This window comes from Streptomyces sp. NPDC050164 (assembly GCF_044459945.1).
Lineage (GTDB): Bacteria > Actinomycetota > Actinomycetes > Streptomycetales > Streptomycetaceae > Streptomyces > Streptomyces coeruleorubidus_A.
Window position 1 is genome coordinate 1 of sequence record NZ_JBITJK010000060.1, and the last position, 41,561, is coordinate 41,561.

The following is a 41,561-nucleotide window of genomic DNA, read 5'->3' on the forward strand; positions in this document are numbered from 1 at the left end:
CCTCCGCCTTGCAGAGGCACGCACCAGACCCCGCTCGCCGGCACCGAGCAGAACAGTCGCTTCCCTGCGACCTGATCCAAACGACAGACCCTAGGACCCGTACCGGACCACGGTCGATCAGCCTCCGAGCCGCCCGACCTGCCGACCCGCGGCATCGAGCAGGGCATCCATAAGCCCCGGGAACAGCTCGTCCAGATCGTCCCGCCGCAGCCCGTTCATCTTGGCCGTCCCCCGGTACACCTGCCGAATCACCCCACTCTCCCGCAACACCCGGAAGTGATGCGTGGTCGTGGACTTCGTGACCGGCAGATCGAAGTGCGAACAGGACAACTCCCCGCTGACCGCGGCAAGCTCCCGCACGATCCGCAGCCGCATCGGGTCGGAGAGGGCATGCAGCACACCCTCCAGCCGGATCTCGTCACGCACGGGATGCGGCAGGTCGCGGCTGCTGACGGCGGGAGAGGTCACGGCGGCTCCACTTCCTTCGGGGATCCCATAGTACGAGAGACCTCGTAGTTTGACATCCGCCGTACTACGATGCCTATCGTACGAGTCGACATCGGCCCCGTGACGAATGGAGTCCGCCGTGACCGCGCTCTTCGAGCCCTACACCCTGCGCGATGTGACGATCCCGAACCGCGTGTGGATGCCCCCCATGTGCCAGTACTCGGCCGCACCGCAGGGCCCGGAGACCGGCGTCCCCAACGACTGGCACTTCGCGCACTACGCCGCCCGCGCCACCGGCGGGACGGGCCTGATCGTCGTCGAGGCCACCGCGGTCTCCCCGGAGGGGCGCATCTCGCCGTACGACCTCGGCCTCTGGAACGACACGCAGGTCGATGCGTTCCGCCGCATCACCCGCTTCCTCGTCTCGCAGGGCACGATTCCCGCGATCCAGATCGCCCACGCCGGCCGCAAGGCTTCGACGGACCGCACCTGGAAGGGCGGCGCCCCGGTCGGCCCGGAGGCGTACGGGTGGGATTCCGTGGCGCCGAGCCCGATCGCCTTCGACGACCGGCACCCGGTTCCGGCCGAGCTGACCGTCGGCCAGATCAAGGAGATCGTCGGGCAGTTCGCGGCCGCCGCCCGTCGCGCGCTCGCCGCCGGTTTCGAGATCGCCGAGATCCACGGCGCCCACGGCTACCTGATCAACGAGTTCCTCTCCCCGCACTCCAACCACCGCACAGACGCCTACGGCGGCTCGTATGAGAACCGCACCCGCTTCGCGCTCGAAGTCGTCGACGCCGTACGGGAGGTGTGGCCCGAGGACAAGCCGCTGTTCTTCCGCGTCTCGGCGACCGATTGGCTCGACGAGGGCGGCTGGACCGCGGACGACACCGTCCGCTTCGCCGCCGACCTGCGGGCCCACGGCGTCGACCTGCTGGACATCTCCACCGGTGGCAACGCCTCGGGCGTCCGCATCCCCACGGGCCCCGGCTACCAGGTGCCCTTCGCCGCCCGGGTGAAGCAGGAGACGACGCTGCCCGTCGCCGCGGTGGGGCTGATCACCGATGTCGAGCAGGCCGAGAAGATCCTGGCCAATGGCGAGGCCGACGCGGTGCTGCTGGGCCGTGAGCTGCTGCGCAACCCTTCGTGGGCCCGGCAGGCGGCGCGGGAACTCGGCGGTGAGGTGCGGGTGCCGGACCAGTACCACCGGTCGGTCTGAGCCGGCACCCGCGCCCCGAGGCACACCGCCCACGTCAACCGGTCGCGCACGCCGTCCCGTTGAGCGTGAACGCGGCCGGAGCGGCGCTGTTGCCGCCGTGACCGGCCTGATAGCCGATGCTCACGCTCGCGCCCGGCGCGATGGTGCCGTTGTAGGACACGTTGGTCGCGGTCACCGACCCGGACGAGGGTGTGTACGTGGCGCCCCAGCCGCCCGTGACCGTCTGCCCGGCGGGGAGCGTGAAGCCGAGTTTCCAGCCGTTGACCGTCGTCGTGCCGGTGTTGGTGATGGTCACGGAGGCGGTCAGGCCGGTGTTCCAGGCGTTCACGGCGGCCGTCACCCTGCAGGCGCCGGGCTGGGGCTGGGGTGCCGGGCCCGACTTGTCGAGGCCGAAGAAGGTGAGCACACGGGATGCCATGCCGTGGGCGTACAGGTTGTGGCCGACGCCCTGGAGACTGACGGCCTCCACGGGCGCCTGGTCACCCGTGCCGCCGTATCGGGTGCGGGTCCAGCCGGACTGGGGTGTGTCGGTGGCGGCCGGCGTCTGGCTCACGCCCTGCACGTTCGTCCACTGTTTGATCTGTTCCCCGAAGTTGGGGTAGCGCAGGGCGTCGTCCTCGGTGCCGTGCCAGATCTGCATCCGCGGACGGGGTCCGCTGTAGCCGGGGTAGGCGTTGCGGACCAGGTCGCCCCATTCCTTCGGGGTGTGGGTGACCGTGCCGCCCGAGCAGTTGCTGTTCCACTCGGAGCCGTCGGTGGTGGCGAAGCAGGCGAACGGCACGCCGGAGAAGGCGGCGCCCGCCGCGAACACGTCGGGGTAGTCGCCGAGCAGGACGTTCGTCATCATCGCGCCGGAGGAGATGCCGGTGGCGAACACCCGGCCGGTGTCGGCGTCGTAGGTGCGGGTCACCCAGTCGATCATCGACTTGATGCCGACCGGGTCGCTGCCGCCGCCGCGGCGCAGGGCCTGGGGCGAGGAGACGTCGAAGCACTTGCTGCTGCGTGTGACGGACGGGTAGAGCACGATGAACCCGTACCGGTCGGCCAGGGTGTCGTACTCGGTGCCGTTGTACATGTCCGGGCCCGAGCCGGTGCACCAGTGCACGGCGACCACGACCGCCGGGTTCGGCGTGACGTTCTCCGGCACGTACAGGTACATCCGCAGGTTGCTGGGGTTCGTACCGAAGTTCGTGACCTCGGTGAGGGTCGCGGTGGGTACGGCCTCCTCACGGGCGGAATCACGGGCCGATTCACGGGCGCTGTCGTGAGCGGCGGCCGCGGGTGCGCTGAGCACCGAGGCCGCGAGCAACGCCAGCAGCGCGGCGAGGAGCGTGGCGAGGAGTGCGGCGGGCATCGACCGCAGCGGTCTCCTCGTCGTGGAGTGGAGGGTGGCAGGCACGTCCGGGTCCCTTCGGTGGTGAGGCGCGGCTCGCAGGACGTCGTACGACGGTTCAGCAGGTGGAGTTCGTCTGGGTCAGCAGGGCCGGCCGCCAGGGCAGCCGGTGGTACTCGCCGCTGGAGGCCGGGTCCATCCCCTGGCAGAGGAACCGGAGGCGGCACGGAGCGATGGAGGCGACGTTGGACGAGCGGGCGAAGGGGTTGGCCTCGGTGTCGGCCGGCGGTTTCCACGTGCCGCCCAGGCTGTCGGCGGTCCAGGCCCGGAAGTAGCGCCGCCAGTCGGATCCGGTCGCGAGCGCCTCGACGAGCATGAGGTAGCCGTCGCCGTCGCCGAGCCGGTAGACGTTGCCCGCCTCGAAGAGGTCGAAGCGATGGGGTGCGGACAGCACGATGGCGGTGTCGCCGAAACCGTTCGGGAACTCGGCGAGGGTGGTGCGCGAGCGGTACTGGTGACCGTTGCCGTCCGAGAAGAACAGGTAGCAGTCGGTCCGGTCGCAGATCGTCCAGAAGTCCAGCCAGGCTCCGTCGCCCTTGTTCTCGGTCACGATGGGCGGCTCACTGCCGAAGAAGTCCCGCGGCGCGCTCCAACTGATCGGGGCCGAGGGGTCCTTGGCCGTGGAGTAGGACGGCGGTCCGGTCTGGTGGACCATGTACCGGGCCTGCTGGGGCGCGAGGTAGAAGACCTGGGGTGCCGCCGCGTACCGGTTGCCGATGTTCGGGTTGGCGTCGGGGAACGTCTGGGGAGCCGAGGCGGCCTCGGACCACCGGGCGAAGCTCGTGTACCCGAGGCTCCAGCGCCCGGCGGTGTCGGCGGTCGTGAAGTAGACGTGCCAGCGGTCCTGGTACCGGAACACCTTGGGGTCCTTGACCGAGAGGATCGGGTGGCCGGCGTCCGGTTTCGGACTGATCAGCGGACCGCTCGAAGACCTTGTGAACGACCCCGGCAGGGAGCCCTCGCGGCCCGGCTGCGGCGTGCCCGCGGGCGCCGGTCCCGGCGCCAGGGTCAGGCCACCGACGGCCGGCAGCGTGAACACGAGCCCGCCGACGAACGTACGCATGCGCGGAGTCCTCATCGACCCGCCCTCTCCTGAAGGGAAGCGCCCGATCGGCATGGTGACATGCACATGGCTTTCATGGAAGCGCTCCCACGCTACCTCCCCGCAGCGCCGGCGCCCCGACCAGGTCCGGCCGAATGTGTTCTGCGCGAAGCGTTGACTAGAAAGCGCTTGCCCCCTACGTTCCGTTCAGCAGTGTGACCCGCAAGCGCCTCCGCCAGGGCGCCCGCCGAGACCTGCCAGGCCCGGGGAAGTGCACCCCCAGGGCATGACAGGACCTCCGGACCGGTCGCACGCAGCGCACGCGGTGAACAACATGGCGAACGTCATTCATGTACATGACCGATCTGGCACCATGAAGGCACCACGAAGGGACGCACCCCACATGCGTACTCATCCCCCACGTACACGTGTCCGCAGATCCACCCTGGCGCTCGCCGCCGCATCCGCACTGGCGACCGTGACGGTCCTGGCCGTTCCCCAGCCGGCCGGGGCCGCCGAGAACTCACCGGTCGGGTTCGGCGCGGGGACGACCGGCGGCGGCAGCGCCTCGGCGGTCACCGTCTCCACACTGAGTGCCTTCAAGTCGGCCGTGACCGGCAACTCGGCCAAGGTCGTCCGGGTCAACGGCCTGATCTCGCTGAGCGGTCAGGTCGACATCGGGTCCAACACGACCGTCCTGGGCGTGGGTTCCGCGTCCGGGTTCACCGGCGGCGGACTCAGGCTGAAGAAGGTCTCCAACGTCGTCATCCGCAACCTCAACATCAGCAAGCCGGTGGCGCCCGCCGACGGCATCACCGTCGAGGCGTCCAGCAAGGTCTGGATCGACCACAACTCCTTCTCGGCCGACCGCGATCACGACAAGGACCACTACGACGGGCTGCTGGACGTCAACCACGGCGCGGACAACGTCACGGTGTCCTGGAACACCTTCAAGAACCACTTCAAGGGCTCGCTCGTCGGCCACAGCGACAACAACGCGAGCGAGGACACCGGCCGGCTGAAGGTGACGTACCACCACAACCACTTCGCCAACGTGTACTCGCGCATCCCCAGCCTGCGCTTCGGCACCGGGCACTTCTACAACAACTACGTCCAGGGCGCCGACACCGCCTGCCACTCGCGCATGGGCGCCCAGATGCTGGTCGAGAACAACGTCTTCCGCTCGACGAAGGTCGCGGTCACCACGAACCGCAGCAGCGACGTCGACGGATACGCCAACCTGCGCGGCAACGACCTCGGTGGAGCCGCTACCGAGGTCTCGCGGGTCGGCACCTTCACCAGCCCGCCGTACGGCTACACGGCGGAGCCGGCCTCGTCCGTCGTCGCCTCGGTGACGTCGGGTGCGGGCGCCGGAAAGCTCTGACACCCCGTCCGCTCGGACACCCCTCACACGCTCAGACGACAGAAGGAATCGGCACATGACTTCTGCGACACGCCCGCGCGCCCGCAGGCGCGCGCTGACCGGCGCGCTGGCCACCCTCGGCCTGTCGGTTGGCATGATCATGACGACCAATGCGCCGACGGCGAGTGCCGCCACCTGGCCGACCCCCAACGGCAGCCAGGGAACGTCCTCGACCATCTCCGTGTCCGGCACCAAGGACTACGGGATGAAGCGGTTCTACGGCACCGGAAACCTGGCCGGTGACGGCCAGGAGGAGGGCCAGGACCCGATCTTCAAGCTCGCGAACGGCGCGGTGCTGAAGAACGTCATCCTCGGCGCCCCCGCGGCCGACGGCATCCACTGCGAGGGCAGCTGCACGCTCCAGAACGTCTGGTGGGAGGACGTCGGCGAGGACGCCGCCACCTTCCGCGGCGGCACCGGCGCCACCTACCACGTGATCGGTGGCGGCGCCAAGAAGGCGGCGGACAAGGTCTTCCAGCACAACGGCGGCGGCACGCTGAACATCTCCAACTTCGCGGTGCAGGAGTTCAAGACGCTCTACCGCTCCTGCGGCGACTGCTCCACGCAGTACACGCGGAAGGTGAACCTGAACACCATCGACGTGACCGGGACGGGCTCCACGGCGCGTCTGGTCGGCATCAACGTCAACCGCAACGACGTGGCGACGCTGCGCGGCATCACGATCCGCAACGACGCCGGCCGCAAGGTCGTCCCCTGCCAGAAGTACAACAACAACACCGCCGTCGGGTCGGGACCCGACAGCAAGAACTGCCTCTACTCCGCCTCGGACATCACCTACAGGTAGTCCCTCAGACAGTCCCCCCACGGTGAAGACGGCCGTGGGGGGGGGGGCGGGGGGGGGGGGGCCCCGCCGGGCCCCGCCAAAACCCCCCCCCCCCCCCCCCCCCCCCCCCCGGGGGGGCGGGGGGGGGGGGGGGGGCCCCCCCCCCGCCCGTCCGCGTCATACGCCCCGCACCCGCGCACGCACCTCGCCGATCAGCTCCCGCTGGTAGTCGGTATAGGCGGCGCGCAGCTCGGCTCCCGGCCAGTCGGCGGGCAGCAGTCCGGGCGGCAGGACGGGGTCGGCCGGCAGGTGCCGCACGACGGCGGCGAAGGCGGTCAGGCGGTCGGCCGGACGGGATGCCCCGGCGATGTGGGCGAGCAGCGCGCGGGCCGTGGCGGACCAGGCGTCCAGCGGCCACAGGCTCCGGGCCAGGTCGCGGGCGGGCCGGTCGGGGCGGGCCGTGTAGTGCTGGGCCACCCCGTCCAGGTCGCCGGGGAGGGCGCGGGCCAGGTTGGCGGGGCGGAGCCAGACGCCCTCGCGGAGTTCGGCGAGCCTGAGGGCGGTCAGCCGGGCGCGCAGGTCGGCACGTTCGGCGGGGCCGCGTCCCGTCGCGGTGATCACGACCATCTCCCAGTCGCCGTCCCACGCGCGCGTGCGCGGGTGCACGGCGTCGTCCTGGCGGCGCTGGCGTTCCACCAGCCGGTCGCTGAGGCGGTAGCCGGTGTCCGTGCGCCCCAGATCACCGGCGGCCACCATCCGGCTGAGCGCCGCCCGCAGCGTGGAGCCGCCGACGCCGAAACCCTCCACGAGCCGCACGAGCTCCCTGCCCGGCAGCTCCGGGGGATGCGTTCCGAGCAGCAGGCTCAGCACGACCGACCGCGCGGACAGCGGCCGCAGATCGAGCGCGCCGGGCCGCGCCGGGACGTTCATCGGCATGGTCACGTACTGTACGCGGCGGAATTCCATGTTGCAGGATTGCTGCGGTCGCATGAAGAGTGCAACACTCGACGTATGGTCTCGGCACTCGGCGAACAGCAGGCGCACGGCGGACCCGCCACGCACGACGTCACCAACCAGGCCCCGCCGCTCACCCCGTACGACGCCTCCGACGATCCGGCCCTGCTGGAGGGCCTGCGGCGGGAGGGCGCCGGGTGGGCCGAGGAGGACCTGCGGCGGCTCGGCAGGCAGGCCGGCAGCGCCCAGGCGCAGGAGTGGGCCGACCTGGCCAACCGCCACGAGCCGGAGCTGCGTACGCACGACCGGTACGGCAACCGCGTCGACGAGGTCGAGTTCCACCCGGGCTGGCACCATCTGATGCGCACCGCGATCGCCGAGGGACTGGCCGCGTCGCCCTGGGCGGACGACCGGCCCGGCGCCCATGTCGCCCGGACCGCGGGCGGGTTGGTGTGGGGGCACACGGAGGCCGGGCACGGCTGCCCGACCTCGATGACGTACGCGGCCGTCCCCGCGCTGCGCAGGCAGCCGGAGCTGGCGAAGGTCTACGAGCCGCTGCTGACGAGCCGGGAGTACGAGCCCGGGCTCCGGGTGCCCACGGACAAGCGCGGGCTGCTGGCGGGCATGGGGATGACCGAGAAGCAGGGCGGCTCCGACGTCCGGACGAACACCACGACGGCCACGCCCACGTCCGAACCCGGGGTGTACACCCTGCGCGGGCACAAGTGGTTCACCTCGGCGCCGATGTGCGACGTCTTCCTGGTGCTGGCGCAGGCCCCGGGCGGCCTGTCGTGCTTCCTGGTCCCGCGCGTGCTGCCCGACGGCACCCGCAACACCTTCCGCATCCAGCGGCTGAAGGACAAGCTGGGCAACCGCTCCAACGCCTCCTGCGAGCCCGAGTTCGACGGGACCGTCGCCTGGCTGGTCGGGCCCGAGGGGCAGGGCGTCAAGACCATCATCGAGATGGTCAACTGCACGCGGCTGGACTGCGTGATGATGTCGGCCGCGCTGATGCGCAAGTCCCTCGTCGAGGCGGGGCACCACGCGCGGCACCGCAGCGCGTTCGGCGCACGGCTGGTGGACCAGCCGCTGATGCGCAACGTTCTGGCCGATCTGGCGCTGGAGTCCGAGGCCGCCACGACGCTCACCCTGCGGCTGGCCGGGGCGGCCGACCGGTCGGTCCGCGGGGACGCCCGGGAGACCGCGTTCCGCCGGATCGCCACCGCCGTCGGCAAGTACTGGGTGACCAAGCGGGGTCCGGCCTTCACCGCGGAGGCCCTGGAGTGCCTCGGCGGCAACGGCTACGTCGAGGACTCGGGCATGCCCCGGCACTACCGCGAGGCTCCCCTGCTGTCGATCTGGGAGGGCTCGGGGAACGTCAACGCCCTCGACGTGCTGCGGGCGCTGACCCGCGAACCGTCCACCGCCGAGGCCCTGTTCGGCGAGCTCGCCCTCGCCCAGGGGGCGGACGCCCGGCTGGACGCGGCCGTGACACGGCTCAGGAACCAGCTGTCCGGGGCGTCGCAGACGACGGCCCGCCGCCTCGTGGAGCTGATGGCCCTGACGCTCCAGGCCTGCCTCCTCGTCCGGTACGCCCCGCCGGCCGTCGCCGACGCGTTCTGCGCGACCCGGCTCGCGGGCGACTGGGGGTACGCGTTCGGGACGCTGCCGGAGGGTGCGGACCTCGACGCGATCGTGGGACGCGCGCTGCCCGGCGGAAACTGAGCGGCCCTCCCCGGCGGCCACCGAGTGACTGTCGGCCAACGGGCACATGGTTCGCGGACAGTCACCTCCCGATTCCGCTTCGTTGTCAGTGCCGTGGTGCAGACTCCCCGTCAGTTGGCACTTCGCCTGGGGAGGACAACGTGTTCAGGGGGATCGACGAGGTCGACTGGGCCTCGCTGCGGCATGCCTACGGCAGCGCGGAGGACGTGCCCGGACTGCTCCGGGGACTGGCCTCCGCCGACCCGGCCGAGCGGGAGACCGCGCTCGACCGGATGTACGGCGCCGTGCACCACCAGGGAGGCGTGTACGACTCGACGCTCGCCTGTGTTCCGTTTCTCCTCGCGCTCGCCGTCCGCGAGGAGGTGCGCGACCGGGCGGGGGTCGTGGAGCTCCTCGTCAGCATCGGTGGGTCTGACGGGAAGGGGGGCGGACTCGCCGGGGATGAGGGCGGAGCCGACGGGGACCGGGGCGGATCCGGCGATCTCGCCGTGAGGGCCCGTGCCATGCTGCGCGCGGGTGCGGATGTCTTCATCCGGCTGGCGGGGGACGCGGACGCCGGAGTCCGCCGGGCGGCTCCGGGGGCGCTCGTGCGGTTCCTCGACCGGCCCGCGGGTGTGCTCGCCCTGTTACGGGAGCGGATCACCGTGGAGCGGGACGACCGTGTCCTGCTCGCCCTGACCGAGGGCCTCGGCCTGTTCGCACGGCGGCACCTGTCGGCCGGTGACGCCCACGCCGCCGAGGCGGTGGACCTGCTGGCGACGCTGAGCAGGCCGCCTTACGGACCGGGGCTGCGGCTGGCCGCGCTCGGCCAGCTGGCGCGGTGCGCCCCGGAGCTGCTTCCCGAGGATCTCGTACCGACCGTGGTCCGGCTGCTCCGGGACAGGTCCGGGCAGCGCGTCTGCGGCAGACCCGAGCAGGACAGTCCCGGTGCGGACACGCTCGCCGGGCGGCTGCGGCGCCTGCGTCCCTCGGACGAGGAGGGCTCCCGGCTGCTGCGGACCCTGCACTGCGCGCTCGGCGGCCGGGTGGCCGACCGGGTCGCCCTGCTGTGCGGGCAGTTGACCAGTCCGGACGCCCTCGACCGGTGCAACGCCGTGTTGATGTCGGCCGGGCTGTTCCGCGAGTGGCGTACCGGCGGGGCGGAGGCGGTCGCCCTCATAGGTGCCCAACTGGGCGCCGGGGAGGGCCGGTTGCACGACGCGGCGGTCGCCGTCCTGGTGGAGCTCTTCGAACTGGCCCGGCCCGCAGCGGACCATCTCCACGCCCTGGTGACCTGCCGTCCCGAGCTGCGCGTACGTCACGGGGAGCGGGGGGCGCCGACGCTGGGCGGCCCGCTCAAGGCGCTGGCCAGGGCCGGGGACGCGCGGGCCACGCCGGTGCTGGCCGAGGTACTGGCAGGCCCGGTCGTACCGCACGACCTGGGGCTGGTGACACCCCACCTGGGCCGCGCTGCCGTGCCGCTCGCCCCCGCCCTGCGGAGACACCTCGCCCGTGTGCCGCTCGACGGCCCCGACACGCATGAGCGGGCCGTTCCCCTCCTGTCGGCGCTCACGGCACTGGGCGACACCGAGTCCCTGCCGTCGGTGCTGCGCCTGCTGCGTGGCATGCCGGACGGGCTGCGGCAGCGCGATGCCGTCACGGGGGCGGCGGTCCGTGCCCTCGGGGCGTTCGGCAGCGCCGCGCGCGAGGCGATACCGGATCTGCGCGGGCTGCTGGAGACCGACTGCGCCGTCGCGGCCGCCGGCGCGCTGTGGTCGGTCACGGGCCAGGCGGAAGCCGTCGTGCCCGTACTGCTCCGGCAGTTGACCGATCCCGCAAGCGGCCGGTATCGGTCCGCGGCGGCCGCCGACGTCCTCGGGCGACTGGGGCCGGCAGCCCGTACGGCCCTGCCCGCGCTGCGCCGGATGACCGGCTCCGGCGAGGCGTCGGAACGGACCCCGGCGGCATGCGCGGTATGGCGGATCACCGGAGAGCCTGTACAGGAGCAGGTCCTTCCCGTCCTCCGCTCCGCATGGGCGGAGCACCCGCGCACCCGCACGACGATCGCCGGGTGCGTGGCAGCGCTGGGTCCCACTGGAGCGCCCCTGCACGACCTGCTGGGAGCGGAGCTCACGTCCCCGCGCCGGCATCGGGCCGACTCCGGCGGCTGCGACAGGCACGACATCCATGAGGACGAAGGGTTGTTGCGGGTGTGCCGGGAGGCACTGGGCCGGGAGGGGGGCAGGTCAGGCCGTCGGGATGGGACGGGCCCGCCGCCGTCGGGGTGAAACCGGCCTGCCCTGCTGGGCCGGGATGGCCGCGCTTGTCGGACTGTGACCGGCCGCAATCGTCGAACTGTGACCGGCCACCCTCACCGGGATGAGACGGCCCTGCCCAGCCGGACCGGGACCAGCCACGCCCACCGAGACGGAACCAGCACCGCCCCACCGGACCAGAACCAACCACCCCCACAGGGATGGAACCAGCCCCGCCCGGTCACCCCATCGTGCGCCCCCACAGCGGGCCGAAGCGGGACCACTCGGCGTCCCACTGGTCCATGCGGCGGCGTTCCAGGCGGCGGCGTACCGCGCGGCCGGCAGCGAGTGGTGCGGTCGCCGCGAAGACGCCCGCTACGCCCCCGATCAGCCAGGCGCGCACGCGGGCCTGGGACTCGGTGACCGGGCGGGTCACCTGGCGGCCCTCGCGGTCCGTCCACACGGTGATCGGCGAACCGGCCTGGCTGCCCGCCAGGACCCGTACCTGACCGGAGTGCGAGGAACCGTCCGCGGCGGTCCACCGTGCCTGCGCCCACACGTGCTCGGCACGCGAGACGCTGCCGTTCTCGGAGGCCGTCCCGGGAGCCCGTTCGGTGAGCCGGGCCACGAGGGGGCGCCACTCGACGCGCTCGCGGGCCAGCCCCTCCTCGACGGACCGGCTCACCGCCGTACCGGCCAGCACCCCGACGAACACGGTGAGCATCCACACGCCCAGCACGACCCAGGCCTCCACCCTGTCGGCGCGCCGCTTGAGCGGATTGCGCCGCCAGCGCCACAGCCACACCTTCGGACCACGTAACGCCATCGAAGGCTCCTCCTCACGAGCGCATGACCATCCCGCCGCCCTCCCCATACGGAAGCCGGCCGCTGGATGCTCACTGCACGTACCCCCGAGCGGGCGCAGCGGTCTGTGGCGGCGTCTTCGCGGACGAGGGTGACGGACGCCCGCACGCGGCGCCGACACGGCGCTGACCTGGTCCGGAGTGCGCTCCGGGGGTGACTGTCAGTGGTGGGGTGCAGACTGGCCCGTGTCCGAGACAAGGGCGTCGACGACGACGCCGCGGAGGTGATCGGCATGACCGAGGTACTGCTCGCCGTGGGCACGCGCAAAGGCCTGTTCATCGGGCGCCGGCGGGATGGTGGCGCCTGGGCGTTCGACGAGAGTCCCTACTTCAACGCACAGGCCGTGTACTCGGTCGCCATCGACACCCGCACCGCGACCCCGCGGCTGCTGGCCGGCGGCGACAGCGCGCACTGGGGCCCGTCCGTGTTCCACTCCGACGACCTGGGCCGGACCTGGACGGAACCGGCCCGGCCGGCCGTCAAGTTCCCCAAGGACACGGGGGCGTCCCTGGAGCGGGTGTGGCAGCTGCACCCGGCCGCCGCCGAGCCGGACGTGGTGTACGCGGGCACGGAACCGGCCGCGCTGTACCGCTCGGAGGACCGCGGGGAGACGTTCGAGCTCGTCCGGCCCCTGTGGGAGCACCCCACGCGGTCGAAGTGGGTGCCGGGCGGTGGCGGTGAGGGCCTGCACACCGTGCTCACCGACGCGCGCGACCCGAAGGCGGTGACGGTCGCCGTCTCGACGGCCGGTGTGTTCCGCACGCTGGACGGCGGCGCGAGCTGGGCGCCCTCCAACTCGGGAGTCTCCGCGGTGTTCCTGCCCGACCCGAACCCGGAGTTCGGCCAGTGCGTGCACAAGGTCGCCCGGGACTCGGCCACCCCGGACCGGCTCTATCTCCAGAACCACTGGGGTGTCTACCGCAGCGACGACGCGGGTGCGCACTGGACGGACATCGGCGAGGGCCTGCCGTCCACGTTCGGCTTCGCGGCGGCCGCGCATCCGCACAGAGGCGACACCGCGTACGTGTTCCCGATCAACGCCGACGCCGACCGGGTCCCGGCCGACCACCGGTGCCGGGTCTACCGGACGGCGGACGCGGGCAAGAGCTGGGAGCCGCTCTCGGCGGGGCTGCCCCAGGAGGACCACTACGGCACGGTGCTGCGCGACGCGATGTGCACGGACGACGCGAATCCGGCGGGCGTCTACTTCGGCAACCGCAACGGCGAGGTGTTCGCCTCGGCGGACGACGGCGACAGCTGGCAGCAGCTCGCCTCGCATCTGCCGGACGTGCTGTGCGTGCGGGCCGCGGTCGTCGGCTGAGGCAGGGACGAGGGGGGGCGAGGCAGGGGATGAGCTTACGAGCGGCCCTTGGCCACCGGTTGATCGCCGCTGCCCGTACGGCAGTAGGGTGACGCCCGTGGCACCACGACCCTTGCATGAGATCGTCGAAGCGGGCTGGGCGAAGGCCCTGGAACCGGTGGCCGAACGCGTCGCCGCGATGGGGGACTTCCTCCGCGCGGAGATCGCCGCTGGACGCACCTATCTCCCGGCCGGGCCGAACGTGCTGCGGGCTTTCCAGCAGCCTTTCGACGACGTACGGGTCCTGATCGTCGGTCAGGACCCGTATCCGACCCCGGGGCACGCGGTGGGGCTGTCGTTCTCGGTCGCGCCCGAGGTGCGTCCGCTGCCCGGCAGCCTCATCAACATCTTCCGCGAGCTGAACGCCGATCTGGGACTGCCGCAGCCGTCCAGCGGTGACCTCACGCCGTGGACGCAGCAGGGCGTACTGCTGCTCAACAGGGCGCTCACCACCGCCCCGCGCAAGCCCGGCGCCCACCGGGGCAAGGGCTGGGAGGAGGTCACCGAGCAGGCGATCCGGGCCCTGGCGGCGCGCGGCAAGCCGCTGGTGTCCATCCTGTGGGGCCGTGACGCCCGCAACCTGCGCCCCCTGCTCGGCGACCTGCCCTCCGTGGAATCCGCCCACCCCTCCCCCATGTCGGCGGACCGGGGATTCTTCGGCTCCCGCCCGTTCAGCCGGGCCAACGACCTGCTGATCCGTCAGGGCGGCCAACCGGTGGACTGGCGCCTGCCGTGACCGGGGCACCGGAAGGCTCCGGCTTTCTCGCCGTGGACTCCGGCGGGTCCGGGCTCCGGGTGGTGGTGGGAACCGCCGAGCGAGGGCCGCTCGCCCGGCGGGCGTCCGATGAGCCGGTGCGCACGGGCGACCGGGGAATCGACCCCGAGCACTTCATGGCGCGGCTCGCGCCCCTGGTGCGTGCCCTGACCGCGCAGGCCGGTCCAGTGCGACTGACCGCCGCCGTCGTCGGCGCGGCCGGGCTCGCCTCCCTCGGTGCCGGGCTGCGCGCCGAACTGCCGGGTGCCCTGGCCCGGGAGTTCGGTGTACGGAAGGTCGCGCTGGCCGCCGACGCGGTGACCGCGTACGTGGGTGCACTCGGGCCACGGCCGGGTGCCGTGATCGCCGGCGGTACGGGACTGATCGCGATCGGCACCGACCTGACGGGCTGGCGTCGGGCGGACGGCTGGGGGCATCTGCTCGGCGACTGCGGCGGCGGTGCCTGGATCGGACGGGCCGGGCTGGAGGCCGCGCTGCGGGCCCACGACGGGCGGGAGGGCGGCTCGGCCCGGCTACTGGCATGCGCCGAGGAGGCGTTCGGCCCCGTATCGGGGCTGCCCGGCGCGCTGTATCCGCGGCCGGACCGGCCCGCCGTCCTCGCCTCGTTCGCGCCCCGGGTGGCCGACTGCGCGGAGGAGGACCCCGTGGCGGCGGGCGTCCTGCGCGCGGCCGCCCGGCACATGGCCGACTCCGCGGCGGCCGTGTGCCCCTCCGGCGGCGCCTCGCGCGTCGCCGTCACCGGCGGCCTGTTCAGGATCGGCGACCCGCTCCTCGCACCGCTGGACGAGGAACTGGCGAAGCGGCTCCCGCACGCGCGGCGGGTGCCGGCCGAGGGCGATCCGCTGCACGGCTCGGTGCGCATGGCGGCCGAGCTGAGCGCCGGTCCGCTCACCCTGCCGGGTGACGAGACCATGCTGAGCGTGACCACCCTGTCGGGTGATTGATCCGATCACGCATCATCCGCACGTCATTCCATCCGTACGTAACTCATCAGACAAAACCGGACGGATACCGCTCACCTGCCCCCTCCCCGAACAGGGGAGCCCAAGAAGCCAGTAACATGCGGCGCCATGAGTTCCCCCACTGGACCCGAGTCCGGCCTCCCAGTACGAATGCCGCGACCCCGCCAGCCCGGACGGCACCGCCGTCCGGAGCCGCTGGTGGCTCCCGAGGGCGCGCCCGTGCTCGTCCTCGCCGTGCCGGGCACGCCCAGTAGCGCCACGCGCAGCCTCGCCGAAGAGGTCGTGAGCATCGCCCGCTCCGAGCTGCCGGGCCTCGATGCCCGCATCGGGTACCTCGACGGGGACAACGCGGAGTTCCCCACGCTTCAGGCCGTGCTCACGTACGCCGCCGAGGAGCGCACCGCCCGCTTCGAGCAGGCGCGTGCCGCCGGCATGGACGTCAGGGAGCCCGACGGGCCCGTCGCCGTCGTCGTACCGCTGCTCGCCGGTCCGGACAGCGCGCTGCTGCGCCGGGTCCGCCAGGCCGTCATGGAGAGCCGGATCGCCGCCGAGCTGACCGACGTCCTCGGTCCGCACCCGCTGCTCGCCGAGGCGCTGCACGTGCGGCTCTCCGAGGCCGGGCTGGCCCGCGCGGACCGCGCCCGGCTGTTCACCGTGGCGACCGCCGCCGACGGCATCATCCTGGCGTCCGTGGGCGGTGACGAGGCCGTGCAGGCGGCCGGGATCACCGGCATGCTGCTCGCCGCGCGCCTCGCGGTGCCGGTGATGGCGGCGGCCCTGGACCAGGAGGGCTCCATCGCGTCCGTCGCCGAGCAGCTGCGCTCCTCGGGTTCGCAGCAGCTGGCCCTCGCGCCGTATCTGATCGGCCCGGAGATCGAGCCGGGGCTGGTCGAGGAGGCCGCGAAGGAGGCGGACTGCTCCGCCGCCGAGTCGCTCGGGCCGTACCCGGCGGTCGGGAAGCTGGCGCTGGCCAAGTACACGACGGCGTTGGGGATCGCGCCGCAGCAGGCTCAGGGCACGCCGGTTCGCTGACGTCCCCCGGTACGACCGAGAAGGCCCGCTCCGGTTCGGAGCGGGCCCTCGTCGTCCGGGCGGCACGCCCCCGCGCCATCCGTCAGCCGAGGATCACGCACGAGGCCGCCGTCACCCTGATCGAGCCGGCGCGTCGCGGGATGCCCGTGCGCGGATCGGTGGCGAACCAGGTCACGTCGCCGGAGCGTTCGTTGGCGACGTAGAGGAAACCGTCGGACGCGGTGAGGGCGCGTGGCCAGTGGCCGCCGCAGGGCACCGTGGCGATCAGCCGCAGCTCCTCGCCCTCGACGGCGAGCACGGACAGGACGTCCTCGCCGCGGGTGGCGGTCCACACGAAGCGGCCGTCGGGCGAGGTGACGATGCCGGAGGGGTAGGCGTCGCCCGCCGGCGCGCCGGGCAGGACCGCGGTCTCGGTCAGCGGTGTCAGCACGCCCTCGGCCGCGTCCCAGCGGCAGACGGTGACGGAGGGGGTGAGTTCGTTCACGATGTACGCGTACGACCCGTCCGGGTGGAAGGCGAGGTGCCGCGGGCCCGAGCCGGGCCGCAGGGCGGTCTCACGGTGCAGGGCGAGGGCGCCGTCCGTCAGCGTGCAGACCCGCACGGAGTCGGTGCCGAGGTCGACGCTGACGGCCCAGCGGCCGCTCGGGTCGGGCTGCACCTGGTGGGCGTGCGGCCCCTGCTGGCGCGGGGTGTGCGGGCCCGCGCCGGTGTGCTGGAGCACGTGGGCGGCGGAGCGGGCGAGGGTGCCGTCCGGGCGGAGGGGGAGGGCAGTGACGCTGCCGGAGCCGTAGTTGGCGGTCAGGACGTGTCCGGCGAACAGGCTGAGGTGGGTCGGCCCGTTCCCGTCGACGGGCACGGGCGGCCCGGCCGGCTCGGGCGTGTCCCCGTCCACGCGGTACGCGGCCACCGCGCCCTCGGCCGTCTCACTGACCGCGTACAGGGTGTCCGTATCGGGGGACAGGACCAGGTAGGCGGGGTCGGGGACGGCGTTGACGCTGTTCAGGGCGGTCAGCGCGCCGCTGCGGGCATCGACGGCCGCCGTCACGACCCCGGGGCCGCCGGCCGCCGTGAACGACCCGATGTACGCCCGCCGCCTGCCGCCGTCCGCCACCGCTGGCCCCTCTCGTCCCTCAACCGTCCGGAATGCCGTCGCAGCCGATCATGCGCGGTCTAGACCAAACGGTCAAGGACTGAGCCGGTCCCGCTGCCGCCCGGCGATCAGCGAGCAGCGAGCAGCGAACAGCGAGCCACGGGATACACAGCGGCCGGGCAAGCGCGGCCGGCGCCCGTTGCAGGGCGCGCAGCGTTCAAGTCCCGACCAGCCGCGATCCCGACGGCGCACACCGCCACCGAGCGAGCCCTGGCACCCGCTCAGCAGCGAACCCGACGGCGACACAACCGCCTAGCGAGCCCGGTCGGCGCCCGCTCAGGGGCGTACAGCGCCGGAGCCCCGGCCGGCGGCAACCCGACCGCGCGCACAGCCACCGAGCGAAGCCGGCCAGCGCCGGCTCAACGCCGTACAGCGCTCACGCGTCGACCAGCGGCGAACCCGACGGCGTGCGGAGGGGGCGGGCGAGTTCCGCCAGGGCCCGTTCCAGGCCGTGGAGGTGGGCCAGGGCGGGTTCCGTCGCGGGGAGGCCGTCCGCCTGGACCGAGACGTCTCCGCCCTCGGTGAGCGCCTCGACCGCGGCCTGCACGCGGTAGCAGGCGGCGGCCAGCCGGGCGTCGTGGGAGGCCTCCGGGTCGGCGACGGCGACCAGGCCCCGGATCTCCCGGGCGCAGTCGTCGAGAAGGGCCAGCACGTGCCGGGCGCGTCGCTTGCGGCCGAGCATCGGGTTCAGTGGGTGCACCAGCGGGGCGACCGAGAGCCGTACCCGGGCGAGCAGCTGCTCCAGTTCCGCCACCCGCGGGGCCGGATCGGCGTCGGCCGCGCCCGCCAGGCGCCGGGCGGTCTCGGCGGTGCAGGCGTGGACACAGCGCAGGGCCCGCTGGATCCAGGCGTCGGTGACGCTGTGCGTGGTGACCGGCAGGACCAGGATCACGGCCAGCGCGGCGCCGAGCGCTCCGACGCCGGTCTCGGCGAGCCGCAGGGCGAGCAGGCCGGGGCCGAGCACGCCGAGGAGGCCGTAGAGCAGCCCGGCGAGGAGGGTCACGCAGAGCATCATGAATGCTGTGGTGCAGCGGTTCTCGCAGGTCAGGAGGCTGTCGGCCGAGAGGGGGTCAGCAAAGAGTCAGCATCAGCATGTCGCGCGCCGATGGCGGGAATCGTCGCTACACCGCTCGCGCTTGAAGACCGGTGCGCTATCCGTGACGTAGCGAAGCCCTGTCACATCTCGACGGGTCCATCCCATCTGCTGACGGTTCGCCTGCGCTGCGGTGGCACACCCTCAAACCAGCTCCTACGCCCCAAGCTTCCTCGCCTGAGCCGACAGCTCGCACGGGCAGCAGCCGACTCGCAACAGGCCTGTGCGCAGGACAGCGGTCACGTGTAGCACGCGATCCCCGGTTACGGAAATCGGGGATTCCCCGGACCATGACCATTGTCCACAACGGCCTTCTTCACCAATGGAACGCCTTCGAACCAGACCTGACTGCCCATCTGCACCCGCCCGATTCAGCTCAGCTCAGCTCCTCAAACCAAAACGACCCCAACCCTGGAGAACCAAGCAGTGGCCACCAAGACCCTCACCCGCGGCATGGGCACCTTCTTCAAGGAATGCGAACATCCCCCGAGCCGCTGGTCCAAGTGCCCTCACCCCTACAAGATCAGGTACCGGGATGCCACAGGTCGGCAGCGCGAAGAGGCCGGCTACGCCACTCAGGACAAGGCGACGACTCGGCTCACCGAGATCTACCAGGCAAAGAAGGGGCCGCTCAAGACTGGGAACACAGAAGCCCAGGAGATAGCCGAGATGCGGTTCGAGGACTTCGCGGCTCGGTACATCTCGAATCGGAAGCGTGGCCTGGAGTCCAACACCATCGAACAGTACGAGCGCGGCCTCAAGACCCAGATCAACCCGCGCGTCGGGAGTCGCCGCGTCGGTACATTCACACCCGAATGAGGTGATCATTCCGACCTTCGAAGAGCTCAATGCCATCCGCGACGCAGCCGAGGACGACGACCTCCGCCTTGTCATTGAGCTCATGTCTGGTGCGGCCATCGCAACGGAGAAGCTCATGCCGCAAACATCAAGTCGATTGTGGCTGACGATGTCTATCGGATCAACGAACAGATCCACAGCAATAAGGTCCAGCCCGCACCACTCAAGCACCGCAAGCGCGGAGAGTTCCGCGAAGTGCCACTCCCCAGAAAAACCCACGACTTCTTCTCATATTTTACTGATACGTATGACACCGACAAGAACGGATACCTTCTTGTCAAGGGAAATGGCTCCGGCAACCAGCATATGCAGCATTATTACTACGGAAAACAGACCCTGCGGTGGCGATGGGACAGGTGTCTCGAACGGGCGGGTGTAGAAGTCAAGTACACGATGTACTTCCTCCGCCACTACTTCGCATCGAACTGCCTTACCCACGGAATTCCGATCACTGATGTCGCCGAGTGGATGGGACACAAATCAAACGAGGTCACCTACCGGATCTACCGGCACCTCGTGCCGGGCTCCATCACGAGAGCAGCCAAGATCCTCAACGAGCGGCTATGAGCCGTCTGTCAGGGAGCGCCTCGGACCGTAGGTCGACACTCTTCCTCCCATTCAGGAACGGACAAGTGGAGGGCGCGGAGACGACCCAAGCGGCATCGCCAGCTCCGACAGAGCCTTCTCCAAGCCACGCAGATGCACGAGGGCCGACTCCGTCTCGTACTGCTGAGGCATCTCGCCGCTGGTGGACGCCACTCGACTGCGCCCCAGGTCACTGACAGTGAGTGCTTCCACCGCTGCCTCGACGCGCCAGCAGGCAGCGGCCAGACGGTCGTCGTGCGACGCGACAGGATCGGCGGCAACGGACACCAGACCCCGCACTTCCCGGGCACAGTCGTCGAGCAGCTCAATGACCTGGCAGGCACGGGCCTTCCGAGCATGGAAGGGAGTCAAAGGGTGCATCAACGGGGCGAGCGCCATCCGTACCCGGCCGAGCAGCAGTTCCAGTTCGGCGGCGTGCGGGGCAGGATCGCCCTTCGGGTCTCCAGCGAGGCGAGCGGTCGCTTCGGCGGTGGCCGCGTGGACGCAGTGCAGTGCCCGCTGGATCCAGGCATCGTTCGTGGCGTGGGTGGTGACCGGCAGGACGAGGGCCACGGCCAGCGCGGCACACAGCGCACCCACACCGGTCTCTGCAAGACGGAGCCCGAGCAGGCCGGGGTCCAGCACGCCCAGCAGGCCGTAGAGCAAGCTGACCATAACCGTCACTGCCAGCATCATCCAGGAATACGAGACGGCGGCGGTGTAGAAGATGCCGAAGACACAGACGGCAACCAGGGCGGCCGTCGGCGCGGGCGCGCCATGCAGCGGGATGGCGACGAACAGACCGACGGCGATACCTATCACAGTTCCGAAGACCCGGCGGAAACCGCGGATCAGGGTTTCGCCGCGAGAAGCCGTGTTGACGAAGATCCACCAGACAGTACCGACGGCCCAGTACCAGCGTTCTTCGGAGAGCAGCTGCCCGACCAAAAGCGCGAGAGTCGACGCGGCAGTGGCCTGGAAGGCTTGCCGGGTGGTGGGCCGCGCCAATCCGATGCCGGGCAGGGCCGGCGGGGCTGCCGCAGGTGGGGTGTGACGCTCGATGGGCCAGAGCACGAAGCGCGTGGCGCCGGCCACGGAGAGGGCAAGGCCCACGGCGGTGTATAGCTCGGGCAGCTGAGCGGGAACCGCGTGCAGGAACTGCGCGATGAAGAAGTTCATGAACGCGAAGATCCCGAGCGCGTGGCCTCGCGGGCCCCAGCGGCGGGCATAGACCCCACAGAAGACGACGGCCAGGAACGCGGCGTCACGGGCCGGGGTGATGCCGTGCAGTGTGGTGGCAAGCGCCAGCACGGGGAATCCGGCGATGGGAAGCAGGGCGGTGGTGATCCGCTGGTTACGGACGGTCGCATCGGTGACCGTGAAGAGGGCGAGTAGTGCCGCGAGCCCTCCGGTGATCGATGCGGTGAGCGATAGCCCGCACAGTTCGGAAACGGCGACAGCGGCGGCGACACCGAGGACAGCGCGGGTCGCGTTCCGCAGCCTCAGGCGCCCCGGGTCCGGAGCCACGAACATCCTCTTCACGGCGGTGTGCCGCCCCCCTTGCGGTAGTACGCGTCCTGCCCACGGTCGTCCCGGGTGGCGGGCAACAAGCAGGCACGACGAAGGCACCGCGGTCCGGACCCGGCATCGTCGCCGTCCGGCGCTACGCGGCGCCGCAAGTACATGGATAGGACAAAGATAACCACCTCCGGGTCCACTGGCTCAACTGTCGTGCCGTTGACTGTGCCAATGGCACAGCCGATCAGCCTCGACGTCGACCGATGGGAGGCCAATGGATCAGACTTCACCCAAGCCCTGGGCAGCACCTGACCTACTCCACCGGACTCTGGCAGCCACGCGCCACGCCCAACTGCAATCTCACGGCGACTTCCGCCGCATCTCACTCGGCCGGCTCCCCGACGATTGCGAAGACGTACCCGATTCCGGCTCACAGCGAGCCAATCTGTCCAACGCCCGCGAACCGACCGCCCATGGACACCAAACCTGCCGGCGGACCGACCGTATATAGCAGCGAATCCCCGGTTATGGAAACCGGTGATGCTCCGGAGCATAGATGTCGTCCGTGTGCGATACGTGGCAGTAGCGCACTGCGGAAGATGTGTTGACCGATACCCGCCTAAGGACTCCGATGCTCGACGCCGCGAACACCCCTCCTGATGGCATCCAGCCTTCGCCCAACCCTCCTCGAAGGACCCGCCGAGTGGAGCCCGTCCTCATGGATATCAATGAGCTCGCAGCGATGCTGAACATGTCGGCAAGCTGGGTCTACCGGGAGGGCCCCGCTTCAGCAGCAGCGCTGGAAGACCGAACGCGATGGGCAGTTCACCGCGACGAGCCCGGACGGCGACGCGTTCGTGCAGTTCCACACCGGCCACGCCGGGCAGGCCCACTGGTTCGCCGGTTCGTACCACATTCCGGTGTGGTTCAGGCGACCGGTGCGGACCAGCTCCCACGGTCGTTCAGCTCCGGGCAGGGCGTTCTCGCACCAGAGCGTCACCGTGAGGTCGACGAGGCCGACACCGCTGGCGGAGGGCTTGACGTCGATGACGGTGACCTCGTTGACGAAGTAGGACCCCATGGTGGCACCGTCACCGTCGAGGAGCTCGAACCAGGCGTTCCCCGCCACGGCACGACGACTGCCGACGTGGTCAACGCACCTCGGTAGGCCACCCTGCGGGAGGCAACCCGCGAGGTGCACTCGGCGCGCGCCCTCCTCACCCGGCAGGGGCGTGAACAACCCCTCTGCCTCGTGAGCGAAGCCCCAGAAATCGCTGTCGTCCTTATCCGAGGTCAGCGCGTACTTCTGCCCCTCGCCGCCCAGCCCCGATGTTCGCATCGCACCCCCCATGAGAGCGCTGATCTTACCGATGCCGGGGGATCTGCCCGGCGGCCGCCGGCGCCGCCACCACCCCTGACCCCATCCCATCCATCTCGGAGGCCCTTTGACGAGCCACATCCCCGCCTTCACTCATGAGAGTGAAGTGCAGAGACGCACCGGGGAATACAAAATAAAGCCGATCAAGAAGAAGGTCCGGGAACTCCTCGGCTACCCCTATCCGGCACGCATCCCCAAGGGCGTGTTCGTCGAGCAGTGGGTTGGCATTTCCACCGATGAATTCCATCGGGCCAAGGACGCCGATGTGAAGTACATGCGCAACCGGCATCCGCTTAAGTCAGTTGCCCGGAGTTCCCCACAGAAGGCAGCCGACGCCGCCCGGTTCGCCAACGGCTGGCCAGCGGGCCGAGGGCCACAAGCACTCGCCAGGGTCACCCGCAGCCGTTCTGATGAAAGTTCACCCCTGATGAGACTTCATCCTCTAGTGTGACGACTCAGCCGCATCCGTGAACTCGCTTGGAGGGGCTCGTGGGACTGACTGCTGTACGAGACCTACGCGATGCGCGGAGCCCTGCTGGGCCCGAGGAGTTGGCTGCATTCGAGACCGATGTGCTGTCGGGGTTCGTCCTGGCAAGGGCTGCCGCCAGTACGGCGGACACGACGATCAGCAACGACCTCATTGATCTTCAGCAGATCCGGGACTGGTTTGGTCGGCCGTTATGGGAGATGGAGCCGAAGGACGCCGATGCGTACTTCGGGCGGGTGACCCGGCATCTCGCGCCGACCACCCGGCGAGGCAAGGCCGACGCGCTGTCCGTCTTCTTCCAGTACCTGGAATTGCGTCACGCGGTCGAGCTATACAACCTGACCGGAACTGCGGTGCAGTGCCCGTTGGACGAGATGAATCGGCAGCGGGGAACGACGCAGCTGCTGATCCGCGTTCCGCCATCCGAACGGGAGATCAATGCTCTGTTCCAGGGGTGGGCTGACGAGCTGGAGACCTGCCGCAAGTTCGCCACCGGTGCACGCAACTTCACGGCAGCACGGCTGATGACGCAGGTCGGCCTACGCATTACCGAGTGTCGGCGACTCGATCTGGACGACATCAAGTGGGAGGTAGGGACGTTCGGCAAGCTGCACGTCCGCTACGGCAAGGGCTCCCGCGGCAGGGGGCCGAAGCAGCGACTGGTCCCGTTGATCAACGGCGCCCGGGCAACCGCCCAGTGGTATGTCGAGCACGTTCGCGGTCACTTCGATGACGAGTGGGATCGGCCAGGTGTGCCGCTCCTGCCCTCGGAGCGCAAGAGCACGGACGGGACCTGCAAACAGGTCAGTGCCCAGTCACTGCGCGACGGGCTGAACGAGGCCGTCGAACGGCATCTCCCCACCTGGTCCGGGCGGCTGACGCCGCACGTGCTGCGGCATTACTGCGCCAGCCAGCTCTACCTGACCGGCATGGACCTGCTGGCGATTCAGGAGCTGCTCGGCCACGACTGGGTGGCCACCACGATGCGCTACGTACACGTCCAGAAAACCCACATCGAAGACGCCTGGCTGCGCGGCCAACAACGTGCGGCACACCGCCTCGAAGGACTCTCTCAATGAAGTGGAACCTGCGGCTTGCCGCCGCCAACCGCGGCATCTGGAAGGCCAGCGAACTGCAGCGCATGCTCGCCGCACGCGGCCTGGTAATGAGCGCCGGCAAGCTCTCAGGTCTATGGTCCGGGCAGCCGAACAGCATCAAACTCGACGAACTGGAAGTCTTCTGCGCGGTGCTCGACTGCAGTCCGGAGGAACTGCTGATCCGCGAACCCGAGACCGTGACCGCACAGCCGGATGCCGAGGGCGAAGCGGCCACCGCATCGGGACAGACCCCGTCGCCCGTCATCCGGCCGCGCAATCCACACGGCCGCAGCAAACCGCCGCTGTGACCAGTCCCCGCTACGACCGGCGACCGGTCGGGTCCTGCATCGACTGCTTCGCATGGGGACCGCTGTGGTGGTACGGACGGTGCACCGCCTGCTACTCATTCGACCGCCACCATCAAGTCGACCGCTGCGAAGCCTGCCGGCGGCACATCGCCCTAAAGGACGGCTACTGCCGCCTGTGCTGGCGTGAGGGGCACCGCCGGGCGAATATCAACCGCATCACCACCGGGACGGGAATCCCGCATTGCGGTCCCCTGCTCGGCTTCCTCCAACAGATCGACTCCCATCAACTGTCCATCGCCAACACGGATGTCAGCCTCCGGACCCCCGCGCGCAGGAGGAGCTCAAAGCGGCGGAACTTACCGCCGCCGGTGCCATTCGAGCCCCCAGTCGGCCCCGGCCAACTCCGCCTGTTCGACACCCACCGTGACCTGACCCGATTTCGCCGGCCCTCGACACACGAGCAATGGCTGACCGAGGCCCTGGCGGTCGACCACATCGCCCGGGCCTGGCATGCCGCCGAAGCCGCATCCGACGCACATGGCTGGTCGGTGAGGCTCCTTGCCGAGGTCCGCACCACCTTGCTCACTGCCCTGTGCTGCCGCCCTGCCGACGAGCCGGTCCGCTACTCCGAACTTCAGCCGCTGGCAGCGGCCCGGAGGCTGCCGGTCGAACGCACCGCCGCGCTGCTCGCCGAGCTCGGCATGCTCGATGATGACCGGCCCTCTTCTCTGGACCGGGCATTCGACCGACAACTGAACAGCGTCGCCCCCGCGATCCGCGCCGACACCGAGGACTGGCTCCGCCACCTGCTCAACGGCACGCATCGGACCCGCCCGCGCAGCCGCGAGACCGTCGGTGAGTATCTGCGCACCGCAGCGCCACTGCTCATCGCGTGGTCCAACTCCCACGATCACCTGCGAGAGATCACCGCCGACGACGTCCGACAGAGCCTGGCAGCACTACCCGCTGGCAGCGCGCGAACACAGGCACTGATCTCGCTGCGCTCCTTGTTCCGCTACCTGCGCTCACAACGGCGGATCTTCCGAAACCCCACCACCCGACTCGCCCCAGGCGGCGTCTCGCTCTCCGCGATCCTGCCCCTTTCGGAAACCGACTACCAGCAAGTCGTCGCCGCTGCGGCCACACCCGAGCACCGCCTGGCCCTCGTGCTGGCCGCAGTGCACGCCGCTCGCCCCGGCGACATCCGCCGACTCCAACTCGACGACGTAGACCTCGGCGACCGGCGCATCACCGTCGCCGGCCACGTCCGCCAGCTCGACGACCTGTCCCTCAAAGTCATCAAGGACTACCTCGTCCACCGCAGAGCACGCTGGCCATCCACCGCCAACCCCCACCTGCTCGTCTCCGGACGCACCGCCTACGACACCCGGCCCGTCACCAGCTACTACATCAACAACCTGTTCCGCGGCCACAAGGCCACCCTCGACCGGCTCCGCATGGACCGCTGGCTGGAGGAAGCCCTCAACCGCGGCCCCGACCCCCTGCACCTTGCCGCCGTCTTCGGCATCAGCACCGCCAGCGCCATCCGATACGCACAAGCGGCTCGCCTGATCCTCGAAGACGACACGTCACCACCATGACTGGCTCTGTCCACAAGATCGAGCAGCGCCGCAGCAGCGGTTCGGGAGCCCCCAGACCCTGACACCGCATCGAATTGTTCACGAGTTTCGGCAGCAACTGAGCCGAGATCCCGAGATGTGCGGCGATCGGCTCGCCCATGAACAGGACGGGTTACCCACGATGGTTCACTGGCCGGCCCCGACTACATCCTCGCGGCCCGAAAACGGTAGACAGCCCAGCCAGCACCAAGCACAGCAGCTGTCCAGACGATGACCTCGGCGAGAACAATTGCCGGGGTCAAGGTGAGGTGAGGCCGGGGCGGCATCACGACCATCTGCACCGCAGCACCCACCGGCACCGTCAACGCTGCAAGCAAGCCGATCAGCCCAGGCCGCCTGATGGCTGCACCCACCACACCCAGGACCAACCCGAACAGCAGACCCGCCGCCGACCACATGACGGTTTCCGTCGCGAACAAGGCCAGCGGTGCCCCCAGAACGAAGGCGTCAGTCACGTAATACGCCACCGAGGCCGCGATCAGCGCCAAAGCCCCAACCAGCGCGCCTCGGGCCCATGTCCCGGCCAACCAACCCATCCCCACCGCCAACGCGGCCCATGACCAGCCTGCGTCCATCAGCAGGCTGAGCACCTTGGCAGCCTTGGCCCAGACGGTGCCGACGAGCGGCATCCCGAGCTCCACGTACGGCGACGAAAGCGCGTTGACGAGCGAGGTAACCGCCCCGAACCCCAACCCGGCCGCGAGGCCCCCCACCACGATCTTCATATCCGGAGAATATCCAGCCCGCGCACACGTGGCAGAGGCGAGCTGAGCTGCCTAGCGCGACCGATCACCCGGCCGACGCCCGGTAGACAAAGCCACCCATCACTAACAGCAACACCCGGAGCCTCACACATTGCACCTGCCCCACCACAGCATCCCGCATAACCTGCCCGACATACCCACCCACCGGACCCCAATAGGTAAGCCGTCCAACCCGTCTCCGCCCACCGTCCCGCCCAGGAGTAGCCGACGAACTTCAGAACTTGCCCCCACCCAGACCGCACCACCACCCGAAGTTCACAGTGAAGAGACTTCAGTTCCACTGAACTCCGGGCCCTCCATCGACATGGGCTGGTCGCGCTCCGACTGCATGCGCTACCTGACGTCGCTCGGACTGGCTGACACGCCGAAGTCGAGCTGCCTCGGGGGCCTTATGTGGAATCGAGCCGGGCTAGTACTCCAGCTGTAGATCGTGATCAGGCGCCGTGAGACGCTGCCCTTCATGATCGCCAAGCTGCAGTGTGTGGTGTTGGACTGTGCCGATGTCGTTGAGCTGTCCCGGTTCTACCAGTCGCTTCTCGGCGGCGTAGTGAACCAGCCGGATCCGCGGTGGTCACTCGGCGACGGCTGGGCGACGCTCCACGCCGACGGGCTCGTGCTGGCTTTCCAGCGGGTGGAAGACCATCAGCCGCCACGGTGGCCGGATCCTGCTCGGCCCCAGCAGTTCCATCTCGACCTGGGTGTCCCGGACCTGAACCGAGCTCAGGAAGACGTTCTCAATCTGGGCGCCACACTGCTCGATGAGGGGGACGGGAAGCGCAGTTGGCGCATCTTCGCCGATCCGGCAGGTCACCCGTTCTGTCTCGTCCGGGACTGACAGGAGACACCTCAGCGGTGCGGCCACCGTTGATCATCGTGAGTTGTGTGGACTAACAATGAGACGGTGGCCGCAGGCCACAGCATAGATCCCGCCCGGTGGTGGGAGGCGTTCGAGGTGGCCATGAGCCGGATTGCGGGCCGGTTCGCCCGGGTCGAACCCCGGCTGCGGGCCGGTCGGTTGGTGCTGGGCCTGCTGTCGGACCTGCCGCGCAAGAACTGCTGGACGATCGCGGAGTGGGCCGGGGAGAGGACCCCGCACGGCATGCAGCACCTACTGTGCCGGGCCTCCTGGGATGCCGACGCCGTACGACGTGCGCGAATACGTCGTCGAGCACCTCCACGACGAGGAAGCGGTGCTGGTCGTCGACGAGACTGGTGACCTGAAGAAGGGCACCCACACCGTCGGGGTCCAGCGCCAGTACACCGGCACCGCCGGGCGGATCGAGAACTCCCAGGTCGCCGTCTATCTCGTCTACGCGGGCGAGCGGGGACACGCGGCGGTGGACCGGGAGCTGTACATCCCGCGCTCCTGGACATGCGACCCGGACCGCTGCAGGGCAGCGGGGCTCGGCGAGGACACCATCTTCGCGGCCAAGCCCGAACTGGCCCGCACGATGATCGAACGCTTCCTGGACGCCGGACACCACGTGGACTGGGTCACCGGTGACGAGGTCTACGGCGGCAACCCGAAACTGCGCACGGCTCTGGAGGAACGCGGCATCGGCTATGTCCTCGCGGTGGCCTGTTCGGCCGAAGTGTCCACCAGCGCGGGCACCTTCCGAGCCGACGCGCTGGCGAAGAAGGTTCCGAAGCGGGCCTGGCAGAAGCTCTCAGCCGGACCCGATGCGAAGGGACAGCGGTTCTACGACTGGGCCGTCATCGACCTCGCCGACTCAGGGCCGGGCAGGCGTCAGCTGCTGATCCGCCGCAACCGCACCACCGGCGAACTCGCCTACTACCGCTGTCATTCGACCGGGCCGGTTCCCCTGGCCGCCCTGGTCAAGGTCGTCGGCTCCAGGTGGCGGGTGGAGGAGACTTTCCAGAGCGAGAAGGGCCTGGCGGGACTCGACGAGCACCAGGTCCGCCGCTACCCCTCCTGGGCCCGCTGGGTCACCCTGGCCATGCTCGCCCACGCCTTCCTCGCGGTCGTCCGCGCAAACGAACACGCCTACCGTCCTGGGCCAGCCGACCTGGTCCCGCTGTCCTGCAACGAGATCCAGCGCCTGTTCACCACGGTTGTCGTCCAGCCGCTGCACGACATGGCCCACCGACTCGGCTGGTCCGACTGGCGACGCCGCCATCAGGACCGATCCCGCACCAGTCATTACCGACGACAAGCCGCATCCCAGACATGAAGATCACGATCTACAGCTGGAGTACTAGTAGTGCGGCCGATTGCAGAGGAAGCAGCCGTCCCAGAGCGGGAGCGCGCTGAGGACGCGGTGGCGCACGCACGAGGCCATCGCGGTCTCGTCCGGGCCGGGGAAGCCGCGTGCGGCGCTGCTGTCGGCGGGCGGGGTGCAGGACTCCACCATGGTCGTGAAGCGGTGCAGGTAGTCATGCACGCGGGGCGGGTGGTAGCCCAGCTCGCTCCAGCGATGTCCGCTCGCCGCGAGCGCTGTGGCACGCAGCACGAAGTCCTTCGCGCGGGCGCGTTCCCGCTCCGTCGCACCCCAGTCGAACTCCGCCAGGTCGAACCCGACGGCACCGCGCCCCATGACGTTCTGGTCCTGCAGGGTCAGCAGCGCCGCGAAGCGGAAGTCCCAGTCCTCGGAGGCGAGATCGGACACGGCCAGCATCAGCACGTCGATGAACACCGCGGTGGCGCCATTGGACAGGTCCAGGTCGTGGCTACCGCCGGAGAAGATGTTGCTCACCGACCTATGATGCGATCCCGGCCCTCCACCTGCTTGGAGAAGACGCATGACGGATGCGAGCACCGGCAAAGTGGTCGTGAACAGGGTGATGTCCCTCGATGGGTTCATCGCCGGTCCCGGCCACACGATGGACTGGATCTTCGAGCACATGACGTCGGCGACGTTCCCGGAGGTCATGGCGGCCACGGGCGCCATGCTCATCGGCCGGGGCACGTACGAGGTCGGCAAGCGCATGTCCGACGAGAACACCGACTACGACGGCGGGGCGCAGTTCGTCCTCACCCACCGCCGACCCGACGAGCCGGACCCCAAAGTCACCTTCCTCACCTGCGACATCGAGGAAGCCGTGGCCACGGCACGCCGCGGCGCCGGCGACAAGAACCTGGAGATCCTCGGCGCCGACGTGGCCGCCCAGTGCCTGCAGCGCGGCCTCGTCGACGAGATCCTGGTGTACGTGCTGCCGGTGCTGCTCGGCGACGGCGTCCGCTTCGCGCCGCCGGGCCTCGGCCGGATCGACCTGGAACCGTTCAGCAACGTCCAGTCGGGCGGGGTCACCATGCTGCGCTTCCACGTGCGCAAGTAGGCACGGTCGCAACTACTAAGGGGTGTCCCGCAATGAGCGGAGCGCGGTAGCGGACCGGGGCGTCACGCCTCGTGGTAGAGGTTGACGATGTTGCCGTCTGGGTCACGCAGCCATACTGAGCGGCGTCCCCACGGCTGGGTTGTCGGCGGTTTGAGGATCTCAATACCCTGAGCCAGCAGCCGTTCGTGGCGTGCGTCCACGTCGGTGACCTGGAACTCCAGGGTGAAGCCTCCACTTGCAGCGGCGGCCATCGATCCTGGCACCATCGACTCCATGCCCTGTGTGGAGAAGAACGACAGGACGGCACCGGGGACTTTCACCCGAGCGAGGGCGTCGCTCCCTTCGACATCTGCGTCCAGGACCGCGGCGTAGAAGGCGGCGAGAGCCGGAACATCGTCGGTGATCAGGGCAGTGCCAGTGAAGTGTGGCTGCATCCGGGCATCGTAGGTCGCGGGTCGGACACCGGGCCCTGGCGCGGGAGGAAATCTGCCGGTCGTGGGTGACATGATCTTGTCGTGTCTGGTGTGATCACGGCGTCGGAGCCCTCCTGGATAGCCCCGTTCACCGGGCTGAGTCCACGTCACTTCGACAAGCTCATCACCGCGTTGCGGCGCGAAGGTGCGGACCCGGTGCGCAAGGGCCGGCCGTGGAGCCTGCCGCTGGAGGACCGGGTCCTGCTGGTCGCCGCGTACTGGCGTACCAACCTCACGCTGCGGCAGCCGGCACCGTTGTTCGGGGTATCGAAGTCGGCTGCCGACCGCATCATCGACCACCTCGGCCCCTCGCTCGCGCTCCAGCAGCGCAAACGGTTCCGCAAGGACACCGTTCTGATCGTGGACGGCACCCTGGTCCCCACCCGTGACCACACCATCGCCGAGCAGTCGAAGAACTACCGGTACTCCACCAACCACCAGGTCGTCATCGATGCCGACACCCGCCTGGTCGTCGCCGTCGGCCGACCGCTACCCGGCAACCGCAACGACTGCAAGGCATGGGAACTGTCCGGGGCGAAAGGCGCCGTCGGCACGAGCACCGTGATCGCGGACGGCGGCTACCGCGGCACTGGCCTGGTCATCCCACACCGCCGAGAAAAAGGCCAGAGCGAACTCCCGGCCTGGAAGGAGGAGCACAACGCCTCCCACCGCAAAGTCCGCGCCCGCGTCGAGCACGCCTTCGCCCGCATGAAGACCTGGAAGATCCTGCGCGACTGCCGCCTCAAGGGCGACGGCGTTCACCACGCCATGCTCGGCATCACCCGCCTGCCACAACCTCGCCCTCGCCGGGTGACCGAGAAGGCGAGCAGCTCAGCCAGCACACCGTAGATCATTTACGGGACAACGCTCAGCCTGCTGTCATGGCCCCCATCCCGTGGGGCAAGTTCCCCACTCTCGCTGAACATCAACTGGCCTGACGGTGGCTGCAGTCCATGGCGAACATCGGTCGAGCACCCAACACGATCGATGCGGGCGGTCGAGGACCACCTGCGATTCTGTGCCGCTGAAGGACGGACCCGTTGCTGGCCCGGGCGGACACCGTCGCCGCCTGGATCAGGGACATGCTGGACCGGCCATCGCGTCGGCCGTCGAAGGCTCCGCCTCGGACCGAGACGGGTTTGGCGAACGCAACTATCCAGCAGCGCCTGGTCGCGGTCAGGTCCTTCTACGAGTACCTGGTGGAGGACGGCCTGCGCGAGCAGAACCCGGTCCGCCGAGGGCAGGCTGGCCGTGGCGGCCGCAGACCCCGCCAGGGCCTCGTACGGCGTATCGAGCAAGCTCCCTGGATCCCCAACGAGGATGTCTGGCAGCGGATCCTGGCCGCCTGCGCAGCGGAGTCACTGCGCAATCGGCTGATGGTCACGCTCGCCTATGACGGTGCTCTGCGGCGCGAAGAGCTCGTTCAGCTCGATGTCGAGGACTTCGAGCCCGCGCACCGTGTGATCCATCTTCGTGGGCGCGCCCTAATGAGCCAGCACACCCCCGGTGACGCGTAGGAATGGAGGCACCGACTGCCTTACCGCGCAGACCGGAGCTGGATGAAGCAGTGCCCAAGTGGCTGAGGGCACCATTGCGGAGCGCTTGTGGTGGCGCCCGGCGGCAAGTGATCTGGGATTCGCCGAAGCCGATGGTAACGAAGGCCAGGCCGCCGAGCTTGTCCGCGAGGAGTGCCAGCAGATGACGGGGGCGTGAGCCTCGCTCGGTCCCTGAGCCGTGAGCTCGGGCGGCGTGGTCATGATGTGCCTCCTCTGGATCGCGCTTGGCTGTGCTGCGGATGTGGGCGGCGGGCGAGGGCAGCCGCTCGTCAGGATGGTCCACCACCTCAAGAGGCAACACGAGGCCGACCGGTAGAGCCGGTGTCCAGGCATCAACCAGGCGCATGGTGGTTTGCCGTCGGTCAGGTACTGCGAGGGCGAACCGCACGGCCTCCTTTTCTAGATCTCCACGGGCGACGACCACCGGGCGGTCGGCATGCGCGGCGACTTTCAGACTGAGCGAGCCGAGCCGTATTCCGGCGAATCCTCCACGAGGGCATCGCCGAGCAGTTCCACCGGCACCTCAGTGTCAAGGCCGAGGTCGACGAGGGCTACCAGGGCCTGGCCAACGACTTCCCCGGCCAGGTCAGCGCCCCGCCGAAGAAGCCGAAGGACGACGCGCCGCTGGGCGAGCAGCACGCCTGGCGCGAGCAGCGACGCCGCCAGTCCTCCGCGCGGGTCTGCGTGGAGCACACCAACGCCGAGTACAAGCAGTGGCGCCCCCTGCAGCGGTTCACCGGCCGCCGCGATATCTACGCCGAGACCCACCTTGCGATCTCAGCACTGGTCTCTGACCGCTCCGCCCGGCGGACGACCCGCCGCAAGTCGAGCACGGAACTGGTGCTCGCCCGGCAGGCCGCCTGCTGATCACCCACCAGCCAACCCGCCAGGCCAACACGCCCCGAACTCAAGCGCTCCCAAGGGGGTTACTGTTCGCCAGCCTCCTGGCGCTGATGACCGCCTCGGCGGCCGAGTGACTGCCAAGGGGCGCTGACAGCCGCGAGGTCCTGGCAGTGCCTCCCGCCACGCCCGCCGCGATGCGGCCTGTATGCGAGGGCTTACTCGCCTCTTCGCATGCCGCGGGACGAGCGCCCGAGTTGACGAACGGGACACGCGGCCGGTGCCCACGACGTGGCCTAGGCACCGCCCCAAAGCGTCCACCCGCCTCGCATGGACCGCGATCGCCGGCGCTCCGTGCCGCGTAGTGCGTGACACGAGCCTCGTCGATCGGCATGGGTGAACGTTCAGCCGAGGCCGTGGGCGCCTTCGAGTGCGAAGCAGCACTCGAACCAAGATCGCCTCTCGATCCTCCAGTGGGGGCTGCTTGCCGCCAAGTCGTTGAGGACAGCGTTGACCGTGGACCAGCAAAGGTCGGCAGGATCGAAGTCGGCACTGTGTTTGGCTCGCTTCTCCGCGAGGGGGTGAACCAGGTTGCGGTAGGTCCGCAGCAGGTCCGAGGCCATTTTCGCGTCCTGGTCGATCCACCGATTGGTATCGGCGTGCTGGATGAGATCCTGCAGCCGGGTGTCGCGGGCAGGCCTTGGCAGCGGCACGGTTGCGGGCCTGACGTCGGTTGGTGGACGAAGACGCCTTCGAGGAGGCTTCCGAGCATGATGACTGCGGAGCTGAGGCGCCGTCAGTACGGCCTGGTCCTCGCGCAGCCTGGGTCGGTGGACTCCGAAAGCCAGCGGATCCGCCTGCTCGGCGCAGTGGGCGGCGGAGCGGCTGCGGGGCCGACGGCGAAGTAGTTGTGCTGTGCTCCGGACACTTGTGCCGGCCCGCCGATGTAGTTGCCATGCACATCGATGCTGTCGCGTTCGCTGCCCATGACGGTTCCTCAGCCGTGGCTGCGCTGGGCGCCCTTCACCTGCACCGGCCCGTGGAAAGTGTTGCGGCGGACCTCGATGGGGTATCCGCCGTAGGAAGTGTCCCTGATACTGGGGATCACGCGGGCACGTGCCCGGCGCACACCGTCATGCGCCGACGTGGTCAGCGATCGCCGACCAGCCAACATCGTCGCGGAGGGTGCCGGACTCGGTCCTCGTCCGAAGCCTTCGGCTTCGCCATGGCCCGTGGTCTTCTACGTGAAGAGGACGGTCGCGGATAGGGCGCGGACTCACGTGGTGGGGCGCGAGTGCACGCTGACGGCATAGCCGCAGCCTTGGTAGAAGGGATCGCCGCTCCAGGTGGCGTAGCGCTGCGTCAGGATCAGGCCAGCCTGGGTGCACCAGTGGTCGAACTCCGTAAGGGTCACCGATGGTTCCGGCAGCGGCAGGTGTGCTGTGTCCAGTCCCATGCCCGTGACCAGCAGCCCGCCGGGGCGCAGTGCGGCGGCCAACTGCCGGACGACGGCTGATTCGGTGCCGGGGGCCAGCAGGGGGATGACGTTTCCGGCGGCGAGCGCCAGGTCGAAGCCCGGATTCAGGCCGAGGGCGTCCAGAAGGGTCAAGTCGCAGAGGAGCCACTCCTGCGTAGGGGCATCACGGCGGGCGACGGCGAGCATCGAGGGGTCGACGTCCACGCCGGTGCAGTAGTGGCCCAGCTCGGCGAGCCGGATAGCGATCCGGCCAGTTCCGCAGCCGGCGTCGAGTATCCGGGCGGCGGGTTTCAGCAGCGCGGTGCAGAAGGCGGCCTCGCCGTGGATGTCGTGGCCCGACTCGGCGAGACGCGCGAAACGCTGAGCGTACTCTTCTCCGGCTTGTCCGCCGGTCAGTTCCGCCCAACGGTCGCGTTGCCCGGTCATGTTCAGCGTGCCTTCCGGTCAGCCTCGCCCAGCAGGGGCGAGGACGGTGCCATCGCCCATTTACGCTCGTAGGTGTAGACCTCGCGGCCTGCTACGAAGGTACACAGGGCGAGGCTCGAACAGCCGTCCGGCCGTACGCTACCTCAGTACCCGTACCTGACCACCCGCCTGCCGTCGTCGGGCACCCAGTGGCGTGAAGACCCGGGTATGGGAAAACCACCGGTGGGGCCGACGCATAGTGCCAGACATGGAGCCGATCAACGAAGCGCATGTCGCCGGGCCTGGGCTGGTTAAGATGGCCGGGGTGTGACGACCAGACCGCCTTCGCCGTCCAGGAGCTGCCCACCGCACGGTGGGTAACCGCGACGGCGGACCGTACGACACGGGATCCTGGCAACCCGGCGCGGACGACGCTGGCGAAGGCGCGCAGACCCGCCACGGGTTCGGCCCGCCGCCGGGGTACTGTCGCGAGCGGCGTGACATCCTCGTTCCCTCACTTCTCATGATCGACTCCCCTCGCAAAGCATTCGGTAACAACGCCTCAGACAGGCAGCGGGCAGAACAGATCTGCAACCGGCTCAAGACACTCGCCGACGCCTACGGTGACCGTCTCCAGCTGATCATCGCCGACAACGACGCCCCGCCCATCACCAGTGAGCCTTTCTCGGTAGCCTCCGATTGCTCTGTGTGACGACGGTCGGATTGCCGGCGTGCTCCAAGGGCGGCGGGGAACTCGACGAGGCTGATCGGGATCTCCAGTCCGCTTCGCGCCAGTCCGGGCTCTGCGATCGGCCAGCTACGAGAGTGCGCGCAGGAACGGCCTGATGGTGCGGGCGAGTTCCTCGGGTCGATCCCACTGCGGCGTGTGTGCGCCCGGGGTCTGCACTACCTCGACCCCGAGTCGGGCGGCGAGCCAGGCGGCGGCTTCGTGGAAGAAAGCCGGTGATTCCCGGCCGACCAAGACCTGGGCAGGGGCGGTGATGCCGGTGAGCGTCGCGTCGGCAGGATGGTAGGACTCGAACGTCCCCATCTCGACGCCGAAAAGGGTCTCCCCGTTCGAGATCATCCTGTGACGCAGGTCCGGGTCCAGGCGATCCCAGGTCTCGTCGCCCGCAGCAAATCGGATGAAGTGCTCTACGGCTGCCTGAGGCCCCCCGGCGGCCATCCCTGCTTCGACGACCGGCCCCACGGCGGCCTGGGCCTCGCCCGGGTTCTCCAGGACTGAGAAGAGCGTGATCTCGTGCAGGAGGGCGCCGCGGACGACGCCGGCGTGGCGGATGAGCAGGTCGAGGGCGGTGATCGCCCCATAGCTGTTGCCGAACACGGTGGCGGGAGCGAGCGCGAGCGCGGTGAGAAGTGCTGCGGCGTCGTCGGCCTGCTCAGCTACAGAGGTGGCCTCCCACCCGCTGGGGCGAGGGCTGCGGGAGTTGCCACGCCGGTCGTAGGTGACCACGGTGAATTCGTCGGCGAGCAAGTCCGCGACTCGGTCGAAGTGTCCGGCATCGCCGGTCGCGCCGGAGATGAGCAGCACCGATGGGCCATTGCCCCGAAGCTCGTAGTAGATCTCTGTCCCGTTCACGGCAATCGACGGCATAGCGACTTCCTCAGCTAGACGAAGGGCCTTCGCGCCTCTGCGAGATACTGCTGGTCCTGCTACCTGTGCGCGTCGGACGCGGCGCGCGGCGTCGCCTGCGGGTGGGCGCGTCGAGCGGCCAAATGGCGGTCGCCGGCTGTCCCTTTTCAAGTCCCAGCTTCCGTGATCTCCGTCAGATGGTGCGGCCGTACTCCAGCTGCAGAAGAACAAGGGCGGCTGCGGCGATCTCGGTGATCCTGCTGGGGTCGAGGCTGACTCGGCGCAAGGCATTGAACGTTGTCTTGAGCAGGGAGTTGGCGCGCTCGCAGACGCCGTGGACACCCCGGATGACCTTGTTGCAGGTCTGCTGCGCCTCGGTCAGCTTGCCGCCTGCGGGCTTCTTCACCGGGTGGCGGAAGCCGCCGCCGGCGTTCTCGTAGCCGAGGTCGACCAGGGTCGGGACGCCCAGCTCAGCGGCGAGGGTGTTCAGGGCGTCGATCAGGCCGTGGTGGCGGGCGCAGGTGGTGTCGTGCTCGCGGCCCGGGCGGACCGAGGAGACCCAGATCGGCCAGCCGTCGGGGGTGGAGATGACCTGCACGTTCCCGCCGTGATGCCGGTGTTTCCCGGACCACCACAGGTCCGCGCCGTTGGGGCCGATGGCGGCGACGCGGTCGGTGCGGACCACGGTGCCGTCCAGGTTCAGATGGGTCAGCCCGGCCTCTTTCGCGCGTCGCAGCGCGGTGTCGAGATCTGGTGCGCCGACCGCCAGGACGGTGAGTCCTTCGTGCAGGTACCGGTAGGCGGTGGATGTTGACAGGCCGTTGTCACGGGCGAGTTGGGCCATACGCGTGCCGTCGATGAACCAGCGCAGGACGAATACGGCCTGCCGAAAGCAGCCCAGCGCACGTCGTCCCCTGCGGGTGCCGATCTCGGCCCGACGGTCTCGCAGCAGCCGGGCCAGATGCTCGGCGGTGGACCGCTGCGCATCGAGCACGGCGGTGTATGTGACGCTGGTCGACACGTGAGGCCCCTCGGTCGGATCTTTCTGTCGCAAGCTCGTCCCTATCACCCGAAGATCATTTCGCCGGGGAAGCCTCAGGGTAAGAGCCACGCTGGGCTCAGCCCCAGGTCTTGCCAGCCGGTTCCTTGATCGTGCGGTTGATCCGGTTGAAGAAGTTGGTCAGCGCGATCTCCAGGTTGATCGCGCCGATCTGCTCCTCGGTGAAATGAGCGTTGACCTCTTCCCAGATCTCGTCGGTGACGCCCGGCGCACCGTCCTGCAACCGGGTGGCGGCCTCGGCCAGCGCCAGTGCCGCGCGCTCTGCATCGGTGCAGAACGGCGCCTCGCGCCACGCTGCGACGTTGTGCAGCCGCTCGTCGGTGTCACCGGCCTTCTTCCCGCCGGCGACACTGGCGTAGACGCACGCCGAGCAGCTGTTGATCTGGCTGGCGCGCAGGTGGACCAGCGCGAGCAGCTTCGGGTCCACGCCCCCGACGGCGATCGCCTTCTGAAGGTGCTGGACCGCGGTCCACACGTCGGGGTTGTTCGTGTTCTTGTTCTTGAGCCGGTTTTCCATGTGGGAGTGCTCTCCTTCAACTGGTTACGTTGCGGCGCCTGTGCGCGTCATCCCTATGACGGAGCAGCTTCCACGGAGGTAACAACATGGCCGGCGCCCATCCCGCAGACCCGATCGTCGATGCCTTCGAGTCCCACCGTGACCGGCTCCGCGCCGTCGCCTACCGCATGCTCGGATCACATGCCGATGCGGAAGACGTGGTCCAAGAGGCGTGGCTGCGTCTCTCCCGCCAGGACACCGACACCATCGACAACCTCGGCGGCTGGCTGACCACCGTGGTCGGCCGCATCAGCCTCGATGTCCTGCGGTCGGGCCGGACGCGCCCAGAAGTCTCCTTCGACGACCAGCTACCCGAATTCACAGTGACGCTCGACGACGCTCCCGCTCCGGAAGACCTCGCGGCAATCGGGGACTCCGTCGGCCTCGCGCTCCTCACGGTCCTCGACTCGCTGCGCCCTGACGAACGACTGGCGTTCGTGCTGCACGACGTGTTCGCCGTGCCCTTCGCGGAGATCGGCACCATTCTCGGCAAATCCGCCGACGCGACCAAAATGCTCGCCAGCCGCGCCCGCAGAAAGGTACAGGCCGCCCAGCAGCCGGCAAGCGCCGGACGACAACAACGCGAGGTGGTCCAAGCCTTCCTGGCCGCAGCCCGCGACGGCCGGTTCGAGCAGCTGCTGCAGGTTCTCCACCCCGAAGTGAAGTTCACCGTCCACACCCCGAACGGCACGTTCGTCACGCTCGGGGCCACCGAAGTCGCCACCCGCGCGCGAGTGGCCGGCACCGCGGCACGAGGACATGCGGCGACCGTCAACGGCCGCCCCGGCGTCATCTCCTGGAGCGAGGACGGCACCCCGCTTTCCCTCCTGGCCTTCACCGTCTCCGACGGCCACATCACCGAGATCACCGCCGTGGTCGACCCGGCCAAACTCGCGCTCATGGACCTGCCGGACCCGGTGTGACTCCCTACCGGCGAAGGTCGCGCATCCTCGAAGTGGTCCACGCCGGATCCCGCAGAGACGTTGAACTTAAGGGCTGTCCCGTAAATGATCTTCGGGTGGTGGGATTGAAGGCCCGTCCGGCTATCCGCCGAGGGTGAGGTTGTGCAAGCGGGCGATGCCGAGCATGGCGTGGTGGACGCCGTCGCCTTTGAGGCGGCAGTCGCGGAGAATCTTCCATGTCTTCATGCGGGCGAAGACGTGTTCCACGCGTGCACGGACCCGCTTGTGCGACTTGTTGTGCGCCACTTTCCAGTCGGGCAGGTCTTCGCCCTTACGGCGCCGGTGGGGCATGACGAGTCCGGTGCCCGGATAACCGCCGTCGGCAATTGTGAGGGTGCTGCCGACTGCGGCCCTGGCGCCGGATTCTTCCCACGCCTTGCAGTCGTTGCGGTTGCCCGGCAGTGGTCGGCCCACCACAACCACCAAGCCGGTGTCGGCGTCGATCACGACCTGGTGGTTGGTGGAGTACCGGTAGTTCTTCGACTGCTCAGCTACGTCGTGGTCGTGGGTAGGCACCAGGGTGCCGTCCACAATCAGCACGGTGTCCTTGGTGAAGTGGCGCCTCGGCTGCAGGGACATCAGCGGGCCGAGCTGAACGATGATCCGATCCGCCGCCGACTTCGAGACGCCGAACAGCGGGGCCAGCTGGCGCATCGTCAAGTTCGTACGCCAGTAAGCCGCGACCAATGGCACCCGGTCCTCCAGGGGCAGACTCCAAGGTCGTCCCGGGCGAACCGTGTCGGCGCCCTCACGCCGCAGGGCGGCCACCAACTTGCCGAACTGGCGCGGGCTCAGTCCGGAGAACGGCGTTATCCAAGACGGCTCCGACGCCGTAATCACACCAGCCACACCGTGATCATCTAGCCTGTGGCAGGCAACACCTAACGTCGGCTGCGCAGCAGCGACCTGAGCGCCAGGCCAGCGCCCAGACCGATCAGGGCACCGACCGATGTCCGCAGCGCGGGCGACGCCCCCGCAGGCGGCACGGCAGGCGGACGGGACGCAATGGTCGAGCGAGTCGGCGGTCCGGAAGCGACAGCCCGAGCGTGCTCCTCGCCCACGATGGCCAGGAAGCGACGACCGACCCGGCTTGCGGACGTGCTGGGGATCCACGAGGTGTGAGCCCCGCTCCAGTAATGTCGGCCAGCCTCTCCGGCGAACATCCCGGCGAGCATGTCCCGCAGCAGACCTTCGCGAATGGTCCCGATCTCGAAGCCCATCCACGCGTAGTTCATCATGAGGTCGGCGTAGACATGCCGCTTCTGCTCATGCGGATCGACGATGTCAGTGTCGCCCCACACGGGCTGGAAGAGCGGCATGTCGTCGAGTTCTAGGCGGACGAGCTCCAGGTAGTAGCTGCGAATCCCCTGGACCTGCTCCGCCCTAGCCTGCCGGTTCTGCACGACCAGGGAAACAGCGACGCCGGCCAACGCCAGCGCCGAGACGATCGCCGACGTGAAGCCGTACGCCGCGCCGATCTGACTCAGCCTGTTCCAGTCCACGCCCTTGGAGCCGGATAGTGCCTCCAGCACGAAAGGCGACAACAGCACCACCGTCAGCGCAACCGCAACGGCGCCAACGAGCCCCAGAACTCTGCCTGCTCGGCGAGCCACCGATGCTGCAGCCGCGGACCCATGACTAACTATCAGGTCAATCACCCCCAGGCGCGCTGGTCCCCGTGACCAGGTCGAGCCTGAAGCAGCCTACTTCCAGCTGCCGTGCTCAACATCGCCCGCCCGCACAACCTCATCCGCACCGGATAGACGGACAGCTCCCTGCCGGACGGACCACAGCCGCACCAGCTAAAGATCATTTACGGGACAACCCTTAGTAGGACTCCGTTAGGTCTGTCTCGATCTTGGCCTTGAGTGTGATCCGCTGGGCAGGGGTTGGTGGCAGGTGGTGCAGACGCCGGTCCAGCACCTCAGGACGCTCTGGAGGGCGTCGAGGACTTGGTAGAGGGTGAGACCGGCCCGGGCACTTTTGGGGCCAGGCGCTGTTCGGTGAGGAAGGCGTGGGCCGCAGTAACGAGGGTGACGTGGTGGTGCCAGCCCGCCCAGGAACGCCCCTCGAAGTGGTCCAGGCCCAGGCCGTGCTTGAGCTCGCGGTAGTCGTGCTCGATGCGCCAGCGGACCTTGGCCAGACGGACCAGGTCGGCGATCGGGGTGTCGGCCGGCAGGTTGGACAGCCAGTAATCGGTCGGCACCTCGGCGCCGGCGGGCCATTCGACCAGCAGCCAGCAGTCGGGC

The 41,561-nt window shown here is 69.4% G+C and carries 41 protein-coding genes and 6 pseudogenes; 26 read left to right on the top strand and 21 right to left on the bottom strand.

The window, feature by feature from the left end; genetic code table 11:
- Nucleotides 1-117: 117 nt before the first annotated feature.
- Nucleotides 118-468 (bottom strand): ArsR/SmtB family transcription factor, encoded by a 351-nt coding sequence (locus ACIBNA_RS42355; RefSeq protein ID WP_399170678.1) that lies wholly within the window; start codon nt 466-468, stop codon nt 118-120.
- Nucleotides 469-586: 118 nt separating this feature from the next.
- Here ACIBNA_RS42355 and ACIBNA_RS42360 point away from each other — a divergent pair, with 118 nt between their 5' ends.
- The gene (locus tag ACIBNA_RS42360) at nt 587-1,666 is read left to right on the top strand and encodes an NADH:flavin oxidoreductase/NADH oxidase (RefSeq protein WP_399170679.1); all 1,080 of its coding nucleotides are present in this window, start codon (nt 587-589) and stop codon (nt 1,664-1,666) included.
- Nucleotides 1,667-1,700: 34 nt separating this feature from the next.
- Here the strand turns inward: ACIBNA_RS42360 and ACIBNA_RS42365 are convergent, their stop codons facing one another.
- Both ACIBNA_RS42365 and ACIBNA_RS42370 read right to left on the bottom strand, forming a co-directional pair.
- A complete protein-coding gene (locus ACIBNA_RS42365; RefSeq protein WP_399170726.1) occupies nt 1,701-3,020 on the bottom strand; it encodes a PHB depolymerase family esterase in 1,320 nt (439 codons plus the stop codon).
- Between the two features lie 97 nt (nt 3,021-3,117).
- Nucleotides 3,118-4,122 (bottom strand): non-reducing end alpha-L-arabinofuranosidase family hydrolase, encoded by a 1,005-nt coding sequence (locus tag ACIBNA_RS42370; protein ID WP_399170680.1) that lies wholly within the window; start codon nt 4,120-4,122, stop codon nt 3,118-3,120.
- Nucleotides 4,123-4,504: 382 nt separating this feature from the next.
- Between ACIBNA_RS42370 and ACIBNA_RS42375 the strand changes: the two genes are divergently transcribed.
- Both ACIBNA_RS42375 and ACIBNA_RS42380 read left to right on the top strand, forming a co-directional pair.
- Complete coding sequence (locus tag ACIBNA_RS42375) at nt 4,505-5,485, top strand: polysaccharide lyase family 1 protein (RefSeq protein ID WP_399170681.1); 981 nt, start codon at nt 4,505-4,507, stop codon at nt 5,483-5,485.
- A 55-nt stretch (nt 5,486-5,540) separates the two neighbouring features.
- Nucleotides 5,541-6,329, top strand: coding sequence for a pectate lyase (locus ACIBNA_RS42380; RefSeq protein WP_399170683.1), 789 nt, complete (start codon nt 5,541-5,543; stop codon nt 6,327-6,329).
- A 156-nt stretch (nt 6,330-6,485) separates the two neighbouring features.
- Here ACIBNA_RS42380 and ACIBNA_RS42385 read toward each other — a convergent pair whose 3' ends face one another.
- Nucleotides 6,486-7,244, bottom strand: a complete 759-nt coding sequence (locus ACIBNA_RS42385) for a PaaX family transcriptional regulator C-terminal domain-containing protein (RefSeq protein WP_399170684.1) — start codon at nt 7,242-7,244, stop codon at nt 6,486-6,488.
- A 75-nt stretch (nt 7,245-7,319) separates the two neighbouring features.
- Here ACIBNA_RS42385 and ACIBNA_RS42390 point away from each other — a divergent pair, with 75 nt between their 5' ends.
- Both ACIBNA_RS42390 and ACIBNA_RS42395 read left to right on the top strand, forming a co-directional pair.
- Entirely contained in the window at nt 7,320-8,987 is a 1,668-nt protein-coding gene (locus ACIBNA_RS42390; protein WP_399170685.1) for a DNA alkylation response protein, read from the top strand.
- A 140-nt stretch (nt 8,988-9,127) separates the two neighbouring features.
- Complete coding sequence (locus tag ACIBNA_RS42395) at nt 9,128-11,254, top strand: HEAT repeat domain-containing protein (protein WP_399170687.1); 2,127 nt, start codon at nt 9,128-9,130, stop codon at nt 11,252-11,254.
- A gap of 208 nt (nt 11,255-11,462) precedes the next feature.
- Here ACIBNA_RS42395 and ACIBNA_RS42400 read toward each other — a convergent pair whose 3' ends face one another.
- A complete protein-coding gene (locus ACIBNA_RS42400; protein ID WP_399170688.1) occupies nt 11,463-12,047 on the bottom strand; it encodes a hypothetical protein in 585 nt (194 codons plus the stop codon).
- Nucleotides 12,048-12,248: 201 nt separating this feature from the next.
- Here ACIBNA_RS42400 and ACIBNA_RS42405 point away from each other — a divergent pair, with 201 nt between their 5' ends.
- From ACIBNA_RS42405 to ACIBNA_RS42420, 4 genes are all read left to right on the top strand, one after another.
- A complete protein-coding gene (locus tag ACIBNA_RS42405) occupies nt 12,249-13,406 on the top strand; it encodes a WD40/YVTN/BNR-like repeat-containing protein (RefSeq protein WP_399170689.1) in 1,158 nt (385 codons plus the stop codon).
- 97 nt (nt 13,407-13,503) lie between these two features.
- Nucleotides 13,504-14,181 carry a uracil-DNA glycosylase gene (locus tag ACIBNA_RS42410; RefSeq protein ID WP_031120513.1) on the top strand — a complete coding sequence of 226 codons (678 nt, stop codon included), beginning with the start codon at nt 13,504-13,506 and terminating at the stop codon, nt 14,179-14,181.
- The gene (locus tag ACIBNA_RS42415; RefSeq protein WP_399170692.1) at nt 14,178-15,164 is read left to right on the top strand and encodes an N-acetylglucosamine kinase; all 987 of its coding nucleotides are present in this window, start codon (nt 14,178-14,180) and stop codon (nt 15,162-15,164) included. The genes ACIBNA_RS42410 and ACIBNA_RS42415 overlap by 4 nt, the downstream gene beginning before the upstream one ends.
- 126 nt (nt 15,165-15,290) lie before the next feature.
- A complete protein-coding gene (locus ACIBNA_RS42420; protein WP_399170693.1) occupies nt 15,291-16,214 on the top strand; it encodes a sirohydrochlorin chelatase in 924 nt (307 codons plus the stop codon).
- Between the two features lie 82 nt (nt 16,215-16,296).
- Here ACIBNA_RS42420 and ACIBNA_RS42425 read toward each other — a convergent pair whose 3' ends face one another.
- Both ACIBNA_RS42425 and ACIBNA_RS42430 read right to left on the bottom strand, forming a co-directional pair.
- Nucleotides 16,297-17,325: a lactonase family protein gene (locus ACIBNA_RS42425; protein WP_399170695.1), complete on the bottom strand. Its 1,029-nt coding sequence runs from the start codon at nt 17,323-17,325 to the stop codon at nt 16,297-16,299.
- A 415-nt stretch (nt 17,326-17,740) separates the two neighbouring features.
- Nucleotides 17,741-18,382, bottom strand: a pseudogene (locus ACIBNA_RS42430) (FUSC family protein); the annotation flags it as partial.
- Nucleotides 18,383-18,883: 501 nt separating this feature from the next.
- Between ACIBNA_RS42430 and ACIBNA_RS42435 the strand changes: the two are divergent.
- Nucleotides 18,884-19,276, top strand: coding sequence for a hypothetical protein (locus ACIBNA_RS42435; RefSeq protein ID WP_399170696.1), 393 nt, complete (start codon nt 18,884-18,886; stop codon nt 19,274-19,276).
- A 102-nt stretch (nt 19,277-19,378) separates the two neighbouring features.
- Nucleotides 19,379-19,882 (top strand): annotated as a pseudogene (locus ACIBNA_RS42440) (tyrosine-type recombinase/integrase); the annotation flags it as partial.
- Between the two features lie 51 nt (nt 19,883-19,933).
- Here ACIBNA_RS42440 and ACIBNA_RS42445 read toward each other — a convergent pair.
- Together ACIBNA_RS42445 and ACIBNA_RS42450 are read right to left on the bottom strand one after the other, a co-directional pair.
- A complete protein-coding gene (locus ACIBNA_RS42445) occupies nt 19,934-21,433 on the bottom strand; it encodes an FUSC family protein (protein ID WP_399170727.1) in 1,500 nt (499 codons plus the stop codon).
- 772 nt (nt 21,434-22,205) lie between these two features.
- A complete protein-coding gene (locus ACIBNA_RS42450) occupies nt 22,206-22,757 on the bottom strand; it encodes a hypothetical protein (RefSeq protein WP_399170697.1) in 552 nt (183 codons plus the stop codon).
- Nucleotides 22,758-22,902: 145 nt separating this feature from the next.
- On the opposite strand from ACIBNA_RS42450, the pseudogene ACIBNA_RS42455 reads away from it, so the two are divergent.
- The 4 genes and pseudogenes from ACIBNA_RS42455 to ACIBNA_RS42470 all read left to right on the top strand — a co-directional run.
- A pseudogene (locus tag ACIBNA_RS42455) lies at nt 22,903-23,142 on the top strand (hypothetical protein); the annotation flags it as partial.
- Nucleotides 23,143-23,345: 203 nt separating this feature from the next.
- Nucleotides 23,346-24,362, top strand: a complete 1,017-nt coding sequence (locus ACIBNA_RS42460) for a tyrosine-type recombinase/integrase (protein ID WP_399170698.1) — start codon at nt 23,346-23,348, stop codon at nt 24,360-24,362.
- A complete protein-coding gene (locus ACIBNA_RS42465; RefSeq protein WP_399170700.1) occupies nt 24,359-24,688 on the top strand; it encodes a helix-turn-helix domain-containing protein in 330 nt (109 codons plus the stop codon). Before ACIBNA_RS42460 ends, ACIBNA_RS42465 begins: the two co-directional genes overlap by 4 nt.
- A gap of 368 nt (nt 24,689-25,056) precedes the next feature.
- Nucleotides 25,057-26,289, top strand: coding sequence for a site-specific integrase (locus ACIBNA_RS42470; protein ID WP_399170702.1), 1,233 nt, complete (start codon nt 25,057-25,059; stop codon nt 26,287-26,289).
- 182 nt (nt 26,290-26,471) lie between these two features.
- Here the strand turns inward: ACIBNA_RS42470 and ACIBNA_RS42475 are convergent, their stop codons facing one another.
- Complete coding sequence (locus ACIBNA_RS42475; RefSeq protein ID WP_399170703.1) at nt 26,472-27,053, bottom strand: hypothetical protein; 582 nt, start codon at nt 27,051-27,053, stop codon at nt 26,472-26,474.
- 499 nt (nt 27,054-27,552) lie between these two features.
- Here ACIBNA_RS42475 and ACIBNA_RS42480 point away from each other — a divergent pair, with 499 nt between their 5' ends.
- Both ACIBNA_RS42480 and ACIBNA_RS42485 read left to right on the top strand, forming a co-directional pair.
- Nucleotides 27,553-27,927: a VOC family protein gene (locus ACIBNA_RS42480; protein ID WP_399170705.1), complete on the top strand. Its 375-nt coding sequence runs from the start codon at nt 27,553-27,555 to the stop codon at nt 27,925-27,927.
- A gap of 123 nt (nt 27,928-28,050) precedes the next feature.
- Nucleotides 28,051-29,284, top strand: a pseudogene (locus ACIBNA_RS42485) (IS701 family transposase).
- Nucleotides 29,285-29,308: 24 nt separating this feature from the next.
- Here the strand turns inward: ACIBNA_RS42485 and ACIBNA_RS42490 are convergent.
- Nucleotides 29,309-29,806: a hypothetical protein gene (locus ACIBNA_RS42490; protein ID WP_399170706.1), complete on the bottom strand. Its 498-nt coding sequence runs from the start codon at nt 29,804-29,806 to the stop codon at nt 29,309-29,311.
- Nucleotides 29,807-29,852: 46 nt separating this feature from the next.
- Between ACIBNA_RS42490 and ACIBNA_RS42495 the strand changes: the two genes are divergently transcribed.
- Nucleotides 29,853-30,389, top strand: a complete 537-nt coding sequence (locus tag ACIBNA_RS42495; protein WP_399170707.1) for a dihydrofolate reductase family protein — start codon at nt 29,853-29,855, stop codon at nt 30,387-30,389.
- Nucleotides 30,390-30,451: 62 nt separating this feature from the next.
- On the opposite strand, the gene ACIBNA_RS42500 is transcribed toward ACIBNA_RS42495, so the two are convergent.
- Nucleotides 30,452-30,823, bottom strand: coding sequence for a VOC family protein (locus ACIBNA_RS42500; RefSeq protein WP_399170708.1), 372 nt, complete (start codon nt 30,821-30,823; stop codon nt 30,452-30,454).
- 81 nt (nt 30,824-30,904) lie between these two features.
- On the opposite strand from ACIBNA_RS42500, the pseudogene ACIBNA_RS42505 reads away from it, so the two are divergent.
- From ACIBNA_RS42505 to ACIBNA_RS42515, 3 genes and pseudogenes are all read left to right on the top strand, one after another.
- Nucleotides 30,905-31,676: pseudogene (locus tag ACIBNA_RS42505) on the top strand (transposase).
- A gap of 325 nt (nt 31,677-32,001) precedes the next feature.
- Complete coding sequence (locus tag ACIBNA_RS42510) at nt 32,002-32,379, top strand: tyrosine-type recombinase/integrase (RefSeq protein WP_399170710.1); 378 nt, start codon at nt 32,002-32,004, stop codon at nt 32,377-32,379.
- A 58-nt stretch (nt 32,380-32,437) separates the two neighbouring features.
- Nucleotides 32,438-32,575, top strand: a complete 138-nt coding sequence (locus ACIBNA_RS42515; protein ID WP_399170712.1) for a hypothetical protein — start codon at nt 32,438-32,440, stop codon at nt 32,573-32,575.
- 293 nt (nt 32,576-32,868) lie between these two features.
- Here ACIBNA_RS42515 and ACIBNA_RS42520 read toward each other — a convergent pair whose 3' ends face one another.
- Nucleotides 32,869-33,057: a hypothetical protein gene (locus ACIBNA_RS42520; RefSeq protein WP_399170713.1), complete on the bottom strand. Its 189-nt coding sequence runs from the start codon at nt 33,055-33,057 to the stop codon at nt 32,869-32,871.
- A gap of 45 nt (nt 33,058-33,102) precedes the next feature.
- Here ACIBNA_RS42520 and ACIBNA_RS42525 point away from each other — a divergent pair, with 45 nt between their 5' ends.
- A complete protein-coding gene (locus ACIBNA_RS42525) occupies nt 33,103-33,285 on the top strand; it encodes a hypothetical protein (RefSeq protein ID WP_399170714.1) in 183 nt (60 codons plus the stop codon).
- A 377-nt stretch (nt 33,286-33,662) separates the two neighbouring features.
- On the opposite strand, the gene ACIBNA_RS42530 is transcribed toward ACIBNA_RS42525, so the two are convergent.
- Nucleotides 33,663-33,971 carry a hypothetical protein gene (locus tag ACIBNA_RS42530; protein ID WP_399170715.1) on the bottom strand — a complete coding sequence of 103 codons (309 nt, stop codon included), beginning with the start codon at nt 33,969-33,971 and terminating at the stop codon, nt 33,663-33,665.
- 57 nt (nt 33,972-34,028) lie between these two features.
- Between ACIBNA_RS42530 and ACIBNA_RS42535 the strand changes: the two genes are divergently transcribed.
- Nucleotides 34,029-34,166 carry a hypothetical protein gene (locus tag ACIBNA_RS42535; RefSeq protein WP_399170716.1) on the top strand — a complete coding sequence of 46 codons (138 nt, stop codon included), beginning with the start codon at nt 34,029-34,031 and terminating at the stop codon, nt 34,164-34,166.
- 368 nt (nt 34,167-34,534) lie between these two features.
- Here ACIBNA_RS42535 and ACIBNA_RS42540 read toward each other — a convergent pair whose 3' ends face one another.
- Entirely contained in the window at nt 34,535-35,161 is a 627-nt protein-coding gene (locus ACIBNA_RS42540; RefSeq protein ID WP_399170717.1) for a class I SAM-dependent methyltransferase, read from the bottom strand.
- Between the two features lie 269 nt (nt 35,162-35,430).
- Between ACIBNA_RS42540 and ACIBNA_RS42545 the strand changes: the two are divergent.
- Nucleotides 35,431-35,502 (top strand): annotated as a pseudogene (locus ACIBNA_RS42545) (hypothetical protein); the annotation flags it as partial.
- Between the two features lie 11 nt (nt 35,503-35,513).
- Nucleotides 35,514-35,852, top strand: a complete 339-nt coding sequence (locus tag ACIBNA_RS42550) for a hypothetical protein (protein WP_399170728.1) — start codon at nt 35,514-35,516, stop codon at nt 35,850-35,852.
- Between the two features lie 105 nt (nt 35,853-35,957).
- Here the strand turns inward: ACIBNA_RS42550 and ACIBNA_RS42555 are convergent, their stop codons facing one another.
- The 3 genes from ACIBNA_RS42555 to ACIBNA_RS42565 form a co-directional block, all read right to left on the bottom strand.
- On the bottom strand, nt 35,958-36,755 hold the full coding sequence (locus ACIBNA_RS42555; protein WP_399170718.1) for an alpha/beta fold hydrolase: 798 nt from the start codon (nt 36,753-36,755) through the stop codon (nt 35,958-35,960).
- 172 nt (nt 36,756-36,927) lie between these two features.
- Complete coding sequence (locus tag ACIBNA_RS42560; protein ID WP_399170719.1) at nt 36,928-37,755, bottom strand: transposase family protein; 828 nt, start codon at nt 37,753-37,755, stop codon at nt 36,928-36,930.
- 97 nt (nt 37,756-37,852) lie between these two features.
- Nucleotides 37,853-38,311 carry a carboxymuconolactone decarboxylase family protein gene (locus ACIBNA_RS42565; protein ID WP_399170721.1) on the bottom strand — a complete coding sequence of 153 codons (459 nt, stop codon included), beginning with the start codon at nt 38,309-38,311 and terminating at the stop codon, nt 37,853-37,855.
- A gap of 86 nt (nt 38,312-38,397) precedes the next feature.
- Between ACIBNA_RS42565 and ACIBNA_RS42570 the strand changes: the two genes are divergently transcribed.
- On the top strand, nt 38,398-39,273 hold the full coding sequence (locus tag ACIBNA_RS42570; protein ID WP_399170722.1) for a sigma-70 family RNA polymerase sigma factor: 876 nt from the start codon (nt 38,398-38,400) through the stop codon (nt 39,271-39,273).
- 120 nt (nt 39,274-39,393) lie between these two features.
- On the opposite strand, the gene ACIBNA_RS42575 is transcribed toward ACIBNA_RS42570, so the two are convergent.
- The 3 genes from ACIBNA_RS42575 to ACIBNA_RS42585 all read right to left on the bottom strand — a co-directional run.
- Nucleotides 39,394-40,161 carry a transposase gene (locus ACIBNA_RS42575; protein WP_399170723.1) on the bottom strand — a complete coding sequence of 256 codons (768 nt, stop codon included), beginning with the start codon at nt 40,159-40,161 and terminating at the stop codon, nt 39,394-39,396.
- A gap of 32 nt (nt 40,162-40,193) precedes the next feature.
- The gene (locus ACIBNA_RS42580; protein WP_399170724.1) at nt 40,194-40,862 is read right to left on the bottom strand and encodes a DUF6082 family protein; all 669 of its coding nucleotides are present in this window, start codon (nt 40,860-40,862) and stop codon (nt 40,194-40,196) included.
- 374 nt (nt 40,863-41,236) lie between these two features.
- A partial coding sequence (locus ACIBNA_RS42585; RefSeq protein WP_399170725.1) for a transposase occupies nt 41,237-41,561 on the bottom strand: 325 nt, incomplete at its 5' end.

Coding starts and splice junctions, on each gene's coding strand:
- ACIBNA_RS42370 (WP_399170680.1), bottom strand. CDS start 4,122: ATGCGTACGTTCGTCGGCGGGCTCGTGTTCACGCTGCCGGCCGTCGGT.
- ACIBNA_RS42465 (WP_399170700.1), top strand. CDS start 24,359: ATGAAGTGGAACCTGCGGCTTGCCGCCGCCAACCGCGGCATCTGGAAG.
- ACIBNA_RS42400 (WP_399170688.1), bottom strand. CDS start 12,047: ATGGCGTTACGTGGTCCGAAGGTGTGGCTGTGGCGCTGGCGGCGCAAT.
- ACIBNA_RS42375 (WP_399170681.1), top strand. CDS start 4,505: ATGCGTACTCATCCCCCACGTACACGTGTCCGCAGATCCACCCTGGCG.
- ACIBNA_RS42570 (WP_399170722.1), top strand. CDS start 38,398: ATGGCCGGCGCCCATCCCGCAGACCCGATCGTCGATGCCTTCGAGTCC.
- ACIBNA_RS42390 (WP_399170685.1), top strand. CDS start 7,320: ATGGTCTCGGCACTCGGCGAACAGCAGGCGCACGGCGGACCCGCCACG.
- ACIBNA_RS42495 (WP_399170707.1), top strand. CDS start 29,853: ATGACGGATGCGAGCACCGGCAAAGTGGTCGTGAACAGGGTGATGTCC.
- ACIBNA_RS42365 (WP_399170726.1), bottom strand. CDS start 3,020: ATGCCCGCCGCACTCCTCGCCACGCTCCTCGCCGCGCTGCTGGCGTTG.
- ACIBNA_RS42450 (WP_399170697.1), bottom strand. CDS start 22,757: ATGCGAACATCGGGGCTGGGCGGCGAGGGGCAGAAGTACGCGCTGACC.
- ACIBNA_RS42480 (WP_399170705.1), top strand. CDS start 27,553: ATGATCGCCAAGCTGCAGTGTGTGGTGTTGGACTGTGCCGATGTCGTT.
- ACIBNA_RS42500 (WP_399170708.1), bottom strand. CDS start 30,823: ATGCAGCCACACTTCACTGGCACTGCCCTGATCACCGACGATGTTCCG.
- ACIBNA_RS42385 (WP_399170684.1), bottom strand. CDS start 7,244: ATGCCGATGAACGTCCCGGCGCGGCCCGGCGCGCTCGATCTGCGGCCG.
- ACIBNA_RS42445 (WP_399170727.1), bottom strand. CDS start 21,433: ATGTTCGTGGCTCCGGACCCGGGGCGCCTGAGGCTGCGGAACGCGACC.
- ACIBNA_RS42475 (WP_399170703.1), bottom strand. CDS start 27,053: ATGAAGATCGTGGTGGGGGGCCTCGCGGCCGGGTTGGGGTTCGGGGCG.
- ACIBNA_RS42380 (WP_399170683.1), top strand. CDS start 5,541: ATGACTTCTGCGACACGCCCGCGCGCCCGCAGGCGCGCGCTGACCGGC.
- ACIBNA_RS42565 (WP_399170721.1), bottom strand. CDS start 38,311: ATGGAAAACCGGCTCAAGAACAAGAACACGAACAACCCCGACGTGTGG.
- ACIBNA_RS42540 (WP_399170717.1), bottom strand. CDS start 35,161: ATGACCGGGCAACGCGACCGTTGGGCGGAACTGACCGGCGGACAAGCC.
- ACIBNA_RS42535 (WP_399170716.1), top strand. CDS start 34,029: ATGATGACTGCGGAGCTGAGGCGCCGTCAGTACGGCCTGGTCCTCGCG.
- ACIBNA_RS42555 (WP_399170718.1), bottom strand. CDS start 36,755: ATGCCGTCGATTGCCGTGAACGGGACAGAGATCTACTACGAGCTTCGG.
- ACIBNA_RS42420 (WP_399170693.1), top strand. CDS start 15,291: ATGAGTTCCCCCACTGGACCCGAGTCCGGCCTCCCAGTACGAATGCCG.